Raw genomic sequence first — 55348 nt, forward strand, 5'->3', positions numbered from 1 at the left:
GCGTCGATGCCGTCACACAGCGCATGCAGCAGCAGGATATGGACTTCCTGGATGCGCATGGTGCGATCATGCGGGACGCACAGATGGATGTCGGTCTCGTAGAGCAGGGTGTTGATCTGGCCGCCGCCCTTGCCGGACAGGGCGATGACCTGCATTTCGCGTTCGTGGGCGGCCTCGATGGCCTTCAGGACATTGGGCGAGTTGCCGCTGGTGGAAATGGCCACCAGCACGTCGCCGGGCTGGCCCAGGGCGTTGACCTGGCGTTCGAAGACGGATGCGAAACTGTAGTCGTTGCCCACCGCCGTCATGATCGATGTGTCGGTGTTCAGGGCGATGCCGGCCAGAGGCAGGCGGTCGCGTTCGAAGCGGCCCACCAGCTCGGCCACGAAGTGCTGGGCGTCCGCAGCCGAGCCGCCGTTGCCGCAGGCCAGGATGCGGGCGTTGTTGGTCAGGGCGCCAAAGAGCAGATCCACCCCCGCCGCCAGGGCAGGGGCCAGTTCGCGGGCGCTGGCCTTGAAGGTGTCGACGGCATCGTCGAAATGCGACGTCATGCGGGAAGTCATGTCCATGCGCCTGATTATCGCATGACCTCGCCCCGCGGGTGCTCATGAACGTAACCGTTTTCATGCGCGAAAGGCGTCCCGGATCCATTCGATCCGGGTGCCTTCGATGCTGATCACGTCGAAGCGGCAGGGCGGCGGCCGATCCTCGAAGTGAGCGCGGCTCAGCAAGGGCAGGAAGTACCGTGCCGCGCGGATCAGGCGGGCCTGCTTGACCCGGTTTACACTGGCGGCGGCACCGCCGTAGCGCTGGCTGCTGCGTTCGCGCACCTCGATGAAGATCAGGATGGGGCCCTCCCGGGCGACGAGATCGATTTCTCCAGCCTTGCAGCGCAGATTGCGGGCCAGAATCGGCACGCCCAGGGCGTCCAGGTGCCGGGCCGTCCTGGATTCGGCTGCGCGCCCCTGCTGCTGCGTCGGCGAACCCGTCGGGGCGGGCGGTTCGGTCGGCTCGATTTGCCGCGTCAGCCGGCGGGCGGCTGCGCGCAGCGCCCGTTGACGACGCTTGCGAGCCAGCCCCTGGGCTGTTTGCGCCAGGGCATAGGGGTCGGTGGGCATGGGGCGAAATCATTCCGGGAATGAGGAATTCAGTATGACGGACACAGACGGTCTGGATGAAGGGGCGGTGACGTGGAAACGTCACGCCCAGCTGGTGGCGCAACAGAACTGGCCGGCTGCCAGCCTGTACGTGGTGGCCACGCCGATCGGCAATCTGGGTGATTTCAGCCTGCGGGCCTGGGAGGCCCTGCGCCGCTGCGATGCCATTGCAGCGGAAGACACGCGCACCAGCCGGACCTTGCTGGATGCCTGGGGTATCTCCACTCCCTTGCTGGCCGCCCACCGGCACAACGAACAGCAGGTGGCCGAGACCATCGTGCAGCGCCTGTCCGAGGGCCAGCGCATCGCCCTGGTGTCCGACGCCGGGGCACCGGCCGTCAGCGACCCGGGGGCCCGGATCGTGCGCCAGGTGCAGGCGGCGGGCTATCGGGTGGTGCCCTTGCCGGGCCCCAGCGCCGTGATTGCCGCCTTGATGGCCAGCGGCGCCACGCGCGACGACGAACCCGGGTTCGCCTTTGCCGGCTTTCTGCCATCCAAGGCCCAGGCGCGCCGCAAGTGGCTGGCGCGCTGGCTGGACTGGCCCGTGCCGGTGGTGATGTTCGAAACCCCGCATCGTTTGCAGGCGGCGCTGGCCGACTTGCAGGAACTGGCGGGCGGGCAGCGCGTGCTGACGGTGGCGCGCGAGCTGAGCAAGCGCTTCGAGGAAATCAGCACCCAGCCCCTGGAACATGTACTGGACTGGCTGGCGCAGGACGCCCATCGCGGCCAGGGGGAGTTCGTGCTGGTGCTGCACGCCCCCGAGCAGGTCGCCGCCACGGAGGAAGGCCTGTCGGCAGACCAGGAACGGCTAATGAATGTGCTGCTGGCGGAACTGTCGGTGCGCGATGCGGCCCGTATCGCGGCGGCGGCCACCGGGGTGCCGCGTGATCGCCTATATGCCTGGGCCTTGCGTCAAAGCCCCTGATCCAGGGCAACGACGGGGTTCAACCCGGCCGATGCCGACAGGGTGCTGGCGGTGTGGTGGGCCTGGTCCCTGGACGGGAACGGCCCCATGCGGACTTTATAGAGCGGTGGCTGATAGCTGACGGACGCCTGGCCCAGCGCCTGGTCCATTTGTGCGTTGACGCGCTGGGCCAGGGCCTGGGCGTTGTCTTCTGACGAAAAGGCGCCGAACTGCAGATAGATGCCGCCTGCGGCCGGGGATGCGGCCGGGGATGCGGCGGCTGGGGCGGCGGACGTGGGCGTCGGCAGTGGGCGCGAAGGCGGCGGCGCGCTGACTGGGCGGGCCTGCGGCTGGGCCGGTTCGGCGACAGGGCTGGCCGAGGCCATCAGAGGCGCGCCGGGATAGCGTCCTGCGCGGATGTCGGCATTGGTGATGGCCTGGACCGTCACGCGTCCGCTGCCTGGCCCGATCAGCCCCAGTTTGGCGGCGGCGACATAGGATAGATCGATGATGCGCCCTGAATGAAAGGGGCCCCGGTCATTGATGCGCACGATGACCGACCGCCCGTTGACGCTGCTGGTGACCCGGGCGTAGCTGGGGATCGGCAGGGTCGGATGGGCGGCCGTCATGGCATACATGTCGTAAGTTTCGCCGTTGGCGGTTTTTTCCCCGTGGAATTTGCGGCCATACCATGAGGCGACGCCTTCCTGGCGGTAGGACTGGTTTTCCCCGATGGGGATGTAGCGCACGCCGAAGACCTCGTAGGGCCGGAAGTTGGCCGGCGCATGGCGTTCGATGCGCGGTACGGCATCCGGAATCGAGGCGATGTCGGCCGGGATGCCGCTGCCCGGGCCGTCGTCCTTGTAGTAGCCGCCTGATCGCGAGGCGCAGCCCGCCAGCACCGCCATCATCGCGCACAGGCCGCCCACCAGCAGAGCCCGCAGGACGGAGGGTCGGCGGTCCATGGCGATGGGGGTGGGCAGGGTGTGCATCATGGGATTGGGGTATGCAGCATGGGGTTGCGGTGGCGGACCAGCAGGGGCGAGTGATCGGCAAAGCGTCGGGCCAGTTGTTCGGTGACGTAGACCGAACGGTGCTGTCCGCCCGTGCAGCCGACGGCGACGGTCAGGTAGTTGCGCGTGTCCTGCATGTACAGCGGCAGCCATTTTCGGATGAAGGCCGAGATGTCCTCGATCATGGCGTCGACGCTGCCGAACTGGGCCAGCCAGGCAGCCACTGGGGCATCACGCCCCGTCAGGGGACGCAGCAGGGGGTCGTAGTGGGGGTTGGGCAGGCAGCGCACATCGAAGACCAGATCGGCGTCGTGCGGTACACCGCGTTTGTAGGCGAAGGATTCGAAGGTCAGGATGACCGAGGCCCGGTCCACCTGGACCAGATCGCGCACCCAGCTGCGCAGCTGGCCGGGAGTCAGGTCCGACGTGTCGATGACGTGTTCCTGGTGACGCAATGGCGCCAGCAGGTCCCGTTCGCGGCTGATGCATTCCTGCAGCGAGGCGTCCAGGCCTTCCTGGCGCAACCGGTCGGTCAGCGGGTGACGGCGCCGGGATTCGGAATACCGCTGCATCAGGGTGTGGTCGTCGGCGTCCAGGAAAATCACGTGCAGGGCCATGCCCATGGCCCGCAGGCTGGTCAGGATGCCGGGCAGTTCGTCCAGATCGCCCGGGGTGCGCACGTCGATGGATACGGCCACCCGTTCCAGGCCGCTGTCCTGCGTGCTGGCGATGAACTCGTGCAGGAAACGGACGGGCAGGTTGTCGATGCAGGTGTAGCCGGTGTCTTCCAGCATGCGCAGGGCCACGGATTTGCCCGACCCGGAGATCCCGGTGATGAGAACGATGTTCAGCATCGGGTGCCTCGGCAGCCTGGCTGCGCCAGGTCGTGGAACAAGGGAGCAGGGATCACGGGCGTTTCTCTCGGGTGCTTTCCATGATGGCCAGGGCCTGGCGTTCGATGAATTCGCCCATGGTGTCGATGCCGCGCAGACTCAGGATGGTGTTGCGCACGGCCGCCTCGACCAGCACGGCCAGGTTGCGGCCTGCCGCCACCTGCAGCATGACGCGGCGGATGGGAATGCCCAGGATGTCCTGGAATTCATCCTGCATGGGCAGCCGTTCGAAATTGTCGGGCGTCATGCGCACCAGATGCACGATGAGCTTGATCTTCATCTTGCGGCGCACGGAGGTCTCGCCGAAGATCGTGCGGATGTCCAGCAGGCCCAGCCCCCGGACCTCGAGCAGGTTCTGCAGCAGCGAGGGGCATTGGCCTTCGACGAAATTGGGGGCGGTGCGCGACAGTTCGACGGCGTCATCGGCCACCAGGCCATGGCCACGCGAAATCAGTTCCAGGGCCAGTTCGCTTTTCCCCAGGCCGGATTCGCCGGTGATCAGCACCCCCAGGCCCAGCACGTCCATGAAGACGCCGTGCACCGTGGTCTTGGGCGCCATGCGCTTGCCCAGGTAGATGCGCAGCAGGTCGATCAGGTGGGCCGCGTCGACAGGGGTTCCCACCAGGGGAATGGCCTGTTCCTGGCAGAAGGCTTGCAGGTCCTCGGGCGGCTCGGTGCCGCCGGCCAGGACAATAGCCGGGACTCCGCCTGCAACCAGGTCTTCCAGGTGATGCCTGCGGCGTTTGGGATCCAGGCGCTTGTAGTAGGAGATTTCCTCTGCGCCGAAGACCTGGATGCGGCTGGGGTGGATCAGGTTCAGGTGGCCGACCAGATCGGCTGCGGCTTCGCGAGTGTCCGGGATGGGGCGGTCGGCGGCGGCATCCTGCCCCGCCAGCCAGGTGAAGCTGACCTTGTCGGCATTGTCACGAATCAGCTCTTGGATGGTCAGCATGGTCAGTGGGCGGCGTCTGGGTGCCGCTCAGGATGAGTTGGTGGATCTGTTGCGGGTCCGTGGACTGGGCCAGCGTCTGGCGCACCTGTGCGTCGGAGAGCAGGCGGGCAATGGCCGCTAGCAGATCCAGATGAGTCTGGGTGGCGGCTTCGGGCATCAGCAGGAAGAACAACAGCCGCGCGGTGCGCCCGTCGTTGGCGTCGAAGCGGATGGGGCTGGCCAGCCGGATGAAGGCCGCGTGCGGTTCGCGCAGGTCTTTCAGACGCCCGTGCGGGATGGCCACATCGTGCCCCAGGGCGGTCGAGCCCAGGCGTTCGCGCGCCAGCAGACTGTGGAAGACCGACATGCGGGCCACTCCCTGGTGGTTTTCAAACAGCAGGCCGGCGTGCTCGAAGGCGCGTTTCTTGCTGGTGGCAGCCAGATCCAGGACGATATTGCCAGGTGGCAGGATGCGGGAACTGAGGTTCATGGCGACATTATAGGTGTCAGACGTCCCCCAGACACCAGCATGGCCCCGGAGCAGCGCTGCGAGGCCATGGAGTCAGTGGCGGCCGGATTTGGCCAGCCGGTCAGGATGCTTATTCAGCGTGGATTTCCTGACGTTTCGGGGGTTCATGTGCGTAGGTTTGAGCCTTGGATTTGTATTTGATCACCTGGCGGTCGACTTTGTCGACCAGCAGGTCGATGGCCGCGTACAGATTGTCATCCGAGGCTTCGCAATGCAGGTCCTTGCCGCGCAAGCGCATGGTGATTTCAGCCGTGTGCTTGAGAGGTTCGATGGAGAGCATGACCTGGGTATCGATGACCTGATCGAAGTGCCGTAGAACGCGCGCTGTCTTGGTGTGGACGTATTCGCGGATGGCGGGGGTGATTTCCAGATGGCGACCGGTGATTGACAGGCTCATAGTGCAGGCTCCTTGCGGAAAAATACAGTGACGGTTCGGTGAGGAACCGGGGATGTGGGGGGTGGTCTCCTTTGCTGACAGGTTGATGACAGGTCCAGTGTACTGGTTGCCAAAAAGACAGCAAGTGGGTTGAAAAGGGGTAAGATAGCTGGATTGGCTGCTGGGCAATGTCCGGCAACCGCACAGAAAAATCGCCCCTGCATGCAGGGGCGATTTTTTTCGGCGCGGCGTAGGGGATGAGCCCGGACACAGGGCAGTTCTGAGGACTGATCTGTGCCAGGCGAATCCGAGCCCCGCAAGCAGCCGAAGGCTACGCAGCGTGGGGGCCCTTTGGCGCGCCGGGCCGCCCCAAGCGCCAAAGCGCCCCCTTGGGGGGCAGCAAGCAGCTGAAGGCTGCGCAGCGTGGGGGCCCTGATCCTCACATCCGGAAGTTCTTGCCCAGGTACACCTGGCGCACGGCTTCGTTGTCGACGATCTCGTTGGGATGTCCGCTGGTCAGCACCCGGCCTTCGCTGATGATGTAGGCGCGGTCGCAGATGCCCAGCGTTTCACGTACGTTGTGGTCGGTGATCAGGACGCCGATGTTGCGCCCGCGCAGGAACTGCACGATCCGCTGGATCTCGATGACGGCGATCGGGTCGACGCCGGCAAAGGGTTCGTCCAGCAGAATGAATCGAGGGTGCGTGGCCAGTGCACGGGCGATTTCCACCCGGCGGCGTTCCCCGCCCGACAACGACAGCGCCATGTTGCGGCGGATGTGTTCGATCTGCAGTTCGTCGATCAGGGCTTCCAGGCGTTCCTCGAGTTCGTGGGACGACAGGGCGTGGCCTTGTGGATCGCGCTGCAGCTCGAGGACGGCGCGAATGTTCTGTTCCACGGTCAGGCGCCGGAAAACGGAGGCGTCCTGGGGCAGATAGGACAGCCCCAGCCGGGCGCGACGATGCATGGGCACGCCCGTCACGTCGTGGTGGTCGATGGTGATGCGGCCCGTGTCGGCGGGAATCAGACCGACGATCATGTAGAAGCTGGTGGTCTTTCCGGCGCCGTTGGGCCCCAGCAAGCCGACGACCTCGCCGCTGTCGACGGACAGGGATACGTCCTGGACCACCGCGCGCCGACCAAAGGTCTTGCCCAGGCCGACGGCCTGGAGGCAGCCGCTATCGCGCGCGGGCTCGGAGGGAAAAGATACGGTGGCAGACATAGGGGTTCAGGCGATTACGAGCGTCCTGCGCGGCATTTGGCCACAGCCTGGTCGATGCGGGATTGCGGTTGCGCCAGGGATCGGACGCGTCCGCCTGCCGCAGCGGAATTCTGGCCGCCGAAGGCCTCGTAGGTGCCGGTCTTGTCGTGATAGATGATCTTGGCGCCGCGCACGCTGTCGAACGTCTGGCCGCAGACCTGGCGCGTCACGGTGGCTTGGCCGGTCAGGGTGATGTCGCCGGCTTGCCCGGCGTAGTCCGCCTGCTGGCCGGTGGCAATCAGGGTTTCGAATTTTTCCGGGTTTTCCTGGCGGATGGTGACGGTGCCGCCTTTGTCGGCCGTGGCGGTGCCGAACTGGTTGCCCTGGGCGTCTTCGTGAGTGACGAGCTTGTCGGCCCGCAGGGTCATGGCGCCCCGGGTCAGGACCACGTTGCCGGTGAATGTGCTGGTCTTGTTGACGTCATCGTAGTGCAGCGTGTCCGACAGGATGATGGTGTCGGGCTCTGCTGCTTTTCCCTGGGGGGAAGCAGCCTGGGCAGACAGCGCGAGGAGGCAGGTCGCCGACGCGGCGAACAGGGCTGTAGGCAGAGTTTTCATGGTTGTTGGGCCTTTTTGGGTCCGGCATTGCGAGCCGCCTGATCTTCGCCGGAAATCTTGACGTCGCTGGCGGCCTTGACCGTCAGCTGGCGGGTGCGGTTATCGTAGCGCATCCCCTGGCCGCGCATCGTGGAATGGCCATTGATGACCAGCGCCGGATGGTCGGTATAGACCAGGTCCTGGTCGGGCTCGATGGTCAGCTGGTCGCTGCGCACGTCCAGCAACTGGTGATTGGCGTCAGGCAGCCGTCTCAGGTGCGCGTCGCCATTCAGGACGATGCGTTCGCCGTGCTGGTCCAGGGTGCCCATTTTCGCCGTGCCGACGGTGATGGGGGAATTGGGCTGATGGCCGACTGCGCGGGGTGCCGTGATGTCGTAGCTGTCGGTGTCGGGAAAGTGTTCCATCGCGCTGCCTTCCAGCCGGTTGATGGCATTGCCCTGGGGGTCGGTGCGCACCATGACGAAGGCGTTGGCCCAGGAGTCGCGCTCGTGGGTCATGCGTCGGGGCGGATCGATCTGGATCGAATTCAGGGCGTAGTCGGATGCCCACCAGGTGCCCAGCACCAGCAGGCCCAGCAGCAGGATGGCAACCAGACTGGGTAGCCGCTCTTTCATTGGATGGCGCCGCCCAGCGTGGACAGGGATGCGGTAAAGCAGGCGCCCAGGCGCCCCTGGGCCGCCAGGATCAGGTCGCAGCATTCGCGCACGGCGCCTCGGCCGCCGGACAGGCCGGTGACCCAGTGGGCCGTCTGGCCGACGTAGAAGGGCGCGTTGGGGACGCTGACTGCAAAGCCCACGCGCTGCAGCACGGGCAGGTCGATGATGTCGTCGCCCATGTAACCTACGGCGTCCAGCCCCAGCCCCGCGTCGCGGGCCAGGTCTTCGACCGTGGTGATCTTGTCGTGGATACCCTGCAGCGCGGGCGAGATGCCCAGTTCGGCGGCGCGGCGGGCGGTGATGGCGCTTTTGCGGCCGCTGACCCAGGCGACACGGATGCCCTGTTCGCGCAGCAGGCGCAGCCCGTGGCCGTCCAGGGCGTTGAAGGGTTTCACGGCCTCGCCATGTTCGCCGTACCAGAGGCTGCCGTCCGTCAGGATGCCGTCCACGTCGAAGATCATCATGCGCACGGCGCTGGCGCGGCTGCGGATGTCGGTCGTCACGCGAGCCAGGATCTGGGCTTCGGTGGGATGGGAGAAACCGGGCAGTTCGTTCATCAGATTACCTTTGCGGCCAGGAGGTCGTGCATGTGCAAGGCACCCAATAATAGCCCGTCGGCGTCCAGCACCAGCATCTGATTGAGCTTGTGGGCGTCCATGATGGTCGCGGCCTCGATGGCCGGGGCTTTGGCGGCGATGGTCCGGGGGTGGTGGGTCATGCCGGCCGACACGGGCAGCGCCCGGATGTCGCCATGCTGGGCGATCATGCGGCGCAGGTCGCCGTCCGTGAAGATGCCCACGGGGCGGTCCTGGTCCAGCACGATGGTCATGCCCATGCCCTTGGAGGACATTTCCGTCAGGGCGTCGGGGATCAGGGTGTCCGGGGCCACGCGCGGCAGGGCGGCACCGCTGCGCATGACGTCGGCCACGGAGGTCAGCAGGCGGCGGCCCAGCGCCCCGCCCGGGTGGGAGCGGGCGAAATCATCGCGGTTGAAGCCCCTGGCCTCGAGGCAGGCGACGGCAATGGCGTCGCCCAGCACCAGCGCGGCCGTGGTGCTGGCCGTCGGCGCCAGGTTCAGCGGGCAGGCTTCGTGATCGACCGCTGCATCCAGCGTCAGGTCGGCGCTGCGCGCCAGTTCGGAATCATCGTGTCCCGTCATGGCAATGATGCGCGTGCCCATGCGTTTGGCCACGGAGATGATGGTGATCAGTTCCTGTGCCGATCCGGAATAGGAGATCGCCAGCAGGATGTCCTGGCCGGTCAGCATGCCCAGATCGCCGTGGATGGCCTCGGCGGCGTGCATGAAGAATGCCGGCGTGCCGGTCGAGGCCAGCGTGGCGGCGATCTTGCGGGCGACGTGGCCGGATTTGCCGATGCCCGTGACGACCACGCGCCCCGGGCAATCCAGGATCAGACGCACCGCCTGTTCGAATCGGCCGTCGAGGCGCCCCCGCAGTGCTTGCAGGGCCTGGATTTCGATATCGAAGGTGCGAGCCGCGCTTTGACGCAGGGCATCCGGGGTGATCTGGGGTTGGGTGTGCATCCGTCGATTTTACTGTGAAAGGAGGACCTTTCCCGGCTACCTTTGCGGGTGGCGGCTTGTTAAACTGTCGCCGCCTCGCTTTCTATCAGGATGATGCCATGCAAACCGATCCGGCCCAGTACATCCGCGACACGATTCGCACCGTGCCCGACTGGCCAAAACCGGGTGTCCAGTTTCGTGACATCACGCCCGTGCTGCAGGATCCGCGCTCGTTCCGGGTGCTGATCGACCTGTTCGTCTATCGTTACATGCGTCAGCGCCTGGACCTGGTCGCGGGCGTCGATGCGCGCGGCTTCATCGTCGGGTCGGTGCTGGCCTATGAATTGAACCTGGGCTTCGTGCCCGTGCGAAAACAGGGCAAGCTGCCCTACCGCACGGTGGCGGAACAATATGCGCTGGAATACGGCAACGCCACGGTGGAAATGCACACGGATTCCGTGCGCCCCGGCCAGCGTGTCCTGCTGATCGACGACCTGATCGCTACCGGCGGTACCATGCTGGCCGCCTCGCGCCTGTTGCAGCGTCTGGGCGCCAACGTCGCGGAAGCCGCCGCCATCATCGATCTGCCCGACCTGGGCGGTTCCCAGGCCGTGCGCGATTCGGGCCTGCCTGTCTACACCGTCTGCGAATTCGAGACAGGATTGGCCCGGACATAGGATCGTCCCCTGCGGACGATCCTATGCCTGGCGAATCCGAGCGGCGTGCAAGCCGCGAGGTAGGGCCTGATCCTGAGCCTTCAGACCAGCACCCGCTCGATCCCGCCGGAATTGGCCGCCTTTACATAGTCCGGCATCCAGCTTTCCCCCAGCAGGTGCTTGGCCATTTCCACCACGATGTAGTCAGCCGACAGCCCCGTGTCCTGCTCGTAGCGGGCCAGCCCCTGCAGGCAGGACGGACAGGACGTCACCATCTTGACTTCGCCCTGGAAGCCATCGGCGCGGATCTGGGCCGTGTTCTTCGCCAGTTCTTCCTGTTTGCGGAAACGGATCTGCGTCGAAATGTCGGGCCGTGACACTGCCAGCGTGCCCGATTCGCCGCAGCAGCGGTCGGTCTTGATCGCGTTGGATTCGCCCAGCAGGGACTTCACCGTCTTCATCGGGTCCTGCTGCTTCATCGGCGTATGGCAGGGGTCGTGATAGATGTAGCGCACCCCCTGCACTCCGGCGATATCCACACCCTTTTCCAGCAGGTATTCGTGGATGTCGATCAGCCGGCAACCGGGGAAGATCTTGTCGAATTCATAGCTCTCCAGCTGGTCGTAGCAGGTGCCGCAGCTGACGACCACCGTCTTGATGTCCAGGTAGTTCAGCGTCGTCGCCATGCGGTGGAACAGCACCCGGTTGTCCGTCACCATCTGTTCGGCCTTGTCGGCCAGACCGTTGCCGCGCTGCGGATAGCCGCAGCACAGGTAGCCCGGCGGCAGCACGGTTTGCACCCCGACGTGCCACAGCATGGCCTGGGTTGCCAGGCCGACCTGGGAGAACAGGCGTTCCGACCCGCAGCCCGGGAAATAGAACACGGCTTCTGTATCGGGGGCGGTGGTCGCCGGATTGCGAATGATGGGGACGATATTCGGATCTTCGATGTCCAGCAGCTTGCGGGCGGTTTGCTTGGGCAGGCCGCCGGGCATTTTCTTGTTGATGAAGTGGATCACCTGTTCCCGGATGGGGGCCTTGCCCACCGTGGCAGGCGGGTGCGCTACTTGTTTCTTGGCGGCCGGGGCCAGCAGGTCGTGGGCCAGGCGCTGGGCCTTGTAGCCCATGCCGATCATGGCCGTGCGGGTGGCCTTGATCACGCGCGGGTCCTTGGCATTCAGGAAGAACATCGATGCCGCCGTGCCGGGATTGAAGGATTTCTTGCCCATGCTCCGCAACAGGGCCCGCATGTCCATGGACACGTTGCCGAAGTCGATATCCACCGGGCAGGGGTTGTAGCACTTGTGGCACAGCGTGCAGTGGTCGCCCACGTCCTCGAACTCTTCCCAGTGGCGGATGCTGACCCCGCGTCGGGTCTGTTCCTCGTACAGGAAGGCCTCGATCAGCAGGGACGTCGCCAGGATCTTGTTGCGCGGCGAATACAGCAGGTTGGCGCGCGGCACGTGCGTGGCGCACACGGGCTTGCACTTGCCGCAGCGCAGGCAGTCCTTGATGGCGTTTGAGATGGCGCCGATTTCGCTGCGCTGCATGATCAGCGATTCGTAGCCCAGCAGGTTGAAGCTGGGTGTCCAGGCGCGGGACAGGTCGGCGCCGGGCATCAGTTTGCCCGCGTTGAAGTGCCCGTGCGGGTCGATGCGCCGCTTGTAGTCCTGGAAGGGGGCCAGTTCGGCCTCGGTCAGAAACTCGAATTTCGTCAGGCCAATGCCGTGTTCGCCGGAAATCACGCCGTCCAGGCTGCGGGCGATGTCCATGATGCGGGCCACGGTCTGGTTGGCCTCTCGCAGCATCTCGTAGTCGTCCGAGTTGACCGGGATGTTGGTGTGCACGTTGCCATCGCCCGCGTGCATGTGCAGGGCCACGAAGACCCGGCTTTTCAGGACGCGGTCATGCGTGGCCTGCAGGCCTGCCAGCACGGCGGCGCATTCTGCCCCGGCGAAATGGCGTTCCATGGCGCCCCGGATATCGGTCTTCCAGGAAATCCGCAAGGTGTGGTCCTGGATGATGTCCACGACCTGGCTGTCGGGCTGAGCGGCCAGGCGGTCCCGCAGAGTGGGCAGCAGGGCTTCCAGGCCCAGAGAGGCCAGGGTGTCCAGGTGGTCGGCCAGCGGCGCGTTCAGGTGATTCAGCAGCCAGGTCCAGCGCTGCCGCACGGCGGCCAGCGTGTCCAGGGCGTCGTGGCGGCGGGTGGACAGGATGAATTCCCGGTTGTGCTCGGCATCGTCCGGGTCTTCGGCCTTGCCGACGGGCAGGTCTCCCTGCAGGTAGCTTTCCAGGGCGTCGATCAGGCGCAGTTTGTTGCGCGTGGACAGTTCGATGTTGATGCGTTCGATGGCATCCGTGTATTCGCCCATGCGCGGCAGCGGGATCACCACGTCTTCGTTGATCTTGAAGGCGTTGGTGTGGCGGGAGATCGCGGCGGTGCGGGCGCGGTCCAGCCAGAATTTCTTGCGGGCTTCCGGGCTGACGGCAATGAAGCCTTCGCCGTGGCGCGAATTGGCGATGCGCACGACCTCGCTGGCTGCCAGCGCCACGGCGTGTTCGTCGTCGCCGACGATGTCGCCGATCAGAACCATTTTTGGCAGGGTGCCGCGCTTGCTCTTGGTGGCGTAGCCCACGGCCCGCAGATAGCGTTCGTCCAGATGTTCCAGACCGGCCAGGATGGCGCCGGCGGCCCGGCCGTCGGTGTCCAGGTAGTGTTTGACCTCGACGATGGAGGGCACGGCATGGCGGGCCTGCCCGAAGAATTCCATGCAGACTGTGCGCGTGTGGGTGGGCATGCGGTGCAGGATCCAGCGCGCGGCCGTGATCAGCCCATCGCAGCCTTCCTTTTGTACGCCCGGCAGCCCGGCCAGGAATTTGTCGGTGACGTCCTTGCCCAGGCCGGCCTTGCGGAAACGGCGGCCTTCGATGGCCAGGAGTTCGGTTTTCAGCAGTTTTTTGCCGGGCGCCTGGCTGCCGTCGAACCATTTCAGTTCGAAGCGGGCGTGCTCGACGTCGTGGATCTTGCCCAGATTGTGGTCCAGGCGGGTGACTTCCAGCCAGTCGCCCTGGGGGTCGACCATGCGCCACCAGGCCAGGTTGTCCAGCGCCGTGCCCCACAGCACGGCTTTCTTGCCGCCCGCGTTCATGGACACGTTGCCGCCCACACAGGATGCGTCTGCGGATGTCGGGTCAACCGCGAAGACTCGTCCAGCGGCTTCGGCGGCTTCGGCCACGCGGCGCGTGACGACTCCGGCGCCTGTCAGGATGGTGTGCACGGGTCGATCCACGCCGGGCAGGGCGATGGCCTCGACGGCGCCGATGGCGTCCAGTTTTTCGGTGTTGATCACCGCCGAGCGCCAGGTCAGAGGGATCGCGCCTCCCGTGTAGCCGGTGCCGCCGCCGCGCGGCACGATGGTCAGGCCCAGGCGGATGCAGGCCCGCACCAGAGCGGCGATCTCGTCTTCGGTGTCGGGCATCAGCACGACAAAGGGGTATTCCACCCGCCAGTCGGTGGCGTCGGTGACGTGAGACACCCGCGACAGGCCGTCGAAGCGGATGTTGTCGCGCTTGGTCAGGCGAGACAGCTGCTTCAGGGCGTCGTGACGCAGCGTCTCGACTGCGACGAAGCCTTCCTCGAACGCAGCGACCGCGCTGCGGGCTGCCGCCAGCAGTTGCTGGACCTGGGCATCGCGCGTCCCGTGGTCGTCGTCGCGGCGGTGGTCGATTTCATTCAGGCGATGATTCAGGGCCTCGACCAGCTGGTGGCGACGCTTTGGATTGTCCAGCAGGTCGTCCTGCAGATAGGGGTTGCGCTGCACGACCCAGATATCCCCCAGCACTTCGAACAGCATGCGCGCCGACCGGCCGGTGCGCCGCTGGCCGCGCAGTTCGGACAGCAGTTGCCAGGCGGATTCCCCCAGCAGCCGGCAGACGATTTCGCGGTCCGACCAGGAGGTGTAGTTGTAGGGAATTTCACGCAGACGGGGCGCCTGGGCGGTTTCGAGCAGTTCGGGATCGACGGGGGCGTTCATGAGAGCATCGCGAAGATAGTGCCCCTATGTCCAGCGGGGGCAATTCCTTAGTGTAAGGGTAAAAGACTGCGGGATCACAGCCAGGCGCGCACCCAGGGCCAGGCGTGCATCAGGGCAGCCGTCATCATGGTGTAGCGCAGGCATTTGCCGATGGCCATGTAGCACACGCTGGGCCAGAAGGGCAGTTTCAGCCAGCCGGCCACGGCGCACAGGGGGTCGCCGACGCCGGGCAGCCAGGACAGCAGCAGGGCGGGCGGGCCGAAGCGGCGAAACCAGGCGGTCGTCAATGCATGCCAGCGGCCGCCTGCGGGGGCCCGGCTGCTGAGCGATGGGAGCGGGTCCGCAGGTTGGGCGGTTGCTGCTGCCGTCGGGAAGGCGTCGGACCTGGCGGGGTCGGCGTGGCGCCAGCGCTGCCAGAGGTTCCCGGCGCCGGCGCCCATCGCGTAGGTGACGATGCCGCCCAGGGTATTGCCCAGGGTGGCGACCCCGACGGCCGGCCAGAACATGTGCGGCGCCATGTGCACGTAGCCGAAGACGGCGGGCTCGGACCCCAGGGGCAGCAGCGTGGCCGACACCAGGCTGATCAGGAAAATGGCCGGCAGCCCGATGCCGGGCAGGGCCAGGGCGGCCAGTAGCGCGTGGATCGAGGACTGCAGCCAGAGTTCCATGATGCCGATGCCATCCGAAACCCCAGAGCATAGGCGAATTCATGCTGCCGCGCTGGGGCGCCCCAACGCAAAGCGCCCTTGCTTGATGGATCGCGGTGTGTCGGGCGGCGCCAGGGATGCTCAGCAGTTCGGCTGGAAGGGGACGGGATCGATGTCGGGTGTGGCTCCGGCCATCAGGCGGCCCAACAGGTGGCTGCTGCCGCAGGCCAGCGTGAAACCCAGGGCGCCGTGGCCGATATTCAGCCACAGATTGCCGGCTGCCCGGCTGCGCCCGATCAGCGGCCGGCCATGCGGGGTGGCGGGCCGGTAGCCGGCCCAGGCCCGCGCTTGCTTGATGTCTGCCCGAGGCAGCAGTTCGCTGGCTTGCTGCTTGACCAGGGCGATGCGGTCGGCCTCGATGCCGTGGTCCGCCACGCCGATGCCCACCATGGCGGCGATGCGCAGGGTGCCGCCCAGATTGGCGTACACCGTCTTGCGTTCGTAATCCGTCACGCTGATGGCGGGTGCCTGATCAGGCGTGCAGGGCAGGCTCAGGCTGTAGCCCTTCAGGGGATACAGAGGGGCGTGGGTACCCAGGGCCGCCAGCAGCGGGCGGCTGCCCATGCCGGCGGCCACCACGTACTGGTCGGCTTCGATGGATTCGCCGGTCGTGGTCAGGAGGCGGCGGATGCGACCGCCGCTGCGTTCCAGCTGCCCGATGGGTGTCTGCATGCGCAGCGTGACATGATCCATGGCCGCCATCTGCTGGAACAGACCCTGGGTAAAGCGGGCGCAATCGCCGGATTCCTCGCTGGGGGTATAGACGGCGCCCGCCAGCCGGGATCGGACGGGCGCCAGGGCCGGTTCCCGCTCGATGAGCTGATCGGCGTCCAGAATTTGCTGGTCTGACCCCATCTGCGCCTGCAAGGCGACCTGGGCGCGGGCCTTTTCCAGCAGGGCGGGGGTGCGATAGACGATCAGCTTGCCGTTGCGGGCGTGTGCGAAGTCGACGGGCGATTCGCGCTGGATATCGTGCAGCACCTGGCGGCTGAGATATGACAGCGACAGCAGTTGCGCGGACGTGGCCGATGCCGTGCGTCCGTTGCAGGCCCGCAGGAACTGCAGGCACCAGCGCCACTGCAGTGGGTCGAGGCGCGGCCGAAACCTGAGCGGCGAGGCCGGGTTGAACAACCAGACGGGCAGGTGCGGCAGCACGCCGGGCTCGGCCAAGGGAGCGACGTAGCTATAGCTGAGCTGCCCGCCGTTGGCGTGACTGGCGCCGCCAGCCGGTTCGGCGGCGGCATCGACCAGAGTCACCCGCCAGCCCTGCCGCGCCAACTGCCAGGCCGTCGTCACGCCAATGACGCCGGCGCCGATCACACATGCATGCATTTTCCAGATCCATCCACAGGGAAAAGGAAATTGTCGACCGTGGAACATGAGTGTGACAAATACCGATCATGTCATCACCCATAACCAAAGGGCATGGGTGTTCAGGGGATGGAGGCGGGAGGGGTCGGCAGGAGCGCTGCGCAGACGTCGCGGGCGCAGTCGATGAACTCGCGGTGCAACAGGCTCAGGGGGTCGTTGGCATGGACCATGATGTTGATGGGCACCGGCACGGGCGGGTCCAGGCGGCTGAGGGTCATGCCGGGTTTCAGCATGGCCCGGCCAGTCAGCAGGTCCACGATGGCATCGCCGCACCCGGCCTCGACCAGGCTGCAGGCCACGTAGTGGGTCTGGACGATGATGCGGGTATCCAGATCGATGCCAGCCTGTTGCAGGGCCTGGTCCATGATGGTGCCCACCTGGTCTCGGGTGTCCAACGCGATCACCGGGCGATCCGCCAGCCGCCTGAGTTGAATGGGGTTGGGCGCCGCCGTCAGGCTGAGAAAGGCCAGTTCGGTGATTCCGATGGGGATGCGGCGCAGGCCGGGGTGGTCGTGGTTGTCGAAGGTGATGACCAGATCGAGTTCCTGGGCGTGCAGGCCCTCGACCAGGTCGGGGCTGTGCTGGGTGCTGATCTTGAACGAGGCTTTGGATGCCTGATGGAATCGCTGGATGGCCATGGGCAACAGGCCCAGGCCGATGGCCGGTGCGCAGCCAATCCGCAGGTGCCCCTGGCGTCCCTGGCGCAGATTGGCCGCCAGCCGCCGCACGTGGGCCAGTTCCTGGCCCAGCAGTTCGATCTGGGGGCTGAGGATCTCGGCTTCGCGCGTCGGAACCAATCGGCCCTTGACCCGGTCGAACAGCTTGAAGCCCAGTTGGGACTCGGCGTGCGCCAGGGTCTTGCTGGCGGCCGGTTGCGAGATGTTCAGCAAAGCGGCAGCCTGGGTGAGCGACCCGGCCTGGCGTATGGCTTCGAAGATTTCGATGTGCCGCAACCGCATGAGGATGCCTGGTGGAAACGGGGTGGGGCTGAGCTGCGAAGGCCGGCAAATGCGCGGATTGGACGCCCGACAGCCAAGCAGTATAGAGCATAGCCTGCCGTTATGGGACCCCGTGAAATTGCTATTTGTTGGAAGGTGGCGATCTGCCGATAATGTGCAGATCGCCTTGTTGTTTTGCAGCATGGTGCTGAGGATGACAAAATGAGTACACTAGCGGGCGCCTGCCGCACCCTTGGCAGGTGCCCGTCGCCGTCAAGACCGACGGAATATCAATTACAACGGGCTTCTTAGGAGGAATCATGAAAATATTGCCTATCATTCTGGCGACGACTGTTGCAGTAGCAGGGATGACCACTGCCCAGGCTGAAACCAGCCGGATCGACAAGATCAAATCCACGGGTGAACTGACGCTCGGGTATCGCGAATCATCGATCCCGTTTTCCTATCTGGATGACAACCAGAAGCCCGTCGGTTATTCCATGGACATCTGCTACGGCATTGCCGATGCCCTGAAGAAAGACCTGAACCTGCCCAGCCTGAAGATCAAGCTGGTGTCCGTGACTTCCTCCACGCGGATCCCGCTGGTGGCCAACGGCACGGTGGACATCTCCTGCGGTTCCGCCACCAACAACGCCCAGCGCCAGGAACAGGTTGCCTTCGCGCCCACCACTTTCGTGACGGCCACGCGCTTTGCCGCCCTGAAAGCCTCGAATCTGAAGGACCTGGCTGACTTCAAGGGCAAGACCGTCGTTTCCACGTCGGGCACCAGCAACCTGAAATGGCTGACCCAGACCAATGCCGATCAGAACCTGGGTATGCGCATCATCCCGGCAAAGGATCACTCCGAAGCCTTCCTGACGGTGGCCAATGGCCGCGCCACGGCTTTCTTCATGGATGACATCCTGCTGGCCGGCCTGGTTGCCAACTCCCAGAATGCCGGCGACTGGATGATCAGCGAAAAGGCCTACACGATCGAACCCTACGGCATGATCGAACCCAAGGGCGACCCGAAGTTCAAGACCGCAGTGGACGATGCCGTCAAGGCCATGATGAAGGACGGCAAGATCGACGCGCTGTACAAGAAATGGTTCACGTCGCCGATTCCGCCCAAGAACATCAACCTGAACTGGCCGATGACTGCTGAACTGAAGAACGTCATCGCGCATCCCACCGATTCGCCCGATCCCGCCGACTACAAGAAGTAATCCGTAGTCCTTAGGGAAACACTGCGAAAGTGGCGGCACCTCCCGGGCTCAGCACGGAGAGGTGCCGTTTGCGTCACAGGCGTCACCGGATGCGATCTTCGCATGCGGTGGCGGCTCACAGGATATCCATATGAATTACCACTGGAACTGGCTGATTTTCTGGGCGGACGCCCCTGATGGCACCGGGACCTACCTGCACACCCTGATCCGGGGTGCCTACTGGACCCTGGGCGTGTCGGCGCTGGCCTGGATCATCGCCCTGGCCGTCGGCGTCGTCGTCGGGGTCATGCGTACGACCCGCATCGGCTGGATCGAGCGCATCTGCGCCGGATATGTCGAAATCTTCCGCAACGTGCCGCTGCTGGTACAGATGTTCTTGTGGTATTTCGTCTTCCCCGAAATCGTGCCCAAGGCGCTGGGCGACGCAATCAAGCAGGCCGACCCGGTCTGGAGCACCTTCTGGACGGCAACCATCTGCCTGGGCTTGTTCACCTCGTCCCGGATCGCGGAACAGGTGCGGGCCGGCATCACGGCGCTGCCGCTGGGGCAGAACATGGCGGGTACCGCCCTGGGCCTGACCCGGGCGCAGGTCTATCGCTACGTGCTGCTGCCCATGACGGTGCGCATCATCATGCCGCCGCTCACCTCCGAGGCCCTGAACCTGATCAAGAACTCGTCCATCGCCTTCACCATCGGCCTGCTGGAAATCACCGGGGCTGCCCGTTCCATGCAGGAATTTTCATTCCAGATTTTCGAAAGCTTCACGGCTGCCACCATTCTGTACCTGATCATCAATCTGGTGGTCGTGGTGCTGATGCGCCTGATCGAAAAATGGATCAGCGTGCCGGGCTTCATCGGCACCAAGCGCTAAGGGGGCCACCATGTTCGGATTCGATTTTGAAGTCATCTGGCGCACGCTGCCCTATGTGCTGGGCACGGGCCTGGTGTTCACGGTCAAGCTGACCGTGATCGCCACGATCGGTGCCGTGATCCTGGGCACCCTGATGGCCATGATGCGGCTGTCGTCCAACCGGGTGATCTCCGGGGTGGCCGGGTTCTACGTCAACCTGATGCGTGCGTTGCCGCTGATCCTGATCATTTTCTGGTTCTATTTCCTGGTGCCCTACATCATCGGTTGGGTGACCGGCGCGGGTCGGCCGATTGCCGTGGGCGGGTTCACGTCGGCGTTGATCACTTTCATTTTGTTCGAGGCTGCGTATTTCTGCGAAATCATGCGGGCCGGCATCCAGTCGATTCCTTTCGGCCAGGTTGGGGCTGGGTACGCCCTGGGCCTGAACTACTGGCAGGTCATGGGCCAGATCGTGCTGCCGCAGGCGTTTCGCAACATGACGCCGGTGCTGCTGACGCAGATGATCGTGCTGTTCCAGGATACGTCCCTGGTCTATGTGCTGTCCCTGACCGACTTCCTGGGCGCCGCCAACAACATCGCGCAGCGCGACGGCCGTATGGTGGAAATGTTCATCTTCGCCGCCGTCGTCTACTTCCTTATTTCGTATATTGCATCCCGCTCGGTCAAACGGCTGGAGCGCCGCATCGCCATCGTGCGCTAAGGGCAGGAGTTATTCATGATTGAATTCAAGAACGTCAGCAAATGGTATGGGTCCTTTCAAGTCCTGACGGATTGTTCGACGTCGGTCTCCAAGGGCGAAGTCGTGGTGATCTGCGGTCCGTCGGGTTCGGGGAAGTCCACCCTGATCAAGACCGCCAATGCGCTGGAACCCTTCCAGAAGGGTGAGATCTTCATCGACGGGGTGTCGGTGGGCGCAGCAGGCACCAATCTGCCGAAACTGCGCTCGCGCATCGGCATGGTCTTCCAGCACTTCGAACTGTTCCCCCACCTGTCGGTCATGCGCAATCTGACCCTGGCGCAGATGAAAGTCCTGGGCCGCTCGGAATCGGACGCCAATGAACGTGGTCGGCTCCTGCTGGATCGCGTCGGTCTCAGCGCCCACATCGACAAGTACCCCGGCCAGCTGTCCGGCGGCCAGCAGCAGCGTGTCGCGATCGCACGGGCCTTGGCCATGGACCCTATGGCCATGCTGTTCGACGAACCCACCTCGGCGCTGGACCCGGAAATGGTCAACGAGGTGCTGGATGTGATGGTGGACCTGGCCAAGGAAGGCATGACCATGATGGTCGTGACCCACGAAATGGGCTTTGCCCGCAGCGTGGCCGACCGGGTGATCTTCATGGATCAGGGCGCCATCATCGAGGACTGCAAAAAGGACGAATTCTTCGGCGACCCCGAAGCCCGTTCCGATCGCGCCAAACACTTCCTGTCGAAGATCCTGCACCACTGATGGTGCATATTGAGAGTCGCCTGCGCAGCGTGGGGGCGACCTTTTTGCCGCCGGGCCGCCCCCAGGCAAAAACGCCCCCTCGGGGGGCAGCAAGCCGAAGGCGCAGCGTGGGGGTTCCCCCTTCCTCTTACTTTTGAAGGTGCAATTCATGATTCCCGGTGTCGACAATGACAGCATTGTCTATCTGAATGGCGAGTACGTCCGGCTGGGCGATGCCAAGATCTCGGTCCTGGACCGGGGTTTCATTTTTGGCGACGGCATCTACGAAGTCGTCCCCTGCTATGGGGGCAAGCCCTTTCTGATGCAGAATCACCTGGCGCGCCTGGAGCGCAGCCTGAAAGCCATCCGCCTGGATGCCGGGCGCAGCATCGCCGACTGGGAAAGCCTGGTGCGCGACATCCTGTCGCGGACGGACTCCCAGGGGGATTGCACGGTATACCTGCAGGTCACGCGCGGCGTGGCCAAGCGGGATCATGGCTTTCCGGCCAGTAGCCAGGCCACGGTCTTTTGCATGGTGTCGCCGCTCAAGCGCCCTGATGCGCACAAACGCGAACACGGCATGACGGCGGTCAGCATGCCTGACGAACGCTGGCTGCACTGCGAGATCAAATCCGTGTCCCTGCTGGGCAATGTGCTGGCCAAACAGCATGCGACGGACGCGGGCGTGGACGAAGTCCTGCAGTTTCGCAACGGCAACCTGTCCGAGGGCTCGTCCTGCAATATCTGGGTGGTCAAAGACGGTGTGATGTGCGCGCCGGTGCGCGACCACTTGATCCTGGAAGGCATCCGCTACGGGTTCCTGGAACAGCTGGCGACCGACAATGGGATTCGCTTCGAGTCCCGGCCCATCACCCAGGCCGAGGTCGCCGAGGCCGACGAGCTGATGCTGTCCTCGGCCACCAAGGAAATCCTGCCGATCACGCAGTACGACGGCCGTCCTGTGGGTTCAGGCAAACCCGGTCCGGTATATGCCCGCTTGCGGGCCGCCTACGATCAGGCCATCGCCGCCCTGTGATCCGACTGCAGGGCGGGCGTCAGTCCGCCTGCATCTGCTCCGACCACCAGACGAACTGATTCTTGCCGGCGTTTTTCGCCGCGTACATGGCGGTGTCGGCCCGGCCGATCAGGGCGTCCAGGTCGGTGCCGTGCGTGGGGTACAGCACGGCGCCGATGCTGGCGGAAATGGCTACTTCGGTGCCGCTCAGGTCGAAGGGCTGGCAGAGCGCCTGCAGGACATTGTGGATGATGCGCTCTGCATCTTCCCGGGTGTGCAGATTGCCCAGCACGATGGCGAATTCATCACCGCCGAAGCGCGCCACCGTGTCTTCGGATGTTGCCCGGACGTGGCGTTTCAGCCGTCGGGCCACCTGCAGCAGCAGATCGTCTCCCCGGGCGTGGCCGTGGTGGTCGTTCACTCCTTTGAAGCCGTCCAGATCCAGGTACAGGATGGCGGCCCAGGTGCCGTGGCGGCGGGCGGATTCCAGGGTCCGCATGCAGCGTTCCTGAAACAGGACACGGTTGGCCAGCCCCGTCAGGGGGTCGTGCCGGGCAGCGTGCGCCTGGCCGGCCTCGCTGATCTGCAGGGCCAGGGTGATGGCCCGCTGGCGCGCCATGCCCAGAATCACGGCGGTGGCGAAGCACAGGATCAGGGCCGAGGATGCGCCCGCAGCCAGCAGGTAGCCGGTACGCCGATGCAAGGACGAGGCGATGGCCTCGTCGTAGGCGGTGCCGACCACGGCCATCAGGGGGTAGTCGCCCAGCGTGCGGTAGCTGATGATGCGCCGGATCCCGTCCGGTTCGCCGTCATCCACGAAATTGCCCGTCGGTTGGGTGGCGTGGCGGATGAACCACGGCAGGGCGCGGGCATCCTGGTTGAAGCTGACCTCGCCGCCGATATTGCGGCCGCGCGTGTAGCCGTCCAGCCCGGTGACCCCCAGCAATCCGTGCGCGCCCAGGTCGGCCTGCTGATAGAAGCTGGTCAGATAGGCCGGGTCGATCGCCATGACGACCACGCCGCCGAAGCTTCCGTCCGGCAAGGTGATCCGCAATGACAGCGGAATACGCCATTCCCCCGATACCCGGCCCAGGACAGGGCGGCTGATGAACAGCGTGTCATGGGCGTTGTCGCGTTGGGCCAGGAAGAAATTCCGGTCTGCATAGTTGACGTCGGGCGAGGTGTCCTGGGTGCTGGCGATGATCGCGCCCTGTGCATCCACCACACTGATGATGGTGAAGATGTCTTCGCGTATCACCTGCCGCTGGACCCAGCCGCGCAGATCGGGAGGTTTGCCATACCGCAGATAGCCTTCGCGGGTGAAGGCGGCTACCTGTTCTGCGGCCTTGAGCGTGCGAAAGATATCTTGCTCGAAGGCAATGGTCAGGTTGGAATTGGCCCGCATGGCGGCGTTGATCGCCTGTTCGCGTTCGCTGCCGATACGCTGCTGCACGGCCAGCCAAAGGGCGCTCAGGAGGGCCAGGCACAACAATGTGATGGCCAGGCATAGCGGCTTGTTGAACGCGTAGCGCTGCTCGGCGGAACCCATGATGCGGATCATTGATGCGAGATAGTTGTGCCACTGTACCGGTCCCGGAGATTTTCGTCGAGCCTTGGCCCAGGGGCCTGTCGCCGCCGAGTGGCGTGATCCCGGCGCTGTCCGGGAAGACCTGGCCCTGTGATATTCTTTTTAGCTTCCTTCACCACCTTTTGCGTGCCATGTCCGTCGATTATCTGAAGCGCATTCTGACGTCCAAAGTCTATGACGTCGCCCATGAAACCCCTCTGGACCTGGCCCCCCGAATCAGCAAGCGTATCGGCAACACGGTGCTGCTCAAGCGCGAGGACACCCAGCCGGTGTTCAGTTTCAAGCTGCGTGGCGCCTACAACAAGATGGCGCACCTCAGCGTCGACGAGCTCAAGCGCGGGGTGATCGCGGCGTCTGCCGGCAATCATGCCCAGGGGGTGGCGCTGGCCGCCAGCCGCCTGAAATGCCGGGCGGTGATCGTCATGCCGGTGACGACACCCCTGGTCAAGATCGATGCGGTGCGGGCTTTGGGTGGCGAGGTCGTGCTGTTTGGCGACAGTTTCACCGAGGCGGCTGAGCACGCGACCGAACTGCAGGCGCGCGATGGCCTGACCTTCGTGCATCCCTTCGACGATCCGGACGTGATCGCGGGGCAGGGCACGGTGGGCATGGAAATCCTGCGCCAGCACCCAGGGCCGATCGATGCCGTGTTCGTGGCGATCGGCGGCGGCGGGTTGATCTCCGGGGTGGCCGCCTACATCAAGCAGCTGCGCCCCGATATCCAGGTGATTGGCGTGCAGACCGAGGATTCCGACGCCATGATCCGCAGCGTGCGGGCCGGGCGCCGGGTGCGCCTGAACGACGTCGGCCTGTTTTCCGACGGTACCGCCGTCAAGCAGGTTGGCCAGGAAACGTTCCGGATGGTGCGGGAATACGTGGATGACTTCGTCACGGTCGATACGGATGCGATCTGCGCCGGCATCAAGGACGTCTTCCAGGACACGCGCAGCGTGCTGGAACCGGCCGGGGCTTTGGCGCTGGCCGGGGCCAAGCGCTATGCGGCCCAGCAGAAATGGAAGGGCAAGACCCTGGTGGCCATCACCTGCGGCGCCAACATGAACTTCGACCGCTTGCGCTTCGTGGCGGAACGCGCCGATGTGGGCGAAGCCCGCGAGGCGCTGTTCGCCATCACTCTGCCTGAAAAACGCGGCAGTTTCCTGCGACTGTGCGAAGCGGTCGGGCAGCGGGCCGTGACGGAATTCAACTACCGGATATCCGATGCCGAAAAGGCGCACGTCTATGTCGGGTTGCAGATCCGGTCCGAGCCTGAAATCGAGAAACTGGCCGCGCATTTTCGCAAACTGGATTTCCCTACGCTGGATCTGACCGGCAACGAAATGGCCAAGACGCACTTGCGCTACATGGTGGGCGGTCATTCCGGCCTGGCCAAGCACGAAGTGCTCTACCGTTTCGAGTTTCCGGAACGCCCGGGCGCCCTGATGAAGTTCCTGGGCGCCATGAATCCCGACTGGAACATCAGCCTGTTCCATTACCGGAATCAGGGCGATGACTACGGCCGCATTCTGGTCGGCATCCAGGTGCCGCCGGATGACAAGAAAGCCTTCAAGGATTTCCTGGCCACCCTGGGCTATCCGTACTGGAACGAGACGGACAATCCAGCGTATCAGTTGTTCCTGTAGGCGGGTGCCGTTGCGCGTTTCCGGTCAGGCTGCGTGATCTTCTGCTGCGGCAGCCCGGGCGGGCGCGCCGACCCGCGAGGCGGGAAAGACGATCGAGAACGTGCTGCCGGCGCCCGGTTCGCTGGTGATGTCCAGCGTCGCCTGGTGGCGCAGGACCACGTGTTTCGTGATGGCCAGGCCCAGGCCCGTGCCGCCGGTGGCGTGGGATCGGCCTCGGTCCACCCGGAAGAAGCGCTCGGTCAGGCGGGGAATGTCATCTGCGGCGATGCCGATGCCGGTGTCGCGCACCGAATAGCGGGCGCCGCCGTCGGCCTGCCGTGCCCAGGCCACCGCGATCGTGCCGCCTGCCGGGGTATAGCGCACGGCGTTGGTCAGCAGATTGCTGAGAGCGGATGACAGTTCGATGTCCTGTCCGATCACCTGCAAAGTATCGTCCACGCGCACGTCGAATTGGTGTTGTCCGTTGGACAAGGCCTGGCATTGGGTCAGAGCGGTGCGGATCAGGGCGGGCACGGACACCGGGCTGCCGGGGCTGTTGGGGGTGGTTTCCAGGGACGACAGGGTCAGCAGATCGGCGACCAGGGCCTGCATATTGTGGGCCTGCTGGGCCATGAGTTCCAGATAGTGGCGCCGCTGGTCGGGACTGATGGCTTCGTCAGGCAGGTCCAGCAGCGTTTCCACGAAGCCGGACAGCACGGTCAGCGGGGTGCGCAGCTCGTGGGAAACATTGGCGACGAAGTCCTTGCGGGTGTTTTCCAGGCGTTCGATCTGGGTGATGTCGCGCGTGACCATGAGAAATTGGCCGACCCCGTAGGGCGCCAGGTGCAGCAGCAGGGTGCGAGTCTGGCCGCTGCGGCTCAGGTGCAGGATCAGCGGCTTGTCCCAGCTGTCCTGGCGGGCATAGCGGGCGAAGTCCGGCGCCCGGATGATGTTCAGGATGCTGTGTCCCCGGTCCTGGTGATGATTCAGACCCAGGTGTTCCGCTGCCGTCTGGTTGCACCACAGCAGGGATTTGTCGGGCCCCAGAGTCAGCGCGCCGTCGGGCAGGGCTTCGGCGGCCAGCAGGGCGCGCTGGAAATTGCGGTTGCGTTCCTGCAGGTCCAGGCGATTCTGTTTCAGCTTGCGGTAGATGGGCGCCAGGACCTCGTCCCACGGGCCGACCGAGGATGGCGGCGGGTCGTCGATGTTGCGCACCCAGCGGGCGATGCGCGATAACTGCAGGCCGCTGACGAGAATCATGGCGAGCAGCCCCAGGGCGAAGATCGCCCAGCCGGTGGCGGCGCCCAGCCAGGCGCCCAGCAACCAGCCGCTCAGGGCCCAGAGCGCGATGGAAACAAGCGTTTTGGTCATTCCGTATGTGTCGTGCTGAAACGGTAGCCCGCCCCCCGGACGGTCTGGATGGTGTGTTCCTGGCGGGCTGGCGAAAGCGCCTTGCGCAGGCGGCGGATGTGGACATCCACCGTGCGTTCTTCGACGAAGACGTGGTCGCCCCAGACCTGATCCAGCAGTTGGCTGCGGCTGTACACGCGCTGCGCATGCGTCATCAGGAAGTGTAGCAGGCGGAATTCGGTCGGCCCCATGGGCAGCGCTTGCTGGCGCCCGAAGACTTGCCGCGTGTTGGGGTCCAGTTGCAGATCCCCCGCCTGGATCAGGTCCGTGGTGAGCTGGGGGGCGCGGCGGCGCAGCAGCGATTTGATGCGGGCCAGCAGCTCGCGCGGGGAAAATGGTTTGGTCAGGTAGTCGTCGGCACCGGCCTCCAGCCCATCGACCTTGTCCTGTTCAGTGCCGCGCGCAGTCAGCATGATCAGGGGGATTTCGCGGGTGCGGGGGGCGGCGCGCAGCTGCTGGGCCAGGCGGATGCCGGGCTGGTCGGGCAGCATCCAGTCCAGCAGGATCAGATCGGGCAGCACACTCTGGATCTGGGCCAGGGCCTGGCGGCTGTCCTGCGCGGCATTGACCGCATAGCCGGCGTGTTGCAGGTTGATGGTCAGCAGTTCCAGGATGGCGGGTTCGTCTTCGATGATCAGAATCGTGGCGGACATGACAGATGTGTGAATCCTGTGGTCGTGTTGATCGTCGTCATCATACGGTCACATTATTTCATTCATGTGACGCTGCCGCCGCCTGGGTGCGGGGCCGTGAGTGCAAAGGAATGCGGTACGATACGCGGATCATGACTGAATCATCCCGACAGCCCGGCCAGGGGCCGGAAACCCATTTCGGATTCGAGACCGTTCGCGAGGCCGACAAGGCCCATCGCGTGGCCGAGGTCTTTCATTCGGTGGCCAGCCGCTACGATGTGATGAACGACCTGATGTCGGGTGGCCTGCATCGGGTCTGGAAGGCCTTTACGGTCGGCCGGGCGCAGATCCGGCCAGGCATGCGGGTGCTGGACATCGCCGGGGGCACCGGCGATCTGGCGCGGGCATTCGCCAAACGCGCCGGGCCGAGCGGCCAGGTCTGGCTGACCGATATCAACGATTCCATGCTTCGAGTGGGGCGCGACCGCCTGCTGGATCGCGGTCTGGTGACGCCGGTGGCGGTGTGCGATGCCGAATGCCTGCCATTTCCCGACCATTATTTTGATCGGGTGTCGGTGGCGTTCGGGCTGCGCAACATGACGCACAAGGACCGCGCCCTGGCTGAAATGCATCGCGTGCTGAAACCTGGCGGCAAGCTGCTGGTGCTGGAATTTTCCCGCGTGGCTCCGGCGTTGGCGCCCGTCTACGACTGGTATTCCTTCAATGTCCTGCCCAAGATCGGCCAGGTCGTTGCGTCCGACGAGGCCAGCTATCGCTATCTGGCTGAATCCATCCGCATGCACCCGGATCAGGAAACCCTGGCCGACATGCTGCGCACGGTCGGGTTCGGCAGGGTGCAGTACTTCAACATGACGGCCGGCGTGGTGGCGCTGCACGAAGGCGTGCGGCTGGATTGATCACCCTTTCTCGCCGGGTTTTGCGCAGGGCCGCGTAACGCGGCCCTGCGTGTTTTCGGGGTGCCCGGGTTTTGCATGATTTCTGCTGCGAGTGGGCGGGATCTATGGTAATTTACTGAAATTCAGCTTCCTGTCAGCTTTAATTTTTTCTGGCAGTTTCGAGCTGATGACCGATTTCCCAGGAGACTCCATGATTGTTCAAATGCCACGCTGGTTCCTAGCTACCCTGCTGCTGGTCGCGGCGCTGATGATGCTGGCCGTCACGTCCGACGCCCAGGCGCGCCGCATGGGCGGTGGCGCCAGCTTTGGCCGCCAGTCCTCCAACGTCACGAAACAGCGCCAGGCGGTCACGCCGCCCGCAGCCACGACGACGCAGCGGGCGGCGACGCCCGCTGCGGGCGCGGCTGCCGGTACGGCAGCTGCAGGCGCCGCCGCCAAATCGGGCATGTCCCGCTGGCTGGGCCCCATCGCCGGCATCGCGGCTGGCCTGGGAATTGCCGCCCTGCTGTCCAGCATGGGGCTGTCGGGCGCCTTCCTGGAATTCCTGTCCAGCGCCCTGCTGATCGGGCTGGTGATCTTTGCCGTCATGTTCCTGGTGCGCCGTTTGCGTGGCGCGCAGCGTCCTTTGGCCACGGCCGGGGCTGCGGGCGCAGGCAACAACAGCTATCGCCAGTCGCAGCAGCCGTCCGCCTGGACACCGCCGCCTGCGGCGGCAGCCCCCGCCGCGTCGGCTGCGCCGGTGATCGAATCCGTTTCGTCCACTGCCAGTCATGATCCGTCCTGGTTCATTCCGGGCGACTTCGACGTGCCGACCTTCCTGAACCAGGCCAAGCAGCAGTTCACCCAGATCCAGGCCCTGTGGGACGCTGGCGACCGGTCCGCGCTGCGCGAACTGCTGACCGATGACCTGCTGGCGGAAATCACCCCGCGCCTGCCCCAGCCGGGCGAGGGCAATCACACGGAAATCGTGCTGCTGAACGCCGAACTGCTGGGGATCGAAGCCGTGGCGGGCGGCCACCTGGCCAGCGTGCGCTATTCGGGCATGCTGCGCGAGGCCCCTGGTGCCGAGGCCTTCCGCCTGGAAGAAGTCTGGAACCTGTACAAGGCCGATGGCGCCGGCTGGCTGCTGGCCGGTATTCAGCAACTGAATCCACAGGCCTGATCCGGCCTGCGGAGCGGGGCGCGGACCGCGTGCTGTGGTCTGCGGTCCCGCGTGGGCAGTGCCCAAAACCAGTAAACTGAGGGTCCGGGATCGCCATCATGGCAGGTCCCGGACCTTCGGTTTTCTGCGCATGAATAATAAATTCTTTCCTCCTTTTCTGCCCCGGCCTGCGGACTTGCTGCTGCGCGGGCTCAATGCGCTGCTGCGCCGCGAATCCTGGGCCGGCGCGCGCCTGGCCGGACATGCCGGGAAGTCCGTGCGGGTTGCTGCGGGGGCCTGGTCGCTGCAGATCAGCATCGAGTCCGATGGGGCATTGCAGGTCTGCGATGACGCCGTGGTCCCCGATGTCACACTGTCCATCCCGGCCGATCGCCTGCGGGAATTGCCGGCCGCCTGGCGGCAACAAGGCCTGGCGGGGGTGACGGCCCTGGCGCATATCCAGGGGGATGCCGGCCTGGCGCACCTGGTGTCCGATCTGGCGAGGGATCTGCGCTGGGATGTCGAAGACGATCTGTCGCGCGTCGTTGGCGATGCGATGGCCGTGCGCCTGGTTCAGGGCGGCCGGCAATTGGCCGCCGGGGTGCGCCACAGCGCGGTGCGGGCGCAGGATAACCTGACTGAATATCTGGCGGAAGAGTCCGGCATCGGCGTGCGGGGCGCGGATTTCCGCCGCTGGCGCGGCGATCTGCGCGCGCTGGAATCCCGGCTGGACCGACTGGATGCCCGCGTGCGGCAGCTGCCGGGGGACGCATGCTGACGTTCTGCCGTCTGGTCTATATTTTATGGGTCAGCCTGCGCTATCGGCTGGATGAGCTGGTGCTGTCCAGTCTGCAGCATCCCTGGGCGCATGCGCTGTTGCGCGTGGTGTGCCTGGGCCGTCGCCCGCGCCGACCCAGAGGCGAAAGGCTGCGGCTGGCCCTGGAAACCCTGGGGCCGATCTACGTGAAATTCGGCCAAGTGCTGTCCACGCGCCGCGATCTGGTGCCGACTGATATTGCCGATGAACTGGCCCGTCTGCAGGACCGCGTGCCGCCCTTTCCGTCGGATCAGGCGGCGGCCATCATCCAGGAATCCCTGGGCGCGGCGCCTCAGACGCTGTTTGCGCAGTTCGACCGCGATCCGGTGGCATCCGCCTCGATCGCCCAGGTGCATTTTGCCGTCCTGCACGACGGGCGCGAGGTCGCCGTCAAGGTCCTGCGCCCTGGCATGCGCGAAGCCATCGAGCGCGATCTGACCCTGTTGCGGGCCCTGGCGGGTCTGGTCGAACGCCTGGCCCCGGATGGCCGCCGCCTGAAGCCGCGCGAGGTTGTCGCGGAATTCGACAAGTACCTGCACGACGAACTGGACCTGATCCGCGAGGCGGCCAATTGCAGCCAGCTGCGGCGCAATTTCGGGCCGGATACCGGTCGGGCCGATCTGCTGCTGGTGCCTGAAGTCGTCTGGGAATTCTGCGCCAGCCAGGTCTTTACCATGCAGCGCATGCGCGGGGTGCCGGTCAGCCGGGTGGCCCAGCTGCGCGAAATGGGGGTGGACATCCCATTGCTGGCGCGCCAGGGTGTGGAAATCTTTTTCATGCAGGTGTTCATCGACGGCTTTTTCCATGCCGATATGCACCCGGGCAACATCTACGTGTCCGACGCCCCGGATAGCCTGGGGCGCTACATCGCACTGGATTTCGGCATTGTCGGTTCGCTGTCGGAATTCGACAAGAACTACCTGGCGCAGAATTTCCTGGCCTTCTTTCGACGCGACTATCGCCGGGTGGCGCAACTGCACATCGAATCGGGCTGGGTGCCACCCACCACCCGCGAGGAAGAACTCGAAGGCGCAGTGCGGGCGGTGTGCGAACCCTATTTCGACCGGCCCCTGGCGGAGATCTCCCTGGGACAGGTGCTGCTGCGTCTGTTCCAGACTTCGCGCCGCTTCAATGTGGAAATCCAGCCCCAGCTGGTGCTGCTGCAAAAGACCTTGCTGAACGTCGAGGGCATGGGGCGTGAACTGGACCCCAACCTGGATCTCTGGCAGACCGCCAAGCCGTTCCTGGAACGCTGGATGCATCAGCGGGTGGGCCTGAAGGGCCTGCGCCAGCGACTGGACCAGGAAGCCAGCCAGTGGGCGCAGATCCTGCCGCAGATTCCCCGGTTGGTCTATACCCGGCTGAACCATCCCGATCCAGGGCCCGCCATGCGCTCTGAACTGGAACGGCTGCGCCGTGCCCAGGAAGGCGCCAACCGTCTGCTGGTCGTGCTGTGCGGCATTCTGGCCGTGGGGCTGGGGATAGCGGTCTGGGCGCTGACGCGGGGGGGCGGGGTATGACGGCCGAATCATCCGATCGAGCCCACGACGCCTCGGCCGCAGGCTCGGTGGATGGTACGCCCATGCCCCGCTTCGAGTCCAAGATCCTGGCCCCGGAGGATTGCCGTCAGGCGATTGCCCAGGGCCGTTTGCCACGCCCCTGGGTGTTCACAAACGGGGTGTTCGACATCCTGCATCGCGGTCACGTCACCTACCTGGATCAGGCGGCTCAGCTGGGCGGTTCACTGATCGTCGCGGTCAATACCGATGCGTCCGTGCGCCGGCTGGGCAAGGGCGCTGACCGGCCTTTGAATGCCTGCGCAGACCGGGCGGCCCTGCTGGCGGCCCTGGCCTGCGTGGACCTGGTGACCTGGTTCGAGGAAGACACGCCTCTGGAACTGATCCAGGCATTGCGCCCGGACATCATCGTCAAGGGCGGCGACTACGATATGGATCTGTTGCCCGAAACCGCCGCAGTGCGCAGCTGGGGCGGGCGAGCGGTAGCCATCCCGTTTGAACACCAGCGGTCCACCACGGCCCTGCTGCGGAAAATTCGCCAGTAAGATCGTGGCCCCTCAGGCAGTTCCAGCCATCGACACCCGAAAGGAATACTTTGCCCTTTATGAAAAAGAAAATCCGCCTGCAGCTTCTTGAAGGCGCTTACGCTGTATCGCGCCTGAGCCCATCGTCGGCGATTCCGGCCTGGGCTGACGGCCCGGGGTTCGTGTCCATCAGTCGCGGGCGCGAAGAGCTCTCCATCGTGTGTCGCCAAGAACGGGTGCCGGAAGGCATCACGACGCAGGGGGGATGGACGGCGCTTTGTTTCGCCGGCCCCTTTGCATTTGACGAGATTGGAATTGTGTTGTCGGTCGTGCAGCCACTATCCGAACGCGGCATTGGAGTTTTTGTGGTCTCTACCTACGACACCGACTACATGCTGCTGAAGAGCGCGGATATGGCACGAGCGACGGAAGTGCTGATCGACGCCGGCCATACGCTGCTGCCTGCTTGAGATCTGCAACCCTTTTTATTGCAGATCAGCCAGATCCGTGTGTGGTCAGAACTTGAAGCGGGACCGCGCCGTGCCGCGCAGGGGCTTGGTCCAGGTGTCGAAGATCTGCTCGGTTTCAAAGTTCGCAGCGCTGGTGCGCGTGATGCGGCAGGCGGTCATGATGGGATTGTGCCCCACGATGGCCACCAGGCGCCCGCCCACGGCCAGCTGGTATTTCAGTGCGTCGGGCACGGTGGGGACTGAGCCGGTGATCAGGATGGCATCGTATTCTGCCGTGCCCCAGCCCGCGTGAGCATCGCCGGTTTCCTGCACGACATTGCCGATCTGGCTGCGCGCCAGGTTGGCCTGGGCGAAGGCGGCCAGACGGCTGTCGATCTCGATGGACGTGACCTGCTGGCACAGGAGCGACAGCAGCGCGGCCTGGTAGCCGGACCCGGTGCCGATTTCCAGCACGCAGTCGCTGGGGATCAGGTGCAGTTCTTCGATGAGTTTCGTTTCGACCTTGGGCGAGAGCATGTGTTCGCGCGTGTCGACGCCGTCGATGATCAGCGGCAGTTCCGTGTCCGTGAACGCCAGGGCCTGCAGCTGCGGCGGCACGAAGCGTTCGCGCGGCAGGTCGAAGGCCGCCTGCAGCAGGCGCTCGTTCTGGACATTCCAGGGGCGGATCTGCTGTTCGACCATGTTGAAACGGGCACGTTCGGCATCGCTGATGTCATTGACGTTCATGTCTCGTAAGCCTTAGGGTTAACGTGAGTCGATTATAGGCCAGACCCCGGCGCATGCGGGGGCAGGCCGGTGTCTGGAGAGGTCTTTTGCGGTGGATCAGGCGGGTTGGCCCCACCATGCATGGAAATGCTGGACAGGGCCGTGACCGGACCCCACCTGCAATTGGCCGGATGCAGCGATGGCCCGTTCCAGGTAGTGCTTGGCCTGGCGGGCGGCTTCCGGTACGTCGCCGGTGCGGGGCAGCAGGGCGGCCAGGGCGGCCGACAGGGTGCAGCCGGTGCCGTGGGTATTGGGGGTGTCGATGCGCCGGCCGGGCAGTTCGATCATGCGGTCGCCATCGTGCAGCATGTCGACCGTATCGTTGCCCGGCAGGTGGCCGCCTTTCAGGAAGACCCAGCGGTGCGAGTCGTCGGGCAGCAGGCGGCGCAGGCGTTCGGCCGCGCGGCGCATGTCCTTCAGGTTGTCGGCCGGCCCTTGGCCCAGCAGCACGCCGGCTTCGGGCAGATTGGGGGTGATGACGGTCGCCAGCGGGATCAGGCCCTCGCGCAGGGCCTCGACGGCCTGGCGTTCCAGCAGATGGTCGCCACTTTTGGCGACCATGACCGGGTCCAGCACCAGATGGGCGGGTTTCCAGTAGGCCAACCGGTCCGCCACGGTACGCGTGACGCCTGCCTGGCCCAGCATGCCGATCTTCACCGCATCGACGCGCACGTCGGCAAACAGCGTGTCGATCTGCGCGGCGACGAAATCCGGCGGCACCGGGGCGATGTGCGCGACTGCCTGGGTGTTCTGGGCGGTCAGCGCCGCGATCACCGCCATGCCGTAGGCGCCCAGCGCGCTCATGGTCTTGACGTCCGCCAGCACGCCGGCGCCGCCGGAGGGATCTACGCCGGCGATGGATAGGGTATTTGGAATCATCACGGATTTTGCGTCGGTGTCGGAAAAAGGCCTGGGCGGCCACGGCATCGGGAGTGGCTGAGGTTCAGGCCGCCCGCGTCGAGGGCAGCAGGCCTTCGGTGGGTGAACTGGGATCAGCGTCGTAGTATTTGCGTTTCACGCGGCCTGCCAGATAGGCCTCGCGGCCTGCCTCGACGCCCAGGCGCATGGCCCGTGCCATGCGGATCGGATCGCGGGCGCCGGCGATGGCGGTATTCATCAGGATGGCATCGCAGCCCAGTTCCATGGCAATGGCGGCGTCGGATGCCGTGCCGACCCCCGCGTCCACCAGCACCGGAACGGAAGCCTGGTCGATGATCAGCCGCAGGTTCCAGGGGTTGAGGATCCCCATGCCCGAGCCGATCAGGGACGCCAGCGGCATCACAGCGGACACGCCGATGTCTTCCAGCATGCGGCACTGGATGGGATCGTCGCTGCAGTAGACCATGACATCAAAGCCGTCGGCGACCAGAGTGCGGGCGGCCGCCAGGGTTTCCGGCATGTTGGGAAACAGATTGCCGGCGTCGCCCAGCACTTCCAGCTTGCACAGATTGTGGCCGTCCAGCAGTTCGCGCGCCAGCCGCAGGGTGCGCACGGCGTCGTCTGCGGTATAGCAGCCCGCCGTGTTGGGCAGGATGGTGTAGCGGTCGGGCGACAGGAAATCCAGCAGATTGGGTTCGCCGGGGTTCTGGCCGATGTTGGTGCGGCGGATGGCGACCGTGACGATTTCTGTGCCGCTGGCCTCGATGGCCTCGCGGGTCTGATCGAAATCACGATATTTTCCGGTGCCGACCAGCAGGCGGGAATGGAAGGTGCGATCGGCGATGGTGAGGGTGTCTGCGGTGTTCATGGCGATTGATGGGGCGTAGGCATGGGAATGGCCGCCCGAAAAGAACGGCCGCCTGACAGAATAATCCATTTGACTTGTCAGCGGGCTGCCGACAGGAGGCAAGCCCGCGATGACACAAAATGTTAATTTTCAGTACATGTGATCGATGCTCAGTTAAGTATATTCACAGAAAACAAGTACAAATTGTGACAGACACTGCCTTTTGGATCGAATTGATCTTCATTGCTTGATGGCGAGGTGGATATGTTGATGCACAAGAAAACAACTGCGGCCTTGCTGGCGGCGACTGTGTTTGTCGCGGGCTGCGCGACCCAGGATGGCGGCTGGGGCAATAAACAGACCGCCGGCACCGTTATCGGCAGTATCGCCGGCGCTTTGCTGGGCAGCCAGATCGGCGGAGGGTCCGGGCGTACCGTCGCCATCATTGCCGGCGCCCTGGCCGGTGGCGCGCTGGGCAACTGGATCGGTTCCAGTCTGGATGACAAGGATCGGCAGGCGTTGGCGGCCAGTACCCAGCAGGTGCTGACCACCGGGAAATCACAGACCTGGGATTCGGACCACAGCGGCGCCAAGGCCGTCATCCGTCCGATCTCCTCGAAAACAGTCACTCAGCAGGCCACTATGAAACGGGCGCCGACCATCGCCCAGGTCGATCATCTGGCGGTCATCAACGAGCCCTGGCAGGCCCATAAATCAGCGAACCTGCGGGCCGGCCCGGCGACGTCCTACGACAAGGTCGGTGGCCTTGCCCCCGGCCAATCCTTCACCGCGTTGGGCCGTACCGGCAATGACTGGATTGCCGTGGGCCGCCAGGGGGTGACGGTCGGCTATGTTGCGGGGACTCTGGTGGGGCCGATCCGGTCCGCCCAGGCGGACCAGGCGACTGACCTGGACACGATCTCGGTGGCGCAGGCTGAAAGCCAGGGGTTCAACCTGGATACGCTGGAACCTCAGAAGCCTGTCGTCGAGTCGGTCGCGGTTCAGACGACGTGCCGCAAGATCCAGTACGACGTCACCACGGCCAAGGGCAATGAGTCCAAGACGGTCGATGCCTGCCAGGGGGTGGATGGCGCCTGGCAGATTGGATGATGATCCATGAAATCCGCACTGATGACCGTAACGCTGGTGGCAGCGGTCGTCGTCAGCAGTCCGGCGGCGGCGCAGTCCTATCGTCTGGCCTACTCCAAGGCCGAAAACATCGAAATTTTCATCCAGGGTGCCACCCAGCAGTCGTGGTGCAAGCCTGAACTGGATCTGCGGGTGGTCTATCACGACACGCCGGATCCGCAGGCGTGGGCAGGCCTGATGCCCAAGCTGGGGGCTTTGCTGGATCGGCAGTGTCCGCAGGCGACTGCGGTCAGTTGGACCACGGTGGATGCCGCTGGCAAGACCCTGGCGCAGGGCGTCAGCGACAAAGCGCGGCACTGGGCGCTGGCGTCGACGCCAGCCGCGTCCGCACCGGCGGCGGCTCAATCGGCAGCAACGGCGCAAGCCGATACGCAAGCCGGCGCGTCACCGCCCGCACACGCGGCCGGGGAACCTGCCGCCAAGGTGGCATCGGTCGCTCCGGCAGTGGCTCCGACTGCGCCGGTCGCCCCATCCGCAGCGGCTGCAGTCTCGGCGGGTCCGGCCGCAGGGACGGCGCAGGTGGCTGTCGCGCAGGCTGCCCCTGCACCCGCATCTGAACCTGTGCCCCAGCCTCAACCCGAGCCTGCAGCCCTCACAACGGCTTCTGCGCCTGCTTTTGGCCCCGCCGGCTTTGCCGTGCATGATTGGCAGCCGGAAGCCGAACAGGCCGTGCTGCAGCGCTCGCCCTTCGTGACGTGGTTGAAAGACCAGAATGGCTGCAGCGTGCTGATCGGGACCGCTCTGGGGGCGGATGCGCAAGGCGCGTCACTGCAGACGAAAGGGCTGAATTGCGCCCCCGGTGGCCGGGCGCAGGGCGAAGGCTCTTTGGTCCTGCAACGCTCGGATGGCGCCCGTCTCGGGGCGATACGCCGGGTGTATGTCGTCAATGGCTTCCCTTTTGGCAAGCCGGTTCAGGATGCCAGGCTGGTGGCGACGGACGGCCATCAGGTCCTGTGGTTCGACCTTGGGCATGACCAGGCTTCCAAGACCTATTTCCTGCTCAGGACCTGGGTGGCCGACCGGCAGCCTTTGTCCGATCTGCAGATCAGTCAGGATATGCGTCTGGATGGTTTGACCGAAGGCGTCGACGGTTTCCAGAAGGCCGAGGACATCCAGCGCCGGGTGGATGCCGGGCTGGCTGCGGCGGCGCGGGAACTCCCCGACAATCTGAGGGTGCGGCTGAGATTCTCGGATGACCTGCAGGGGGTTTTGAAAGAAGACCCCGCGCACATGATGTACGCCATCAATGCGACTCGGCGTTATGACTCATCGCGCCCGGTGGCGGACAACCCCTGGCAATACAGTTTGCAGAACGCGCGCAACTACGCCTATGCGCGCGCCCAGAAAGAAGCCGAACAACTGGCGGCTGCGCAGCAAGCGGCGGAACAGGCCGCCGCTGAAAAAGCGGCTGTAGAAGCCGCCCGCGTCGCTGCGGTCCAGGCGCTGCAAGCGTTTGATCAGGCCGGCACAACCGTAGGCGACTGGCGGCCGGGCGCCGAGGCCGATGTCCTGAAGGCGGCTGCCTTCCTGACCACCATGGACGATCAACAGGGGTGCAAGCTGCGGGCGCGATACCGGCTGGGGGCGGATCCCCAGTTCCTGTCGCTCAAGACCAAAGGCTTGAGTTGCAATGCGGCGGGGTACGCGGAGGGCGCCGGCTCGCTGGAGATCCAGCGTTCAGACGGCGCCGTGCTGGTGCGTTTGCCCAATGTGTACGCCACCGATGGCTATCTGTTCAATCAGCCGGTCCAGGTTGCCAGATTGGTCGCCACGGATGGCCAGCGCTGGCTGTGGTTTGCGCTGGGTTATGACAGCGAATCTCAGTCCTATCTGCTGTTGCGCGCCCAGGCGCCTGACACCAGTGGCGTGTCGGTGTTGCAGGTCAGCCCGTCCGTAGATGGTCTGACAACTCATGAGGCAAGTTTCCGTAAACAGGCAGATATCCAGCGTCTGGTCGATGTCAGTCTGAGTGCGTTGGTGACGGTGGCCATGCCTGATGCGCGCAATGCCAGCGTGCGTTTTGCAGATACGCTGGACAGCCTGATCAGCGGGGACAACAATCACATGATGTACGCGGTCAACGCAGCGCGGGATTGGGATTCACGCAAAAAGCAGGCTGCAGGCCCCTGGAAATACAATCTGCAAAACGCCACCAACTATGTCTTTGCCCGCGCCCAGCGCAAGGCCGAAGAAGAACGCCGGCAGGCGCTTCTGGCAGAGCAACAACGTATCCAGGCGCTGCAACAGGCGGCCATGCAGGCGCAGAATGCCTTGAATCAATATGATCGTCTGGTACAGCAATCCAAGCAGGATCCAGACAGCCTCTATCGTCAGCTGTCCGGAAATCTGCCTGGTTACGAGCCTGTCTTGGGCGGCGCATATGGCCGCTTTTATGGCGGCCGTCCCATCGGTTTCCAGCAGGTCGTGCACATCACAGATCAATCGGGTGACGAGGCACAAGCCGATTTCCCCTACGATCTGCGCATTGCCGGCAAGCCCCCGCTGGCGGATGGCTGGTACTGGATACGCGGCAAGGCCGTGGCAGATGCGAGCCGTCAGGATGATCAGGGGCTGGATATGACGGTGGTGACCCCTGGGGCCCAGGGGGTGACGGCCTGCAAGCAGGACGGTTGCGTGGATCTGACCGATCCCCTGGCGCTGACGCGGCTGGCATTGCAGCAGCCGGACTGGACACCCGAGGCCGCGCATCAAGCCATCGATCAGGCCAAGAACCCCTGACAACCAAGGAGCCATCATGGAAGCGCGAAAAAAATGGATGGTGATCGGGGCGGGGGCTGTCGTGGTGGTGGCAGTGGGCTGGGTCGGCCTGTCCGCCTATGCCAGCAGCCGTGCGGAAGACAAACTCTACGCACTGCTGGATCAGTATCACTTGCGTGGCAGTGTGCAATGGCAGGATCTGTCGGCCTCGCCGTTCGGGTCGGTCTCCCTCAAGGGGGTGCAGATTTCGCCTCCGCAGATAAAAGACGTTCGTTTCGATATTCAGCAGTTGGATATCGACGACCTGGAAAGCTCGTCGGATGAATCTCGTGCGACCCTGAAGTTCAGCAAGATCTCATCCACTGGCGGCCATAGCCCTCTGGGGGGGCTGTCCATGATCCAGGCGGCAGGCCGCACCGAATTGCCCGCCATGTCATTGCAACTGGCCTGGGACTTCCAACGAGAGGCCGATACGGGCAGTCTGCATGTTCAGTTGGGCCAGCCAGAGGCTTTCCAGTTGGGAATCGACCTGGAACTGGCGCGGATTGCGGACTTGATGCGGGCAGTCCATGCGTTCGCGGATGACTCATCGGATGGCAGGTCATCGCCGGGCCGCGGGATGGGCGGTATGCGGGGTGCTGGCGGCATGCCGGGGCTGAGCGATCTTGCTCGCCTGGGCAGCCCTTTGATGCTGCTGGGTCTGGTCGGCCCGCAACTGGGCGATGTGGCATTGCATCGTGCATCCCTGGATTTTCAGGATCAAGGGTACGTGAAACGCACGATTGCCATCCTGCAGCGTTCCCGGTTTCGGGTGGTTCCCGGCAAAGGCGATGCGGCCAAACAGCGTGAAGTGCAATTCAAGCAGTTTGCCGATGACACGCTCAAAGACTGTCAGCAACAGGGAGACGACCTGAAATCAGTCGTGCAGGGGGGCATCGATTGCGATGATGTTCTGGGCTTCTTGACCGGCGATGAAGATCGACTTCGCCTGACGCTGGAACCTCAGCGGCCCGTCCCGATCCTGGATCTGATCCAGGCGGGGATGCGCAATCCTGAGCAGGCGGCCCGGATGTTGAACATCAAGGTCAATTAGCCGGCAGACTTGAGCGTCGGATCATGGCCTTGTCCGGGCATCCCGCAGATCCGCGCAGATCGCCTCCGCCGCGTCCACCAGCCGGGGCCCCGGTCGGTGCAGCCAGTCGGGATCGACTGCGTAGATGCGGCCCTGGCGGGCGGCAGGCAGTCCATGATTGGCCCACCATTGACTGCGAACGGCCAGCGTTTCCGTGCCATAAGGGGACAGGATCAGCACGTGCGGGTTCAGGTGCAGCACCGATTCCACGCTGACCTGGGGAGCGGCCACGCGGCTGTTCGCATAGGGATTGACGCCGCCGCAGCGCGCCAGCAGGTCGTTGATCAGGGGATCCTTGCCCAAGGTGTACAGGGGGTCGGCGCTGATTTCGATGAAGACGGTCTGGCGCGGGGGCGGCGCCGGTATCAGGGCGCGGATGCGGCGCGCCAGGGTGTCTGCAGCGGCGTCGGCCACGAGCTGGGTGCCCAGGCGTTCGCCCAGGTCGCGGATCAGCGCGGGGATGTCGTCCAGCGATTTCGGATCGGCGTAGATCAGGGGCACGCCCAGCGGTTCCAGGCGTCGCGCCAGGGAGCGCGAGCCGTCGGAGGGCTGCCAGCCGATCACCAGGGTCGGATGCAAGGTCAGGATGCGTTCTTCGCTGAACTGGATGCCGTCGCCGATGCGCGGGATGGCGCGCGCTGCGGGCGGATGGTCGCTGCGCAGCACGGTGCCGACGATGTCGGCGCCCGCCCCGGCGGCGTAGACCAGTTCCGTGGCGCTGGGGGCCAGGGTGATGATGCGGGGCTGGGCGGCCGCACCGGCAAGACCCGTCCAGGCAAGGCCCAGGCCGAGGCAGACGGCGGCGGCCAGGCGCGGCAGGCATCGCCGCATCCTGCCGAAGTTGCCCGCCGTCGGCCGTGTCATGCCTACATCCGCCAGGACAGGTTGACGAACACGTTGGACCCCGGCGTGTTGTAGCCGTCCACCAGCACGTAGTCCTTGTCCAGCACGTTGTTCCAGCGCACCTGCACGCCCAGGGACTTGCTGAAGTCGTAGGCGGCGGTCAGGTTGACGAGGGAATAGCCGCCGAGACGGGTCTTGTTGGCGAGTTCGGCGTAGCGGTTGCCGGTGTACTGGTATTCGGCGCCCAGCTTCAAGGCCTGGATGCGGTGCTCGATGCCCAGGTGGAAGACCTGGCGGGCGCGGTAAGGCAGCATCGAGCCTTCGCCCTGTTTGGGGTCGTCGTTGCGCGGGTCGAGGAAGTCCGCGCTGGCACGCAGGGTGGTGTCGCCGAAGTTGTGTTCGCCAGTCAGGGTCAGGCCGCGAATGGTGGCCTGGTTGACGTTCTGTGGGGAAGACAGAAAGACTGCAGGATCGTAAACGTTGACGATCAGGTCGCGAACCTTGTTCTGGTATGCGGTCAGCCGCAGCAAGGTGCCTTCGTCCATGTACTGGACGTGTGCCTCGATGTTCCTGGATTTTTCGGGCTTCAGGTCGGGATTGCCTTTATAGAAGGCTGCCGGATAATCCTGGTACAGATCAGCGAAGGTCGGGACACGAAATCCCGTGCTGCCGATGATGCCGACCTGCCAGGTATCTGTCAGGTCGAAGTCTAGGCCCAGGCTGCCCGTTGTCTGGTTGCCATGATCCGTGTAGTTGTCGTTGCGCACGCTGGCTTGAGTGTGCAGCCGGTCGAAGCCGCCCTTGTAGATCAGCGCTGCGCTGTTGATGTTCCGCTCCGTCCGATCGTAGGAGAAGTCGCTGTTGACGCGTTCCTCCAGGCGCTCTGTCAGGATCGAGACGCGGTGGTCCGGCAGAATCTGCAGATTGTTCTGCCACGACAATGTACGTTTCAGACTGGAGTGCACGAAGGATCCCTCTGTGGGGCGGCGATAGTCCAGTGAATCTCGCGCCCAGCCGAATCGCAGCACGCTTTCCCACTGATCTGTGATCTGATCCGTGCTGGTGATGCTGTACGCCTGCTGGCGAACGAGGTTGCGGACATTGTCCTCGGTCGCCCATGGGAAGTCATCTGCTGAGCCGTCGGAGTCGGCGTGCAGGGTGCTGTTGTAGGCGGCCAGGCCGATGTGGTGGCCTGGTGTCCACTGGTAGCCAAGTGTTCCCGACCAGCCGCGACTGGCATAGCCGTCTCTGTCTGTGTAGTGGCCCCAGCTATCGGTAGAACGGTTGTTGGCGAAATGCCTGCGCATGACGTCGAAGCCTTTGCTGCTGGCTGCGCTGGCAGAAAGGCTGTAGTCCCAGCCATCGCTGGCGCCCGACAGGCCCAGGCTGGACTTGATTGTTTCGTAGGTGCCATATCCCAGATTGGCCCAAGCAGACAGGGGGCGATCCTGCACCCCTTTCTTGGTGATGATATTGACCACGCCGCCGATGGCGTCCGAGCCGTACAGGCTGCTGGCGGCGCCGCGCAGGATTTCGATGCGCTCGACCAGAGCCGGGTCGATGGACTCCAGTCGGGTGCCGCCCGACAGCAGCTCGGTGGTCCGCATGCCGTCGATCAGCACCAGCGTCTGGCTGGGGTTTGCTCCGCGCAGAAACAGGCTGGTCGTTGTCTGTGGCCCGCCGGTGGTTGCAAGCTGCACGCCCGGCGCGCGCCCGATGATTTCAGCGATGCTGTCGCCGCGTGCTTCCGCCAGCTCTTTGGGGCCGATCACCGTGACGTCGCCGACGACATCGGCCAGCGGTTCGGCCACCCGGCTGGGGGTGACGACGATGTCCTGCAGCGCGGGAACGGCTGCTTCGTTGGATTGGGCCGTGGCGGCCAGGGGGAAAATACAGATGGCAGCGGCAATCGCGTGCCGCGAAAATGGGATGGTCATGACAGGCCCTGTAGGGTGCGCGTCCCCGCACACCGGAATCGTTAACACCTGCCAGCCGTGATGGATTCGCCCGGATGATTTGGAGGGCGGGCGCGGCGAGCAGGCAATCAGGAGGTCGAAGCAGGCCGGTATCGGGCTGGCGCGACCTGGGCCAAAGGCCGGGGTGTCGCGCGCACCGTTGCGGGGGCAGCACAGCTGGGTCCGGTAATGAACCGTCTGTTTCCCGTTTGAACGCCGGGGCGCGGATAAGCGCCCGGGCATACCTGTTTCGGCGGGTATTATAGAAGCCTTCCGCCGATAGCCGCGCCGCCTGGACTCCTGCAGCCGACATGCGGTTTGCGGAAACCCGTTTTCACGACCTGATCAGCCATGCCATTTGCGCCGCCCCCCATCGTCCCGACCCGCGACGACACCCTGTCCTTGCGTCTGCAACAGCGCATCGACCGCAAGACCAAACCACGAGGCAGCCTGGGGCGCCTGGAATCCCTGGCGCATCAGATTGGCATGATCCGCCGCACGCTGGCGCCGCGCCTGTCTTCCCCGACGGTCTTTGTCTTTGCGGCGGACCATGGCGTGGCCGATGAGGGGGTATCGGCCTACCCCCAGGATGTCACCTGGCAGATGGTGGAAAACTTCCTGGCGGGAGGGGCCGCCATCAATGTGCTGGCGCGCCAGCAGGGTGTGGCGCTGCGCATCGTCGATGCCGGGGTCAGGCATGACTTCGGCCGTCGCGATGGCCTGATCGATCGCAAGATTCGCGCCGGCAGCGGCAACCTGGCTGTGGAACCGGCCATGACAGCACGGGAATGCGAGCAGGCGCTGCAGGCCGGGGCGGATCTGATGGCCGGCACGGACAGCGACGTGGTCGGCTTCGGCGAAATGGGCATTGCCAACACCACGCCGGCTGCCGCGCTGATGCATCGCCTGACCGGCATTCCCATCGTGGACTGCGTGGGGGCAGGCACGGGGGTGGATGCCGCTGGCGTGGCACGCAAGACGCGAGTGATCGAGCGAGCCGTGCGACGGCACGCCGGCGCGCAGACGCCGCTGGATGTGCTGGCTGCCCTGGGCGGCCTGGAAATCGCCATGATGACGGGCGCCATGCTGGGCGCCGCGTCTCGTCGCCGGGTGCTGTTGATCGATGGCTTCATCGCCACGTCCGCCCTGCTGGTGGCCGCCCGCCTGAACCCGGCCATCCTGGACTACTGTGTGTTCTGTCACCAGTCCGGCGAGCGCGGCCATGCCCGTATGCTGCAGGCCTTGTGTGCGCAGCCCCTGCTGGATCTGGGCCTGCGCCTGGGCGAAGGCACCGGCTGCGTGCTGGCCTGGCCGCTGGTGCAGGCTGCCGCCGCCTTACTGTGCGACATGGCCAGTTTCGAGGACGCGGGCGTCAGCGATCGGCCGGATGGACTGGGTGGCGCCGATCAACCGCAGTCGGGCCGTTTCCAGGATGCCGGCATCGGCGATGAGCAGGGTGGAGCATGAGCCAGTCTTCCCGGGCCGGCCGCCGAGGCCAAGCCCGCTGGCAGGATCGCCTGCGGCACGAAATCCGCTTGTTTTTCACGGCCCTGCAGTTTTTCACCCGCCTGCCGGTCCCTGCCTGGGTCGGATTCAAACCAGCTTGGCTGCAGCATTGCACCCGCTATTACCCTTTGGCGGGCTGGGTGGTCGGGGTGGTGGCGGCGGTGGTCTTTGCCCTGGCGCAGACAGTCTGGCCGCAGGCTGTCGCCGTGCTGCTGTCCATGGCAGCCGGGCTGGTGCTGACCGGTGCGTTTCACGAGGACGGCTTTGCCGACGTCTGTGACGGGCTGGGCGGGGCTGTCTCAAAGGAACGAGCCCTGGACATCATGAAGGATTCGCGCCTGGGCACCTATGGCGTGACGGGCCTGGGCCTGATGCTGGCGTTGAAGTTCGCTGCCTTGAGCGCCCTGCCGCCGATCTGGGTGGCGCCCGCCCTTTTGTTGGCGCACCCGGCCTCGCGCCTGGGCTCGGCCGCGCTGATCTGGCGCATGCGCTATGCGCGGGAAGAGGGCAAGGCAAAGCCTTTGGGGCGGCGCATGCGCGATCGGGAATTCCTGATCGCGGCGGCGTGCGGCGGGCTGCCTGCGCTGATGCTGGTCATGACGGGGATGCTGCCGCCGGCTGGAGTCGCCTGGGCGTTGATGGCCGGTGCGCTGGGGGCAGCGTGGATGGCCAGGACCTTGGCGCGGCGTCTGGACGGCTATACGGGCGACGGCCTGGGCGCGGCTCAGCAGCTCAGTGAACTGGGCTGCTATCTGGGTGTGCTGGCCGCTGTGGGTGGCTGATTACGCGCGGGCGGGCTGGCCGGCGCCGAACAGGACGTCCAGGATCCGGGCCCACAGGCCTTCTTGCGGCCGATTCGCCCGGGCGGCGAGTTCTTCTGCCAGCATGCGCTCGAAGGCTTCGTTCACGGGATAGTTCGAAAAGGGTGCCAACATGCTGCTCTCCTTGATTATGTTTGCTTGTCGTCGAGCGACTGGTGAAAGTCACCATAGGGTTAACCCTAGTATAGCGAAGTATTGAGCAAAAACCCAGCCTTTCGCGGCCGGATGGAACACGAATATGCACTATGGCAATGAGCAATAACCCGCGCACCGGCAGCGCAGTCCCCTCCCAGGGGCCGCGCCTGCTGCTCATCCGCCACACGGCGCCCGAAATCGCCCCGGGTCTCTGCTACGGTCGCCTGGACATCCCCGCCCGGCCACAAGAGCTGGATGCCTGGCTGGCCGACTGGGACAGCGGCCGCCATCCCGGGCAGCCCTGGGCCGGTTATCGGCAGGTGCTCAGCAGCCCCGCGCAACGCTGCCGGACCCTGGCCATCGCCCTGGCGCAGCGGCTGGGCCTGCCCCTGCACATCGACCCCGCCTGGCAGGAAATGGACTTCGGCGCCTGGGAAGGGCAATCCTGGGACGCCATCGGTCAACCCGCCATCGACGCCTGGGCCGCCGACCCCCTGGACTTCGCCCCCGGCGACGGCGAATCGGCCTGCGCCATGGCGCAGCGTGTCGTTGCGGCCTACGCAGCCTGGCGCCTGCAGGGCCAGGACACGATCCTCGTCACCCACGGCGGCGTCATCCGCCTGCTGCAGGTCTGGCACGCCGTCCTGCCAGCCAACGGCCCAGCGCCCGACCAGGCGGCCCTTCAATCCGCCTGCCGGCAGGCGCTGGATCAAGCCCCCCCGCCATGCGGCGGCCTGCTTCTGCTGGAGCCGTCCCCTGCCCCCTGACACCACGATGAGATCCCCATCGAAGCCATCAAAGCGATCCAAGCCCTCCAACCACCAGCGATACAATGAAAGTTTGTCCATCGCTCACCCGGATCCCGCCGTGTCCTATCCCGCCCTGCCTTATCCCATCGAATCCTATACCCACGGTGCCGACTTCGTGCGCCTTCTGGGCAAGCGCATCGTTGTGCTGGATGGGGCCATGGGCACCATGATCCAGCGCTACAAGCTGACCGAGGCCGATTTCCGGGGCGAACGTTTCGCTGCCCATGACCGCGACGTCAAGGGCAACAACGACCTGCTGTCCCTGACCCGGCCCGACGTCATCCGCGAAATCCACCAGGCCTATCTCGAAGCCGGCGCCGATGTCGTCGAGACCAATACCTTTGGCGCCACCCGCGTCGCCCAGGGCGACTACGGCCTGCTGGACATCGCCTACGACCTGAACGTCGCAGCGGCCCGGCTGGCTCGCGAGGCCTGTGATGCCGTCTCCACGCCCGATCATCCGCGGTTCGTGGCGGGGTCCCTGGGGCCGCAGCCCAAGACCGCGTCCCTGTCACCCGACGTCAATGACCCGGGCGCGCGCAACGTCACCTTTGAAGAACTGCGCGTTGCCTACACCGAACAGATCAACGGCCTGATCGATGGCGGCGTCGATATCCTGCTGGTTGAAACCATTTTCGACACCCTGAACGCCAAGGCCGCGATCTTCGCCATCGAAACCGTGTTCGAAGAACGCGGTATCCGGCTGCCGGTGATGGTCTCCGGCACTGTGACGGATGCTTCCGGGCGCATCCTGTCGGGCCAGACAGTCGAAGCCTTCTGGAATTCCGTGCGCCATGCGCGGCCCGTCACCATCGGCCTGAACTGCGCCTTGGGCGCCGCCCTGATGCGCCCCTACGTGGCCGAACTGTCGAAAATCTGCGACACCTACGTCTGCGTCTACCCCAATGCCGGCCTGCCCAACCCCATGGCGGAAACCGGCTTTGACGAAACCCCGTCCGACACCTCCGGTCTGCTGGAAGAGTTCGCCCAGGCGGGCCTGGTGAACGTGGTTGGCGGCTGCTGCGGGACCACGCCGGATCACATCCGCGAGATCGCTCGCAAAGTGCGCGGCCTGCCGATGCGCCAGCCGCCGGTCATTCCGGTCAAGACGCGCCTGTCGGGCCTGGAACCGCTGAATTTCGATCGTGACACGCTGTTCATCAACGTGGGCGAACGCACCAACGTGACCGGCAGCAAGATGTTCCTGCGCCTGATCCGCGAGGAAAAATTCGATGAGGCGCTGTCCGTCGCCCGCCAGCAGGTCGAGAACGGCGCCCAGATCATCGACGTCAACATGGACGAGGGCATGCTCGACGCCCTGGCCCTCATGCCGCGATTCCTGAATCTGCTGGCCTCCGAGCCCGACATTTCCCGCGTGCCGGTGATGATCGACAGCTCGAAATGGCCCGTGATCGAGGCCGGCTTGCGCTGCGTGCAGGGCAAGTGCATCGTCAACTCGATTTCCATGAAAGAAGGCGTCGAGCCCTTCATCGCACAGGCGAAACTGTGTCGCAAGTACGGGGCCGCCGTGGTGGTCATGGCCTTTGATACGGATGGGCAGGCCGACAGCCTGCAGCGGCGCATCGACATCTGTTCGAAGGCCTACGACGTCCTCGTCAACCAAGTGGGCTTCCCGCCCGAAGACATCATTTTCGATCCCAATGTCTTCGCCATTGCCACGGGCCTGGAAGAGCACAACCGCTACGGCCTGGATTTCATCGAAGGCGTGGCCTGGATCACGGACAATCTGCCGCATGCCCGCACCTCCGGCGGCATCTCGAACGTCAGCTTTTCGTTCCGGGGCAACGAGGCCATGCGCGAGGCCATCCACGCCGTCGTGCTGTACTACGCCACGCAGCGCGGGCTGACCATGGGCATCGTCAACGCCGGCCAGCTGGGCGTCTATTCCGAACTGGACCCCAAGGCGCGCGACCTGATCGAAGATGTCGTCTTCAACCGCGAAGAACCGCTGGGCAAGACCGATCCGTCCGACGAGCGCACCTCCACCGAGCGCCTGGTCGAGCTGGCGGATACGCTGCGCGGCGCCGGCAAGAAACAAGAAGAGGACCTGGCCTGGCGCCAGGGCACGGTGCGCGAGCGCCTGACACATTCCCTGGTGCATGGCATCACGACCTTCATCGTCGAGGATACCGAGGAAGTCCGCCAGGAGATCGACGCGGCCGGCGGGCGCACGATCCAGGTCATCGAAGGGCCGTTGATGGACGGCATGAACGTCGTGGGCGACCTGTTCGGCGCGGGCAAGATGTTCCTGCCGCAGGTGGTGAAATCCGCGCGCGTCATGAAGCAGGCCGTCGCCCACCTGCTGCCTTTCATCGAGGAAGAAAAGCGCCTGCTCGAGGAGGCCGGCGGCGATGTGCGCTCCAAGGGCAAGATGGTCATTGCCACGGTCAAGGGCGACGTGCACGATATCGGCAAGAACATCGTCACGGTGGTCCTGCAGTGCAATAACTTCGAAGTCATCAATATGGGCGTCATGGTGCCCTGCGCCAAGATCCTGGACATGGCCAAGGAAGTCGGCGCCGACATGGTCGGCCTGTCCGGCCTGATCACGCCCAGCCTGGAGGAAATGGCCTACGTCGCATCCGAGATGCAGCGCGACCCGTATTTCCGCGAGCGCAATATCCCGCTGCTGGTGGGCGGCGCCACCACCAGCCGGGTCCACACGGCCGTGAAGATCGCCCCCAACTACGAAGGCCCGGTGATCTACGTGCCCGACGCCAGCCGTTCGGTGGGCGTGGCCACCAGCCTGATGTCCGATCAGGTCGAGACCTACCTGAAGGAAGTCGCCGACGAATACGAATTGGTGCGCGAGCGCCATGCCAACCGCAAGGCCACGCCCATGCTGACCATCGAGGAAGCGCGGGCGGCCAAGCCCGTCATCGATTGGGCGAACTACGTGCCGCCCCGGCCCAAATTCATCGGCCGGCGCACCTTCCAGCACTACGACTTGCACGAGATCCTGAAATTCCTGGACTGGACGCCGTTCTTCCAGTCCTGGGGCCTGATGGCGCAGTTCCCCGCCATCCTCACGGATAAGGTCGTGGGCGAGGAAGCCACCAAGCTCTACGCCGAAGGCCAGGCCATGATGAAGCGCATCGTCGAGGGCCGCTGGCTGACGGCCAATGGCATCGTGGCGTTCTATCCGGCCAACAGCATCAATGACGACGACATCGAAATCTATCGCGACGAGACCCGCCGCGAGGTCCTGCTGACCTGGCGCGGCGTGCGTCAGCAGACGCAGAAGCGCGACGGCGTGGACAACAAGTGTCTGGCCGACTTCATTGCGCCCAAGGATTCCGGTGTCACCGATTACATCGGCATGTTTGCGGTGACCGGCGGCATCGGCATCGAAAAATACGAAAAGCAGTTCCAGGAAGCCGGCGACGATTATTCCGTGATCATGTTGAAGGCCCTGGCCGACCGCCTGGCCGAAGGCTTTGCCGAAACCCTGCATGCCCGGGTGCGTCGCGACCTGTGGGGCTACGTGCCCAACGAGGACCTGCCCAACGAAGACATCATCGGCGAGAAATATCAGGGCATCCGTCCGGCGCCCGGCTATCCCGCCTGCCCGGAACACGTCGTCAAACGCCTGATGTTCGATCTGCTGGAATGCGACGAGATCGGTATGCAGCTGACCGAGGGCTTTGCCATGATGCCGGCGTCCAGCGTCTGCGGTTTCTACTTCAGCCACCCCCAGTCCCAGTACTTCAACGTCGGCAACATCGGCGCCGATCAGGTGGCGGATTATGTGCGCCGCACGGGACGCGAGGAAGACGATGTGCGCCGCACGCTGGCCAGCACGCTGCGCTGAGCGCCTCGGGCGGCCCACTGGCGGCCGCCCGCACAGGGTCCCCGTGCAAGGACGCCGCCGTGTCGCGTGACGACACTGCCCGCCGTCAGGCGCTGGGGGCCTTCCTGCGCAGCGCCCGAGCCCGGGTCAGCCCCGGCGATCACGGCCTGCCGTCCGGCCTGCGGCGTCGCACTCCCGGTCTGCGCCGCGAGGAAGTCGCCCAGCTGTGCGGCATCAGCACGACCTGGTATACCTGGATCGAACAGGGCCGCGAGGTGTCGGTGTCGGTCGACGTCTGGCGCCGGCTGGCCGAGACGTTGCGCCTGGCGCGCGCCGAACGGCATTATCTGTTCAGCCTGGCCGAATGCGCCGACCCGCAGGCCGGGCAACTGGATGCCGTAGCCTTGCCCGATGGCCTGAGCGATTGCGTGGACAGCATCCAGGGGCCGGCCTACATCCTGGACCAGGCCTGGAACGTGCTGGCCTGGAATCCACCTCTGCAGCGGCTGTTCGACGGTTGGCCGGGCAAGGGGCGGGCGAATCTGCTGCACTATATTTTCATGGACCCGGCCGCCCGCAGCCTGGTCGTGGACTGGGAAGAACGTGCCAGCCGCGTGGTGGCGGAATTTCGCGCCGATGTGGCGGCGCTGGCCGGGGATCCCGCCATCGGGGCCCTGGTGGCGGAACTGCAGGCGGCCAGTCCTCTGTTCGCGGGCTGCTGGACGCGACAGACCGTGGTGGACCGGGAAGGCGGTGTGCGCGAATTCCAGCATCCTGCGCGGGGACGGCTGCAGTTCCGGCAATTCACCTTTCGGCTGGCGATACGCCCCGACTGCAAGCTGGTGATGCTGCTCGACCAGGCCTGATCCGCCGGGGCGGGCCCTGACGGCATCAGGCCTCGCGGCGGTGGCGCAGCTGATTGCCCGAACGATTCGACAGCCGCCGGAAGGACAAGGCTGACGCTGCCACGCACAACGCTGTGACCGCGAAGCCCCACATCACATCGATGCGGTCGGCCTCGATGCCGCCGCGCAGGCCGATGCTGAGGTTCAACGTGACGGCTGCGCAGGCCACGCCCAGGCTGATGCCCAGTTGCTGGGCCATGGCGGAAAAGCTGCTGGCGCGACTCATTTGCGCGGAATCCAGGTCCGCGTAGGTCAGGGCGTTGACGGCCGTGAACTGCAGCGAACGGAAAAAGCCCCCGATCAGCAGCACCGTGACCATCAGCCAGACGGGCGTGCTGGCCTGGAACAGGGCGCAGGCGGCGGTGAAGCCGGCCGCGATCAGCGCGTTCCACATCAGCACGCGGCGAAAGCCGAAACGGTGCACGATGGGTGTGGCGACCAGCTTCATCAGGAGCGCGCCGGCTGCCGAGGTGAAGGTGATCATGCCGGCCGAAAAGGCCGACAGGCCAAAGCCCACCTGCAACAGGATAGCCAGCAGAAAGGGAGATGCGCCACTGCCGAAGCGGCACAGATTGCCGCCCAGCACCGAAACGGCGAAGGTCTGGGTGCGCAGCAGGCTGAGATCGATGATCGGATAGGTGGCATGGCGGGCATGGCGGATGTACAGCACGCCGCACGCCAGCCCCAGCAGCAACAGGCCGATGATGGCGCTGGCACCCATGTCGCCGTGGCCGATGGCCTCCAGGCAGATCATCAGCGTTGCCATGGACACGCCGCTGAGCAGGAACCCGAGGGTGTCCAGCCGGGGTTTGCCGTCGGGCACGTCGCGGGCGATGTAGTGTCGCACCAGCGCGATGCCCAGGATACCGACCGGAATGTTGATCAGGAAGATCCAGTGCCAGGACGCGTAGGTCACCAGGAAACCGCCCACGGGCGGGCCGATCACCGGCCCCAGCAGGGCGGGCAGGGTCAGGAACGCCATGGCCTGGACCAGTTCGGATTTGGGGATGCGTCGCAGCAGAATGATCCGTCCGACGGGCACCATCATGGCGCCCGCCGCGCCCTGGGCCACGCGCGAGGCCACCAGCTGCGCCAGGGTCTGCGATGCGGCGCAGGCCGCCGAGCTGATGCTGAACAGCAGGATGGCCGCGAGAAAGACGCGCTGGGCACCGAATCGATCGGCCGCCCAGCCGCTGATCGGCACGAAGACCGCCGTTGCCAGCAGGTAGCCGGTGATGGTGATGTTCATGTGCACGGCGCTGGTGCCGAAATCGCGGGCCATGGCCGGCAGGGCCGTGGCCACGACGGTGGAATCCAGCATCTGCATGAACAGCGCGCAGCCGACGATGAAGGGAATCATCCGCTGTTCTCGGGTGCGGGCGGGGAGGGATATGGAAGGCGGACTGCTGGGGTCGGGCATGGGGCACGCGCGAACGCCCGAGTGCAGTACACTTGGGGCGCATCGGTCATGAAGATCGGCAACGGCACTATTATGGCAAACAACTTCACCTCCGAACTGACTCAATTCATCAATCAATACAAAACGGATCATCCCGACACCGAGGCGCGTCAGCGCGCGGGCCGGTTCCGTCTTTGGGATAAAGACCTGGACGTCGAACAGCAGGACGGCTTTCGCGCCTCCCGCGTTGCCCAGGACCCCTACGTCTACTATCAAAAGGCCTGATCGGCCGCCATGCCGCCAGAACCCGCCACCGGGCTGGATGCCTTGATGGCGCCGGCTGTGGACAGCACGCCCGACGTGGTTGACCACGTGGCGCTCGCGCGGCTGTACGGCGAGCCTTTGTTCGCCATTCCCCAGGATCTGTACATCCCGCCCGATGCGCTGGAAGTCTTCCTGGAAGCCTTCGAAGGCCCGCTGGACCTGCTGCTCTACCTGATCCGCAAGCAGAATTTCAACGTGCTCGACATCCCGATGGCGGAAGTCACGGCGCAGTACCTGAGCTACGTCGAACAGGTGCGGCGCACCAATCTGGAACTGGCTGGGGAATATCTGCTGATGGCGGCGATGCTGATTGAAATCAAATCGCGCATGCTGCTGCCCGTGCGCCAGTCGGATACGGGCGAAGAGGTCGAGGATCCCCGGGCCGAGCTCGTGCGCCGCCTGCTGGAATACGAACGCATGAAGCTCGCGGCGCAGCGCCTGGATGCGCTGCCGCGCGTGGGCCGCGATTTCCAGGTGGCCCATGCGCAGGCCGATCTCAGCGTTGAAACCGTGCTGCCGGCCGTCTGCCCGGCCGATCTGCGGGACGCCTGGGCTGCCATCATGCAGCGGGCGCGCCTGAACGCCAGCCACCGCATCACCCGCGAGCAGCTCTCGGTACGCGATCACATGAGCCACATCCTGCGCCGCCTGTCGGACGTGCGTTTCATGGAATTCACCGATCTGTTCATGGAACGCATCCGCATGGGGGAACCCGCCGCCGTGATCGTCGTGCACTTCCTGGCCTTGCTGGAACTCGCGCGCGAATCCCTGCTGGAAATCACTCAGGCGGCGCCCTACGCGCCGCTGTATGTCAGACTGTCCTATACGCGCTCGGCCTGAGGGCCCGCGCCGGAGCTTGCCTTGAAAGTCGTTCATTCCATCGAAGACCTGCGTGACCAGCTGCGAGGTCAGTTGCGCGTCGCTTTCGTCCCTACCATGGGCAATCTGCATGCCGCCCACCTGTCGCTGATGCGATTGGCCCGCCAGCATGGCGACCCGGTGGTGGCCAGTATTTTCGTCAATCGCCTGCAGTTCGCCCCCAACGAGGATTTCGACCGCTATCCGCGCACGCTGGCGGAAGACATCGAAAAGCTGGAAGGCGAGCGCGACGTCTATGTGCTGTTCGCCCCGGACGAGCGCGAACTCTACCCAGAGCCGCAGAACTTCCGCATCCAGCCCAGCGACGCCCTGGGAAAGATCCTGGAAGGTGAATTCCGCCCGGATTTCTTCATGGGCGTCAGCACCGTGGTGCTGAAGCTGTTTTCCTGCGTGCAGCCGCGTGTGGCGGTATTCGGTAAAAAGGACTACCAGCAGCTGATGGTGGTGCGGGCCATGTGCCGGCAGTTCCAGTTGCCGGTGGAAATCCTGGCGCACGAAACCGTGCGTGATGCCGACGGCCTGGCGCTGTCTTCGCGCAACCGTTTCCTGTCGACCCAGGAGCGCGCCGAGGCGCCTCAGTTGTACGGCTTGCTGCAGCAGGTGCGCGACACGATCATCGGTGGCCAGGACGACAGCGCCGCCGTCGAATCCCGGGCCATGCAGATGCTGCGGGATCGCGATTGGGATCCGGATTACGTGGCAGTGCGCCGCCAGCGCGATCTCCTGCCCCCCAGTCAGGCCGAGATCCGCCAGGGCGAACCCCTGGTCGTGCTGGCGGCTGCCCGCCTGGGCAGCACGCGACTGATCGACAATCTGGAATTCCAGGTGGGCGCCTGAAGCGCCCGCCCCCAGGGCGAGACATCACTGCCCCGGACGTCTGGCAGGCCTGACAGCTGCCGGGGGCCTGGGGGCGTGACAGAATCCCCGCATCAAAACGAAAAATGGGGACTGCCGTGACAATCATGGGTATGAATCCGGGGGGCGCGCAGGCGCGAGAGCCGATCATCCAGCGCCTGACGACGCGTGAACGCGAGGTCGCGGACTACATCACCCGGGGGCGTTCCAACAAATACATTGCCGCCGAACTGGGTGTGTCACAGCGCACGATAGAGGCCCATCGGGCGCGTATCTTCATGAAGGTCGGCGTGCGCAATGCAGTTGAACTCACACAGCATTACGCGCGCTGGAACCTGTTCCGCCCCGACGAACAGGCCCGGGTGTCGCAGCATGGCGCCGTGCGCCAGCGCCAGCACCCGGCACGGGTGCCGCAGGCCGGATCAGCGTGCGGCGCAATGCTGGGGCGGCTGGGACGATAGTTCCGTGATCGGGTCCAGGTCGGCCTGACGGGTCAGGCGGGATTCCAGCAGCGGCACCTGGCCGTTCAGGCGCGTGACCCGCAGCACGTTGGATGTGCTGAATTCCAGGCTGGCCCGGGCCTGTTCGCCGGTTTGCAGGACGATGCGCACCGGGTCCGTGCCCGTCAGAAACCAGCAGCCCAGGCTGGTGCGGGCGGGCCCGCTGCCATTCACCGGCGTATTGCGGGCGCGCCATTGGCCATCGGGGGCCAGGGTCAGGGTCATGCGGCTGGGCGGGCATTGGCTGCCGTCCATGCAGGCGATGGTGCCCAGGTAGGTGCGGGTATCGGCCAGTTCCTGGGGCAGGGCCTGCGTGCTGGCGCTGGGGGCCGGGCTATCGCCTGCGGCCGTCCCGGCTGCCGGCGACGTGGATTTCTGACCCTGGCCACCAAAGCCCAGCTGCAGCTGGGACGGTGCCTGGGTCGTGGCGTCTCC

53 protein-coding genes and 1 riboswitch (1 of these 54 cut by a window edge) are annotated in these 55348 nt (G+C 65.0%); of the genes, 26 read left to right on the top strand and 27 right to left on the bottom strand.

Features of this window, described 5'->3' with window-relative positions:
* Positions 1 to 569 (bottom strand): phosphoheptose isomerase (locus tag VDP74_RS08495; RefSeq protein WP_322999195.1); only part of this gene is annotated, 569 nt, incomplete at its 3' end.
* A 54-nt stretch (positions 570 to 623) separates the two neighbouring features.
* Positions 624 to 1118: a YraN family protein gene (locus VDP74_RS08500; protein WP_322999196.1), complete on the bottom strand. Its 495-nt coding sequence runs from the start codon at positions 1116 to 1118 to the stop codon at positions 624 to 626.
* A gap of 34 nt (positions 1119 to 1152) precedes the next feature.
* Between VDP74_RS08500 and rsmI the strand changes: the two genes are divergently transcribed.
* Entirely contained in the window at positions 1153 to 2082 is a 930-nt protein-coding gene (gene rsmI / locus VDP74_RS08505; protein ID WP_322999197.1) for a 16S rRNA (cytidine(1402)-2'-O)-methyltransferase, read from the top strand.
* Here the strand turns inward: rsmI and VDP74_RS08510 are convergent.
* The 10 genes from VDP74_RS08510 to VDP74_RS08555 form a co-directional block, all read right to left on the bottom strand.
* Complete coding sequence (locus VDP74_RS08510; protein WP_322999198.1) at positions 2070 to 3056, bottom strand: septal ring lytic transglycosylase RlpA family protein; 987 nt, start codon at positions 3054 to 3056, stop codon at positions 2070 to 2072. The two genes, rsmI and VDP74_RS08510, sit on opposite strands and share 13 nt — an antisense overlap.
* Entirely contained in the window at positions 3053 to 3928 is an 876-nt protein-coding gene (gene rapZ, locus VDP74_RS08515; protein ID WP_322999199.1) for an RNase adapter RapZ, read from the bottom strand. The genes VDP74_RS08510 and rapZ overlap by 4 nt, the downstream gene beginning before the upstream one ends.
* A gap of 52 nt (positions 3929 to 3980) precedes the next feature.
* On the bottom strand, positions 3981 to 4919 hold the full coding sequence (gene hprK, locus VDP74_RS08520; RefSeq protein ID WP_322999200.1) for an HPr(Ser) kinase/phosphatase: 939 nt from the start codon (positions 4917 to 4919) through the stop codon (positions 3981 to 3983).
* A complete protein-coding gene (locus tag VDP74_RS08525; RefSeq protein ID WP_322999201.1) occupies positions 4891 to 5388 on the bottom strand; it encodes a PTS sugar transporter subunit IIA in 498 nt (165 codons plus the stop codon). Before VDP74_RS08525 ends, hprK begins: the two co-directional genes overlap by 29 nt.
* A 109-nt stretch (positions 5389 to 5497) precedes the next feature.
* Entirely contained in the window at positions 5498 to 5824 is a 327-nt protein-coding gene (gene hpf, locus VDP74_RS08530) for a ribosome hibernation-promoting factor, HPF/YfiA family (RefSeq protein WP_322999202.1), read from the bottom strand.
* A 418-nt stretch (positions 5825 to 6242) separates the two neighbouring features.
* Positions 6243 to 7025, bottom strand: a complete 783-nt coding sequence (gene lptB / locus VDP74_RS08535) for an LPS export ABC transporter ATP-binding protein (protein ID WP_322999203.1) — start codon at positions 7023 to 7025, stop codon at positions 6243 to 6245.
* A 14-nt stretch (positions 7026 to 7039) separates the two neighbouring features.
* On the bottom strand, positions 7040 to 7621 hold the full coding sequence (gene lptA, locus VDP74_RS08540) for a lipopolysaccharide transport periplasmic protein LptA (RefSeq protein WP_322999204.1): 582 nt from the start codon (positions 7619 to 7621) through the stop codon (positions 7040 to 7042).
* Entirely contained in the window at positions 7618 to 8235 is a 618-nt protein-coding gene (lptC, locus tag VDP74_RS08545) for an LPS export ABC transporter periplasmic protein LptC (RefSeq protein WP_322999205.1), read from the bottom strand. The genes lptA and lptC overlap by 4 nt, the downstream gene beginning before the upstream one ends.
* Positions 8232 to 8834, bottom strand: coding sequence for a KdsC family phosphatase (locus VDP74_RS08550; protein WP_322999206.1), 603 nt, complete (start codon positions 8832 to 8834; stop codon positions 8232 to 8234). Before VDP74_RS08550 ends, lptC begins: the two co-directional genes overlap by 4 nt.
* Complete coding sequence (locus tag VDP74_RS08555) at positions 8834 to 9820, bottom strand: KpsF/GutQ family sugar-phosphate isomerase (protein ID WP_322999207.1); 987 nt, start codon at positions 9818 to 9820, stop codon at positions 8834 to 8836. The genes VDP74_RS08550 and VDP74_RS08555 overlap by 1 nt, the downstream gene beginning before the upstream one ends.
* Positions 9821 to 9918: 98 nt before the next feature.
* Here VDP74_RS08555 and VDP74_RS08560 point away from each other — a divergent pair, with 98 nt between their 5' ends.
* Complete coding sequence (locus tag VDP74_RS08560) at positions 9919 to 10476, top strand: adenine phosphoribosyltransferase (RefSeq protein ID WP_322999208.1); 558 nt, start codon at positions 9919 to 9921, stop codon at positions 10474 to 10476.
* A gap of 80 nt (positions 10477 to 10556) precedes the next feature.
* On the opposite strand, the gene VDP74_RS08565 is transcribed toward VDP74_RS08560, so the two are convergent.
* From VDP74_RS08565 to VDP74_RS08580, 4 genes are all read right to left on the bottom strand, one after another.
* Positions 10557 to 14489, bottom strand: a complete 3933-nt coding sequence (locus VDP74_RS08565; protein WP_322999209.1) for a DUF3683 domain-containing protein — start codon at positions 14487 to 14489, stop codon at positions 10557 to 10559.
* A gap of 74 nt (positions 14490 to 14563) precedes the next feature.
* Positions 14564 to 15157, bottom strand: a complete 594-nt coding sequence (locus tag VDP74_RS08570) for a YqaA family protein (RefSeq protein ID WP_322999210.1) — start codon at positions 15155 to 15157, stop codon at positions 14564 to 14566.
* A 120-nt stretch (positions 15158 to 15277) separates the two neighbouring features.
* Complete coding sequence (locus tag VDP74_RS08575) at positions 15278 to 16528, bottom strand: D-amino acid dehydrogenase (RefSeq protein ID WP_322999211.1); 1251 nt, start codon at positions 16526 to 16528, stop codon at positions 15278 to 15280.
* A gap of 101 nt (positions 16529 to 16629) precedes the next feature.
* Positions 16630 to 17526 (bottom strand): LysR substrate-binding domain-containing protein, encoded by an 897-nt coding sequence (locus VDP74_RS08580; protein ID WP_322999212.1) that lies wholly within the window; start codon positions 17524 to 17526, stop codon positions 16630 to 16632.
* A 299-nt stretch (positions 17527 to 17825) separates the two neighbouring features.
* Here VDP74_RS08580 and VDP74_RS08585 point away from each other — a divergent pair, with 299 nt between their 5' ends.
* The 5 genes from VDP74_RS08585 to VDP74_RS08605 all read left to right on the top strand — a co-directional run bounded on the left by VDP74_RS08585 (position 17826) and on the right by VDP74_RS08605 (position 22067).
* Positions 17826 to 18731: an amino acid ABC transporter substrate-binding protein gene (locus VDP74_RS08585; RefSeq protein WP_322999213.1), complete on the top strand. Its 906-nt coding sequence runs from the start codon at positions 17826 to 17828 to the stop codon at positions 18729 to 18731.
* A gap of 130 nt (positions 18732 to 18861) precedes the next feature.
* Entirely contained in the window at positions 18862 to 19602 is a 741-nt protein-coding gene (locus VDP74_RS08590; RefSeq protein ID WP_322999214.1) for an amino acid ABC transporter permease, read from the top strand.
* A gap of 10 nt (positions 19603 to 19612) precedes the next feature.
* A complete protein-coding gene (locus VDP74_RS08595) occupies positions 19613 to 20302 on the top strand; it encodes an ABC transporter permease subunit (RefSeq protein ID WP_322999215.1) in 690 nt (229 codons plus the stop codon).
* Between the two features lie 15 nt (positions 20303 to 20317).
* Positions 20318 to 21052 carry an amino acid ABC transporter ATP-binding protein gene (locus VDP74_RS08600; protein WP_322999216.1) on the top strand — a complete coding sequence of 245 codons (735 nt, stop codon included), beginning with the start codon at positions 20318 to 20320 and terminating at the stop codon, positions 21050 to 21052.
* A 148-nt stretch (positions 21053 to 21200) separates the two neighbouring features.
* The gene (locus VDP74_RS08605; protein WP_322999217.1) at positions 21201 to 22067 is read left to right on the top strand and encodes a D-amino acid aminotransferase; all 867 of its coding nucleotides are present in this window, start codon (positions 21201 to 21203) and stop codon (positions 22065 to 22067) included.
* Between the two features lie 19 nt (positions 22068 to 22086).
* On the opposite strand, the gene VDP74_RS08610 is transcribed toward VDP74_RS08605, so the two are convergent.
* Positions 22087 to 23595, bottom strand: coding sequence for a diguanylate cyclase domain-containing protein (locus tag VDP74_RS08610; RefSeq protein WP_322999218.1), 1509 nt, complete (start codon positions 23593 to 23595; stop codon positions 22087 to 22089).
* A gap of 170 nt (positions 23596 to 23765) precedes the next feature.
* Between VDP74_RS08610 and ilvA the strand changes: the two genes are divergently transcribed.
* Positions 23766 to 25274: a threonine ammonia-lyase, biosynthetic gene (gene ilvA / locus VDP74_RS08615; RefSeq protein WP_322999219.1), complete on the top strand. Its 1509-nt coding sequence runs from the start codon at positions 23766 to 23768 to the stop codon at positions 25272 to 25274.
* 24 nt (positions 25275 to 25298) lie between these two features.
* Here ilvA and phoR read toward each other — a convergent pair whose 3' ends face one another.
* Both phoR and phoB read right to left on the bottom strand, forming a co-directional pair.
* A complete protein-coding gene (phoR, locus tag VDP74_RS08620; protein WP_322999220.1) occupies positions 25299 to 26624 on the bottom strand; it encodes a phosphate regulon sensor histidine kinase PhoR in 1326 nt (441 codons plus the stop codon).
* Positions 26621 to 27316 (bottom strand): phosphate regulon transcriptional regulator PhoB, encoded by a 696-nt coding sequence (phoB, locus tag VDP74_RS08625; RefSeq protein ID WP_322999221.1) that lies wholly within the window; start codon positions 27314 to 27316, stop codon positions 26621 to 26623. Before phoB ends, phoR begins: the two co-directional genes overlap by 4 nt.
* 131 nt (positions 27317 to 27447) lie before the next feature.
* Here phoB and ubiE point away from each other — a divergent pair, with 131 nt between their 5' ends.
* The 6 genes from ubiE to VDP74_RS08655 all read left to right on the top strand — a co-directional run bounded on the left by ubiE (position 27448) and on the right by VDP74_RS08655 (position 32681).
* Entirely contained in the window at positions 27448 to 28212 is a 765-nt protein-coding gene (ubiE, locus tag VDP74_RS08630) for a bifunctional demethylmenaquinone methyltransferase/2-methoxy-6-polyprenyl-1,4-benzoquinol methylase UbiE (RefSeq protein ID WP_322999222.1), read from the top strand.
* A gap of 190 nt (positions 28213 to 28402) precedes the next feature.
* Positions 28403 to 29374 carry a Tim44 domain-containing protein gene (locus VDP74_RS08635; RefSeq protein WP_322999223.1) on the top strand — a complete coding sequence of 324 codons (972 nt, stop codon included), beginning with the start codon at positions 28403 to 28405 and terminating at the stop codon, positions 29372 to 29374.
* 130 nt (positions 29375 to 29504) lie between these two features.
* A complete protein-coding gene (locus tag VDP74_RS08640; protein ID WP_322999224.1) occupies positions 29505 to 30131 on the top strand; it encodes a ubiquinone biosynthesis accessory factor UbiJ in 627 nt (208 codons plus the stop codon).
* Complete coding sequence (gene ubiB, locus VDP74_RS08645; protein WP_322999225.1) at positions 30125 to 31690, top strand: ubiquinone biosynthesis regulatory protein kinase UbiB; 1566 nt, start codon at positions 30125 to 30127, stop codon at positions 31688 to 31690. The genes VDP74_RS08640 and ubiB overlap by 7 nt, the downstream gene beginning before the upstream one ends.
* A 62-nt stretch (positions 31691 to 31752) precedes the next feature.
* Positions 31753 to 32232 carry a D-glycero-beta-D-manno-heptose 1-phosphate adenylyltransferase gene (gene rfaE2, locus VDP74_RS08650; protein WP_322999264.1) on the top strand — a complete coding sequence of 160 codons (480 nt, stop codon included), beginning with the start codon at positions 31753 to 31755 and terminating at the stop codon, positions 32230 to 32232.
* 59 nt (positions 32233 to 32291) lie between these two features.
* Positions 32292 to 32681, top strand: coding sequence for an ACT domain-containing protein (locus tag VDP74_RS08655; protein ID WP_322999226.1), 390 nt, complete (start codon positions 32292 to 32294; stop codon positions 32679 to 32681).
* A 45-nt stretch (positions 32682 to 32726) separates the two neighbouring features.
* On the opposite strand, the gene VDP74_RS08660 is transcribed toward VDP74_RS08655, so the two are convergent.
* The 3 genes from VDP74_RS08660 to VDP74_RS08670 all read right to left on the bottom strand — a co-directional run bounded on the left by VDP74_RS08660 (position 32727) and on the right by VDP74_RS08670 (position 35193).
* Positions 32727 to 33407: a protein-L-isoaspartate O-methyltransferase gene (locus VDP74_RS08660; RefSeq protein ID WP_322999227.1), complete on the bottom strand. Its 681-nt coding sequence runs from the start codon at positions 33405 to 33407 to the stop codon at positions 32727 to 32729.
* A gap of 96 nt (positions 33408 to 33503) precedes the next feature.
* Positions 33504 to 34325, bottom strand: a complete 822-nt coding sequence (gene thiD, locus VDP74_RS08665) for a bifunctional hydroxymethylpyrimidine kinase/phosphomethylpyrimidine kinase (RefSeq protein WP_322999228.1) — start codon at positions 34323 to 34325, stop codon at positions 33504 to 33506.
* A 64-nt stretch (positions 34326 to 34389) separates the two neighbouring features.
* On the bottom strand, positions 34390 to 35193 hold the full coding sequence (locus tag VDP74_RS08670) for a thiazole synthase (protein ID WP_322999229.1): 804 nt from the start codon (positions 35191 to 35193) through the stop codon (positions 34390 to 34392).
* A 249-nt stretch (positions 35194 to 35442) separates the two neighbouring features.
* Between VDP74_RS08670 and VDP74_RS08675 the strand changes: the two genes are divergently transcribed.
* From VDP74_RS08675 to VDP74_RS08685, 3 genes are read left to right on the top strand one after another with little or no spacing between them, the layout of a single operon-like run.
* The gene (locus VDP74_RS08675; protein ID WP_322999230.1) at positions 35443 to 36282 is read left to right on the top strand and encodes an SH3 domain-containing protein; all 840 of its coding nucleotides are present in this window, start codon (positions 35443 to 35445) and stop codon (positions 36280 to 36282) included.
* 6 nt (positions 36283 to 36288) lie between these two features.
* Positions 36289 to 39060 (top strand): hypothetical protein, encoded by a 2772-nt coding sequence (locus VDP74_RS08680; RefSeq protein ID WP_322999231.1) that lies wholly within the window; start codon positions 36289 to 36291, stop codon positions 39058 to 39060.
* Between the two features lie 16 nt (positions 39061 to 39076).
* Positions 39077 to 40132, top strand: a complete 1056-nt coding sequence (locus VDP74_RS08685; RefSeq protein ID WP_322999232.1) for a hypothetical protein — start codon at positions 39077 to 39079, stop codon at positions 40130 to 40132.
* A 21-nt stretch (positions 40133 to 40153) separates the two neighbouring features.
* Here the strand turns inward: VDP74_RS08685 and VDP74_RS08690 are convergent, their stop codons facing one another.
* Together VDP74_RS08690 and VDP74_RS08695 are read right to left on the bottom strand one after the other, a co-directional pair.
* A complete protein-coding gene (locus VDP74_RS08690) occupies positions 40154 to 41035 on the bottom strand; it encodes a cobalamin-binding protein (RefSeq protein WP_322999233.1) in 882 nt (293 codons plus the stop codon).
* Positions 41036 to 41037: 2 nt separating this feature from the next.
* Complete coding sequence (locus VDP74_RS08695; RefSeq protein ID WP_322999234.1) at positions 41038 to 42951, bottom strand: TonB-dependent receptor domain-containing protein; 1914 nt, start codon at positions 42949 to 42951, stop codon at positions 41038 to 41040.
* 105 nt (positions 42952 to 43056) lie between these two features.
* Positions 43057 to 43233, bottom strand: a riboswitch (cobalamin riboswitch).
* Between the two features lie 87 nt (positions 43234 to 43320).
* On the opposite strand from VDP74_RS08695, the gene cobT reads away from it, so the two are divergent.
* Together cobT and VDP74_RS08705 are read left to right on the top strand one after the other, a co-directional pair.
* Entirely contained in the window at positions 43321 to 44436 is a 1116-nt protein-coding gene (cobT, locus tag VDP74_RS08700) for a nicotinate-nucleotide--dimethylbenzimidazole phosphoribosyltransferase (RefSeq protein WP_322999235.1), read from the top strand.
* Positions 44433 to 45257, top strand: a complete 825-nt coding sequence (locus VDP74_RS08705) for an adenosylcobinamide-GDP ribazoletransferase (protein WP_322999236.1) — start codon at positions 44433 to 44435, stop codon at positions 45255 to 45257. Before cobT ends, VDP74_RS08705 begins: the two co-directional genes overlap by 4 nt.
* On the opposite strand, the gene VDP74_RS08710 is transcribed toward VDP74_RS08705, so the two are convergent.
* On the bottom strand, positions 45258 to 45410 hold the full coding sequence (locus tag VDP74_RS08710) for a hypothetical protein (RefSeq protein WP_322999237.1): 153 nt from the start codon (positions 45408 to 45410) through the stop codon (positions 45258 to 45260).
* A 131-nt stretch (positions 45411 to 45541) separates the two neighbouring features.
* Here VDP74_RS08710 and VDP74_RS08715 point away from each other — a divergent pair, with 131 nt between their 5' ends.
* The 3 genes from VDP74_RS08715 to VDP74_RS08725 all read left to right on the top strand — a co-directional run bounded on the left by VDP74_RS08715 (position 45542) and on the right by VDP74_RS08725 (position 50917).
* Positions 45542 to 46198, top strand: a complete 657-nt coding sequence (locus VDP74_RS08715) for a histidine phosphatase family protein (protein WP_322999238.1) — start codon at positions 45542 to 45544, stop codon at positions 46196 to 46198.
* 100 nt (positions 46199 to 46298) lie between these two features.
* Positions 46299 to 50072 carry a methionine synthase gene (metH, locus tag VDP74_RS08720; RefSeq protein ID WP_322999239.1) on the top strand — a complete coding sequence of 1258 codons (3774 nt, stop codon included), beginning with the start codon at positions 46299 to 46301 and terminating at the stop codon, positions 50070 to 50072.
* A 59-nt stretch (positions 50073 to 50131) separates the two neighbouring features.
* Entirely contained in the window at positions 50132 to 50917 is a 786-nt protein-coding gene (locus VDP74_RS08725; RefSeq protein ID WP_322999240.1) for a helix-turn-helix transcriptional regulator, read from the top strand.
* 25 nt (positions 50918 to 50942) lie between these two features.
* Here VDP74_RS08725 and VDP74_RS08730 read toward each other — a convergent pair whose 3' ends face one another.
* The gene (locus VDP74_RS08730; protein ID WP_322999241.1) at positions 50943 to 52376 is read right to left on the bottom strand and encodes a DHA2 family efflux MFS transporter permease subunit; all 1434 of its coding nucleotides are present in this window, start codon (positions 52374 to 52376) and stop codon (positions 50943 to 50945) included.
* A gap of 48 nt (positions 52377 to 52424) precedes the next feature.
* Between VDP74_RS08730 and VDP74_RS08735 the strand changes: the two genes are divergently transcribed.
* From VDP74_RS08735 to VDP74_RS08750, 4 genes are all read left to right on the top strand, one after another.
* Positions 52425 to 52640 (top strand): DUF3460 family protein, encoded by a 216-nt coding sequence (locus VDP74_RS08735; protein WP_416232958.1) that lies wholly within the window; start codon positions 52425 to 52427, stop codon positions 52638 to 52640.
* 9 nt (positions 52641 to 52649) lie between these two features.
* Positions 52650 to 53519, top strand: a complete 870-nt coding sequence (locus tag VDP74_RS08740; RefSeq protein ID WP_322999242.1) for a ScpA family protein — start codon at positions 52650 to 52652, stop codon at positions 53517 to 53519.
* Between the two features lie 21 nt (positions 53520 to 53540).
* Entirely contained in the window at positions 53541 to 54395 is an 855-nt protein-coding gene (gene panC / locus VDP74_RS08745; RefSeq protein ID WP_322999243.1) for a pantoate--beta-alanine ligase, read from the top strand.
* 125 nt (positions 54396 to 54520) lie between these two features.
* Positions 54521 to 54874, top strand: coding sequence for a response regulator transcription factor (locus VDP74_RS08750; protein ID WP_322999244.1), 354 nt, complete (start codon positions 54521 to 54523; stop codon positions 54872 to 54874).
* Here VDP74_RS08750 and VDP74_RS08755 read toward each other — a convergent pair.
* A protein-coding gene (locus tag VDP74_RS08755; RefSeq protein ID WP_322999245.1) for a hypothetical protein crosses the window boundary here: on the bottom strand, positions 54836 to 55348 show its 3' portion. 147 nt of this gene lie beyond the right edge of the window; the window shows 513 of its 660 coding nt (coding positions 148–660); its start codon lies beyond the right edge, outside the window; it ends in the stop codon at positions 54836 to 54838. The genes VDP74_RS08750 and VDP74_RS08755 overlap by 39 nt on opposite strands.

Origin of the sequence: Castellaniella sp., assembly GCF_034674885.1 — a bacterium.
GTDB lineage: Bacteria > Pseudomonadota > Gammaproteobacteria > Burkholderiales > Burkholderiaceae_B > Castellaniella.

Bases quoted from the DNA above. Each gene is read 5' to 3' on its own strand.
- VDP74_RS08500 (WP_322999196.1), bottom strand. From the start codon at position 1,118: ATGCCCACCGACCCCTATGCCCTGGCGCAAACAGCCCAGGGGCTGGCT.
- rsmI (WP_322999197.1), top strand. From the start codon at position 1,153: ATGACGGACACAGACGGTCTGGATGAAGGGGCGGTGACGTGGAAACGT.
- VDP74_RS08510 (WP_322999198.1), bottom strand. From the start codon at position 3,056: ATGATGCACACCCTGCCCACCCCCATCGCCATGGACCGCCGACCCTCC.
- rapZ (WP_322999199.1), bottom strand. From the start codon at position 3,928: ATGCTGAACATCGTTCTCATCACCGGGATCTCCGGGTCGGGCAAATCC.
- hprK (WP_322999200.1), bottom strand. From the start codon at position 4,919: ATGCTGACCATCCAAGAGCTGATTCGTGACAATGCCGACAAGGTCAGC.
- VDP74_RS08525 (WP_322999201.1), bottom strand. From the start codon at position 5,388: ATGAACCTCAGTTCCCGCATCCTGCCACCTGGCAATATCGTCCTGGAT.
- hpf (WP_322999202.1), bottom strand. From the start codon at position 5,824: ATGAGCCTGTCAATCACCGGTCGCCATCTGGAAATCACCCCCGCCATC.
- lptB (WP_322999203.1), bottom strand. From the start codon at position 7,025: ATGTCTGCCACCGTATCTTTTCCCTCCGAGCCCGCGCGCGATAGCGGC.
- lptA (WP_322999204.1), bottom strand. From the start codon at position 7,621: ATGAAAACTCTGCCTACAGCCCTGTTCGCCGCGTCGGCGACCTGCCTC.
- lptC (WP_322999205.1), bottom strand. From the start codon at position 8,235: ATGAAAGAGCGGCTACCCAGTCTGGTTGCCATCCTGCTGCTGGGCCTG.
- VDP74_RS08550 (WP_322999206.1), bottom strand. From the start codon at position 8,834: ATGAACGAACTGCCCGGTTTCTCCCATCCCACCGAAGCCCAGATCCTG.
- VDP74_RS08555 (WP_322999207.1), bottom strand. From the start codon at position 9,820: ATGCACACCCAACCCCAGATCACCCCGGATGCCCTGCGTCAAAGCGCG.
- VDP74_RS08560 (WP_322999208.1), top strand. From the start codon at position 9,919: ATGCAAACCGATCCGGCCCAGTACATCCGCGACACGATTCGCACCGTG.
- VDP74_RS08565 (WP_322999209.1), bottom strand. From the start codon at position 14,489: ATGAACGCCCCCGTCGATCCCGAACTGCTCGAAACCGCCCAGGCGCCC.
- VDP74_RS08570 (WP_322999210.1), bottom strand. From the start codon at position 15,157: ATGGAACTCTGGCTGCAGTCCTCGATCCACGCGCTACTGGCCGCCCTG.
- VDP74_RS08575 (WP_322999211.1), bottom strand. From the start codon at position 16,528: ATGCATGCATGTGTGATCGGCGCCGGCGTCATTGGCGTGACGACGGCC.
- VDP74_RS08580 (WP_322999212.1), bottom strand. From the start codon at position 17,526: ATGCGGTTGCGGCACATCGAAATCTTCGAAGCCATACGCCAGGCCGGG.
- VDP74_RS08585 (WP_322999213.1), top strand. From the start codon at position 17,826: ATGAAAATATTGCCTATCATTCTGGCGACGACTGTTGCAGTAGCAGGG.
- VDP74_RS08590 (WP_322999214.1), top strand. From the start codon at position 18,862: ATGAATTACCACTGGAACTGGCTGATTTTCTGGGCGGACGCCCCTGAT.
- VDP74_RS08595 (WP_322999215.1), top strand. From the start codon at position 19,613: ATGTTCGGATTCGATTTTGAAGTCATCTGGCGCACGCTGCCCTATGTG.
- VDP74_RS08600 (WP_322999216.1), top strand. From the start codon at position 20,318: ATGATTGAATTCAAGAACGTCAGCAAATGGTATGGGTCCTTTCAAGTC.
- VDP74_RS08605 (WP_322999217.1), top strand. From the start codon at position 21,201: ATGATTCCCGGTGTCGACAATGACAGCATTGTCTATCTGAATGGCGAG.
- VDP74_RS08610 (WP_322999218.1), bottom strand. From the start codon at position 23,595: ATGGGTTCCGCCGAGCAGCGCTACGCGTTCAACAAGCCGCTATGCCTG.
- ilvA (WP_322999219.1), top strand. From the start codon at position 23,766: ATGTCCGTCGATTATCTGAAGCGCATTCTGACGTCCAAAGTCTATGAC.
- phoR (WP_322999220.1), bottom strand. From the start codon at position 26,624: ATGACCAAAACGCTTGTTTCCATCGCGCTCTGGGCCCTGAGCGGCTGG.
- phoB (WP_322999221.1), bottom strand. From the start codon at position 27,316: ATGTCCGCCACGATTCTGATCATCGAAGACGAACCCGCCATCCTGGAA.
- ubiE (WP_322999222.1), top strand. From the start codon at position 27,448: ATGACTGAATCATCCCGACAGCCCGGCCAGGGGCCGGAAACCCATTTC.
- VDP74_RS08635 (WP_322999223.1), top strand. From the start codon at position 28,403: ATGATTGTTCAAATGCCACGCTGGTTCCTAGCTACCCTGCTGCTGGTC.
- VDP74_RS08640 (WP_322999224.1), top strand. From the start codon at position 29,505: ATGAATAATAAATTCTTTCCTCCTTTTCTGCCCCGGCCTGCGGACTTG.
- ubiB (WP_322999225.1), top strand. From the start codon at position 30,125: ATGCTGACGTTCTGCCGTCTGGTCTATATTTTATGGGTCAGCCTGCGC.
- rfaE2 (WP_322999264.1), top strand. From the start codon at position 31,753: ATGCCCCGCTTCGAGTCCAAGATCCTGGCCCCGGAGGATTGCCGTCAG.
- VDP74_RS08655 (WP_322999226.1), top strand. From the start codon at position 32,292: ATGAAAAAGAAAATCCGCCTGCAGCTTCTTGAAGGCGCTTACGCTGTA.
- VDP74_RS08660 (WP_322999227.1), bottom strand. From the start codon at position 33,407: ATGAACGTCAATGACATCAGCGATGCCGAACGTGCCCGTTTCAACATG.
- thiD (WP_322999228.1), bottom strand. From the start codon at position 34,325: ATGATTCCAAATACCCTATCCATCGCCGGCGTAGATCCCTCCGGCGGC.
- VDP74_RS08670 (WP_322999229.1), bottom strand. From the start codon at position 35,193: ATGAACACCGCAGACACCCTCACCATCGCCGATCGCACCTTCCATTCC.
- VDP74_RS08675 (WP_322999230.1), top strand. From the start codon at position 35,443: ATGCACAAGAAAACAACTGCGGCCTTGCTGGCGGCGACTGTGTTTGTC.
- VDP74_RS08680 (WP_322999231.1), top strand. From the start codon at position 36,289: ATGAAATCCGCACTGATGACCGTAACGCTGGTGGCAGCGGTCGTCGTC.
- VDP74_RS08685 (WP_322999232.1), top strand. From the start codon at position 39,077: ATGGAAGCGCGAAAAAAATGGATGGTGATCGGGGCGGGGGCTGTCGTG.
- VDP74_RS08690 (WP_322999233.1), bottom strand. From the start codon at position 41,035: ATGACACGGCCGACGGCGGGCAACTTCGGCAGGATGCGGCGATGCCTG.
- VDP74_RS08695 (WP_322999234.1), bottom strand. From the start codon at position 42,951: ATGACCATCCCATTTTCGCGGCACGCGATTGCCGCTGCCATCTGTATT.
- cobT (WP_322999235.1), top strand. From the start codon at position 43,321: ATGCCATTTGCGCCGCCCCCCATCGTCCCGACCCGCGACGACACCCTG.
- VDP74_RS08705 (WP_322999236.1), top strand. From the start codon at position 44,433: ATGAGCCAGTCTTCCCGGGCCGGCCGCCGAGGCCAAGCCCGCTGGCAG.
- VDP74_RS08710 (WP_322999237.1), bottom strand. From the start codon at position 45,410: ATGTTGGCACCCTTTTCGAACTATCCCGTGAACGAAGCCTTCGAGCGC.
- VDP74_RS08715 (WP_322999238.1), top strand. From the start codon at position 45,542: ATGGCAATGAGCAATAACCCGCGCACCGGCAGCGCAGTCCCCTCCCAG.
- VDP74_RS08730 (WP_322999241.1), bottom strand. From the start codon at position 52,376: ATGCCCGACCCCAGCAGTCCGCCTTCCATATCCCTCCCCGCCCGCACC.
- VDP74_RS08735 (WP_416232958.1), top strand. From the start codon at position 52,425: ATGAAGATCGGCAACGGCACTATTATGGCAAACAACTTCACCTCCGAA.
- VDP74_RS08740 (WP_322999242.1), top strand. From the start codon at position 52,650: ATGCCGCCAGAACCCGCCACCGGGCTGGATGCCTTGATGGCGCCGGCT.
- VDP74_RS08750 (WP_322999244.1), top strand. From the start codon at position 54,521: ATGGGTATGAATCCGGGGGGCGCGCAGGCGCGAGAGCCGATCATCCAG.